Here is a 54,696-nt window from a genome sequence, read left to right as displayed (position 1 = left end):
GGGCGAGGCAGCGGAGTTCGACACGCGTACGCCGCACTGGTTCGCAGCCACCAGCTCGGGGCCGGTCGAATATCTCAGCCTGGTCGGCAAGCAGGGCGAACGCGCGCACGTCCGGGCCGCGCCCAAAGCACCCAGCTCGCGCTAGACGCTGCGGGCGTCAGCAACCTGTTGCCTCAACGCCTTGGTCGCGTGGCAATTGTCACAGGACTCGCGATCCAGTTGCTCGCGATTTGGATGACAAACGACAACCTTGTGAACCTGAGGGAATGATTCAACCGAAAAGTGAGGCCGTCGCGGACGATCCCAGCGACCGGTCTTTCCTGGGCCAGCCACGCGTACTGGCCAACCTGTTCGGCGTCGAGCTGTGGGAGCGGTTCAGCTTCTACGGCATGCAGGGCATCCTGGCGATCTACCTCTACTACTCCGCGGCCGAGGGTGGTCTCGGGATCAGTGAGACGGTGGCGCTCGGGATCGTCGGTGCGTACGGCGGTTCGGTCTACCTCTCCACGATCATCGCGGCCTGGATCGCCGACCGTCTGATCGGCGCGGAGCGTACGCTCTTCTACTCGGCCTGGCTGGTCGTCTTCGGTCACCTCGGCCTCGCCCTGATCCCCGGGATCGCCGGTGTCGGCGTCGGCCTGGTGCTGATCGCGCTCGGCTCGGGCGGGGTGAAGGCGAATGCCTCCTCCCTGGTCGGCACGCTGTACGCCCCCGACGACGAGCGTCGCGACGCCGGCTTCTCCCTCTTCTACCTGGGCATCAACCTGGGTGCGCTGGTCGGTCCGCTGCTGACCGGGCTGCTGCAGAAGTCGTGGGGCTTCCACTTCGGGTTCGGGCTGGCCGCGATCGGCATGATCCTCGGTCTGGTGCAGTACTCGATGGGTCGCAGCAGACTTCCCGCCGAGAGCCGCGTCGTGCCCAACCCGCTCCCGGCCTCGGAGCGCGGCCGTTGGATCGCCATCGCCGTCGGCGCCGTGACGGTGATCGTGGTGCTCTGCCTGACCGGCGTCATCACCGCTCCGCGACTGGCCAACATCGTGATCGGCATCGCGGTCGTCGCCGCGGTCCTGCTCTTCACGGTCATCCTGCTCAGCCGCCAGGTCACCGCCATCGAGCGGAGCCGGGTGTGGGCGATGGTTCCCCTCTTCATCGCCTCCGCGGTCTTCTGGTCGCTCTACCAGCAGCAGTTCACCGTGATGGTGGTCTACTCCGACCAGCGCCTGGACCGAGACATCTTCGGCTGGGAGATGCCGGTCTCGTGGGTGAACTCGATCAACCCGGTCTTCATCATCTTGCTCTCCGGCGTCTTCGCGGCCGTGTGGACCAAGCTCGGCCCGCGTCAGCCCTCGACACCGGTGAAGTTCGCGATCGGCACCATCCTGATGGGCATCGCGTTCTGGGTGTTCCTGCTGATGCCGGGTGGCGCGCACTCGGTGCCGCTGGTCGGCCTGGCGTTCATCCTGCTGCTCTTCACCCTCGCCGAGCTTCTGCTCTCCCCGGTCGGCCTCTCCTTGGCCACCAAGCTCGCCCCGCAGCGCTTCCGGACCCAGATGATGGCGCTCTTCTTCCTCTCGATCGCCCTCGGGACCGCGATGTCGGGACGGCTGGCCGCGTACTACCACGTCAACGACGACAGCGGATTCTTCTGGTGGGTCGGACTCGCCTCCGTGGTCGTCGGTGTCCTTCTGCTCATCGGCAATCGGCCCATCCGGCGGCTGATGGCCGGCGTCCACTGAGTCTCTGCGGCGTACGCGCCCGAAGGAGTGTCCCGGGCGAACGAAAATTCGTTCGCCCGGGGCGCGACCTGGACACCTGTGCCACCTGTGTCAGGCGTTCTTCCTGCGACGGGCCAGGAAGGCCCCGGTGCCCCCGATGCCGGCGAGCAGCCCGCCGAGGGCGAGGAGCGCTCCGTTCGGACCGCCCGTGTTCGGCAGGTTCCCAGCAAGACCGGCATCGATCCGGTTCGGGACCTCGGAGGCGGCCGTGGTGCTGGCGGTCTTGGTGCTGGCGTCCTTGACGACCGCCGCGCACTTCTCCGACTCGTTGGTCTTGGTCTCGTAGACAGCCGGGATGACAACCGTGACCGAAGAGGCAGGCGAGTCCACCACGGCGACGTCCGATGCCGGGCTGTCCTCCACCGTGCGGGTGGGCTGCGGGAGTTCTCTTTCAGCTACCCGATATTGGGGTGGGCGGGATTTTCGACCCTCTTGCGTTGTCTGACTCCGACGACCCGCCGGCGACTGATGGCTCGCTTGCACTGATCCTTCATTCGGCCTGCCCTTTGGTAAAAAATGGCAGCCAGAATGGGCTGCCGAGTCGGTAGCATCACGGAGGTGACCGCCGCATCGAGTTGGAGAAGCCAGGCGTCCCGGCTCTTCGGTGAGGTGGTCCGGTTCCTCGCGGTGGGCGGTCTGGCGACCGCAGTGTCGTTCGTGGGTTTCAATGCGCTGGCGCACGGCCTGCTCTTCGGGACGGCTCCGCTGCGGAGCCATCCGATCGTCGCGTACGTGCTGGCCAACGTCGTCGCCGGAGTGGTGGCGTACGTCGGGATTCGGCTGTGGGCCTTCCGGGAACGTCAGGCGAGTGATCAGACGACCGGTGTGGTCAGGTTCTTCGTCCTCGGTGCGCTCACGATGGCCATCCCCGTGGTGTGCCTGTGGATCAGCCGTTACGTTCTGGGGCTGTCCAGCCCGCTCGCGGACAACGTTTCGGCCAATGTGATCGGGCTGGGGATCAGCACCGCGACGCGATTCTGGGTGTTCCGGCGGTTCGTGTTCGATCAGCCCGTGGTTCGCGAGCCGTGGCGGCCGCCAGCGTGATCACCGGAGAAGGCAGGTGGCCCCGTGGCCCGCGGTGACCACATCTTCGTCCGCCGCACTCGGTACTACACCCACCACGGCATCGATGGTGGCGACGGGACCGTCATCCACTACACGGGCACGGCGGCCACCGGCCGGCGGGTGGAGAGATCCTCGCTCGAATCCTTCGCCAACGGCGGGGACGTGTACGTCCGCACGTACCGAAGCCGACTGCCGACCGAGGAGATCATCCGCCGCGCGGAGTCTCACCTCGGAATGAGCGGCTACCACCTGCTCAGGAACAACTGCGAGCACTTCGCGACGTGGGCATCGACCGGCTCGGCCGCGAGCCGGCAGGTGCGAAACTGGGCTGTGGCGGCGCCGGGCGCAGTCGCATCGGTCACCATGGCCCAGGCTGCTGGGGTCCACATGATCGTCCTGGGAACGGTGAGCATGTGCGCCTATGCCATGAGGGGCGTGTGGCGCCGGCGCAGCAGGTCCCGGACGGTGGCGCTGCCGGGAACATCGACCGAGCCCGCGCCACCTGACCTGGCATAGCTGCCGTGACCAATGGTGGGTGACCCAGGCGCCGAGGAGAAGTGCATCGCGAGGTGCGGCACGAGCTTTCGCCTGGAAAGACGATCCGACCCACGAGTGCAGCGTTAGCATCTTGATGGTGAGCGACATCTGGCGCCCGAGGGTCGCCCGCGCGGTCAAGGCACTGCGCAGCCAGCTGCGAGCGCCGTTCGCGGCGACCGCCGGTGCCGCCGTGCTCCTGTGGGCGTCGCTGACCCCGTCACTGATGCCGCGGACCGCGCTCTTCCAGGCATTGCTCACCGCGCTGTGCATGCTTGCCGGCTACGGCGCAGGCGCCTTGGCCGGTTGGCTGGTACGCAGCTGCGGCGGGCGCTTGGCGGGCCGGGCGCGGGTGATCGCCTGGCGGGTCTTGGCCGTCGTCGGCGGCATCGGCACCCTGGTGGCGCTGGGGCTGTCTCTGCGCTGGGAGAACGAGGTCCGCGACCTGGTCGGTGTCGACCGGGTCGGCGTCGGGCATCTGGTGCTCAGCGTGCTGATCACCGCGGTCCTGTTCGCGCTGTTGCTCGGCCTGTCGCGAGGGAGCAAGGCGCTCGGGAGCTCGTTCGGCCGGTTCGTCGGCCGGTTCCTTCCTGCTGCCCCGTCCACTGTGATCGGCGGCCTGCTCGCCGCTGTCCTGATCTACCAGCTGGCGATCGGGGTGGGCGGCAACCGGCTGCTCGGAGCACTCGATGCGAGCTTCGCGACGATCAACGAGGAGTTCAGCACCGGCGTACCCGCCCCGACGTCGCCCGAGCTCACGGCCGGCCCGGCCTCGTCCCAGGCGTGGGAGGCGCTGGGTCGCCAGGGGCGGGTCTTCGTCGCGAGCGCCCCGACCGCGGCGGACATCGGCGAGTTCACCCAGGAGCCTGCCCGACAGCCGGTTCGGGCGTACGTCGGGGCCGGCCCTGAAGGCGTCGACATCCGCGACGAGGCGAGGACCGCGGTGGCCGAGCTGGACGCGCTCGGGGGTTTCGATCGCGCGGTGATCAACGTGGTGACCGGCACCGGTCGAGGCTGGGTCAACGAGAACCAGGCCCAGGCGCTGGAGTTCATGTGGGGTGGCGACACGGCGACGGTCAGCCTGCAGTACTCCTACCTCCCGAGCTGGATGTCCTTCATCCTGGACCGGCAGCGTGCGCAGGATGCCGGCCTGGCGCTCTTCGACGCCATCTACGGACGCTGGCTGGAGATCCCTGAGGCCGATCGTCCGCTGCTGGTCGTGAGCGGCGAGAGCCTGGGCAGCTTCGGTGGTGAGGCGGCGTTCAGCGGCGACCATGACCTCGCCACCCGCACCGATGGCGCCCTCTTCGTGGGCCCGACCGCCGACAACCGGCTCTGGGACCGGTTCACCGAGGAGCGCGAGCCGGGGACCCCTCAGGTGCTTCCGGTCCTGGACGAGGGCGAGATCGTCCGGTTCGCCGACAGGCCCGACGACTGGCAGCGTCCGGGGACCTGGGAAGGCACCCGGATCGGCTACCTCCAGCACGCGAACGACCCGATCACCTGGTGGACGCCGTCGGTGGCGCTCGAGCGCCCGGACTGGCTGGGGGAGGAGCGCGGGCGCGACGTCTCCCCGAACGTACGCTGGATCCCCGGGGTGACGATGCTGCAGCTGGGCGTCGACCAGTTCTCTGCCAACTCGGTGCCGAGCGGTCAGGGCCACCAGTTCGGTACGGCACCGGTGCATGCCTGGGCGGCGATCCTGCCGCCGCCGGGCTGGACCGATCAGCGGACCGACGAGCTGGCCGCGGTGATCGGCGCTCGGGAGTGGCTGCGGTGACTGATAAACCGGTCAGGTCCGGTTCGGGTCGCCTCGGGTGACGTCGACGTACTCGATCTCGATCATCGAGGGGTCGACGCCGGGCGCCGGACCGAGGAGGTCTCGGAGGATGGCGTAGATCTGCGGGCGCAGGGTGTCCGCCAGCGGGTGGAGCTCGACGCCGAACCTGGCGACGAGGCGGATGTCGATGCCGGTCAGGCGGCTTTCGTCGACGTGCAGGTCGATGGTCTCCGGGGCGTGGGTCGGGTGCTCCTGGAGCAGCCGGCGCAGCGCGGCGGTGACCACGCGCGCGGAGACGAAGGTCTCCGAGCCCTCCGCATCGCGCGAGGGTGTGCCCTGCGCGGTGAAGGTCAGGATCGGCTCGGAGGGGACGACGACCCGTCGCACCCGCGACATGATCGACTCGGCCAGGTCGACCCATCCCTCAGGCTCTTCGGCTCGAGCGGCGCGGGTGGCGCGGTCGAGCGGGCTGGGATCTAGCGCCATCGTGCCATCCTCTCCGCGAGTGTGCGTCGACCACGGTAGAGGTGTCCACGGACGGCGCCGATCGGCATGGCCAGGGCGACGGAGATCTCCTCGTAGCTCATCTCTTCGACCTCCCGCAGAAGCCAGGCCGCCCTTTGGTGCCACGGTAGTTCATTCAATGCTAGCTGCAGCGCCTGGAGGAGCTCGGCGTCGATCACGGTCTGCAGGGGGTTGTCCGACGCCGCCGGAGACAGTCGCGACAGCAGCCCGTCGTCGATCGGAGTCGCGCGTCGGTTCCGCTGGAGATCGGCCGCACGGCGGTGCACGAGCCGGATCAGCCACGTACGCAGCGAGGAGTGCCCCGCGAAGGTGGACAGGCTGCGCCAGGCCGAGACGAAGGCCTCCTGGGTCGCCTCGGCGGCGTCCGTGGAGTCGCCGACCAACCGGAGGGCGTAGCGATACATCGCGGGGCCGTGGCGGTCCACGATCTCTCGGAAGGCCTCCTGGTCGCCCAAGCGGGCCGCGCGCACGAGGGCATCATCCGTCGCCGACGGCTCAGATGACGCGTGCGGTTTCGACATTGCCCCCGAGTCCTTCTTCTGCTGCCACGACAGGGCAGATCCCAGATAGATGAAGTTCTACCATCCTCGAGCAAAGATGTGTGATGTAGAACACACCCGGATTTCTGTGACATATCGAGGGGTAGCCGCGACTAACCAGCGTCAACACCCACGAACACCACCGAACATCACCAGGAAGGTTCTTCTCATGACGCAGTCGAAGACCGGGACCACGAGCTCGCTGACGAACGACGGCCAGAGCCAGTCGACGGACCGGAGCGACTCGGGCGCGCTGGCGAGCGAGTACGGGCGCACCTCGATCGCTGACACCGTGGTCTCGAAGATCGCGGGGATCGCTGCGCGCGAGATCAGCGGCGTGCACGACCTCGGCGGCGGCGCTGCGCGTGCGGCGGGGGCGCTCCGCGAGCGCATCCCTGGATCGCGTACGAATCTTGGCCAGGGCGTCGCCGTGGAGGTGGGGGAGCGGCAGGCTGCCGCCGACCTCGACATCGTCGCTGAGTACGGCACCTCGATCCCTGACCTCGCCAGCGCCATCCGCCGCAACGTGAAGGCGTCGGTCGAGCGCATGACCGGCCTCGAGGTCACCGAGGTCAACATCACCGTGCACGACGTCTTCCTCGAGGACGAGACCAGCGACGCCGACCAGGATGCCGGCCGGCGGGTGGAGTGACTGTGCACACCGACCCTTCCCCGCAGGACGACGGTGCCGACGGCGCCGCGCCGGAGGTCGTCGACCTCGTCGCGGCCGCCGTGCTCGCGGTGCCTGGCGTCCACGATCTGCACGCCGGGGCCGTGGGGGAGGTGGCCACCTACCTTCCGGGTCGCCGCGTGAACGGAGTTCGGATGCGCGAGCCCGGCTGCTCGGTCCATGTCGTCCTCGACTGGGGCATGCCGGTCCTCGACACCACCGCCGCGGTGCGTCAGGCGGTCCGGCCGTACGTGTCGGGCCCCGTGGACGTCACGGTGGAGGACATCCACCTGCCCGACAGCGCTTCCTCGGCTACGACCCGCACTGACCTTCCTTAGGAGAACACGTCATGACCAACTCGACACTCGGCCTGGTCGCCGGACTGTTGCTCACGATCGCCATCGTCACCGGGGGCCTCGTCGGCCTGCTTCTGGCCATCGTGCTGGGCGGGGCCGGCTACCTCATCGGGGGCCAGGTCGACGGTGAGCTCGATCTTCGTAGCCTGCTGCGAGGACGCCGTGGTTGAGTCCCCGACGCGCCAGACGGCCGTCCTCGACCCCGAGCCCGCTGACCCGGCGGAGGACCGCGGGACGCTTGACGTCCGGAACAAGGCGCTCCAGCGGATCGTCGAGCTCGCGGCGCTGCGGCTGCCGGGGACGGTGGCGCAGAGCAGCACGCTCGGCCGCATCACCGGGATGGCGCTGCCGAAGGCCGACATCACGGCAGAGGGTCGCGCCGTCCGGGTCAAGCTCGACGTCGCGATGATCTGGCCCGGCGACGTCTCACGCATCGCCACGGCAGCGCGAGACACCGTACGCGAAGAGGCCTTTCGCCTCTCCGGCATCGAGGTCCGCAGCGTGGACGTCACCGTGCACGCGGTCGACCCGACCGCCGCCGACGACACCAGAAGGAGGGTGGAATGAGCACGCAGACCCTTGAACAGGACGAGCAGGTCGCACCGAGCTCTCGTCCGCCCGTGCCGCGCGCTCAGCCTCGGCGCACGCCCGTCGTGGTCCTGGCGGCCACGGTGCTCGCGCTGGTCCTGATCGGGATCGCCGTGGTGGCGGTCCGTGACCTCCTGGTCAGCCAGGGGTGGGCCACCGGCTCGCCGATCGCTCCCGCCCTGGTGGACGGCAGCGACGGCCTGCGCGCCACCGTCGGACTGGCGATCGGCGGCGCAGTCGTCGCACTCGCCGGCCTGGTGCTGATCTGGCTCGGGCTCAGGCCTGGGCGGCGTACGCACCTGCGAGTGAGGGGCGATGCCGACCTGTGGCTCGCGCCCGGTGCCGTCGCGGCCCTGGCTCAGGAGACCGCCGACCGGCTCCCGGGGGTCATGTCCGCCGACTCCTCGCGCAGCACTCGGCGTCGCACCGTCGTCGACATCGTCGTCGCTGAGCGAAGCACTCCCGACGGTCCGCAGGGGGCTGCCGCGGTGGCAGAGCACGTGCGGGCCGTCCTCGACGAAGAGGTCGGCCGGCTGACCGGAGCCAGCATCAAGGTGCGAGCCACGGAGGTGCCCCGATGACTCCGCGAGTGATCAGGTTCGACCGCGGTCTCACCCTGCTCGCCGGCGTACTTCTGATCGCCCTCGGGCTGCTGATCGTCGACTGGCACTACCAGTGGGTGCTGCAGGGCTACCCGGACGAGGTGTCCGCCGGCCCGGCCGCTGAGATCGTGGGCACGAGCTGGTTCCCGTGGGCGTTCGCCGCAGCCGGCGTTCTGCTCGGGCTGCTGGGCCTGGTATGGCTGGTGTCCCATCTGGGGCGCCGCGGCCCCTCGACCCTGCGCCTCCAGGCCAGCGACCAGACCGGCCGGGTCGAAGCCGACCTGCGTTCGATCGCCGCTGCGGCCGCCGACCGGCTCGAGGGCATGGCTGCCCTCACCGGCGTCAGCGGGACGGTGGTGACCATCCGGTCGCGGCCGGTGATCCTGCTGCGTGGGCGGATCGACCCCGTCGCCTCGGTCTCGTCGATCACCGACGCCGCTGAGACCTGCTCGCAAGATCTCGCCTCGGCATTCCCCGACGACGCGGTGACCTGCCGGATTCTGGTCGATTCGCCGCGGCGTGGCAGAGCCGGCCGCCAGTCCAACGTACGAGTGCAGTGATCGCGCTCGTCGAGATCCCGCACCATCCATCACAAAGAGAGAAGGAGTCCGGGTATGAGTATGAGTGACAAGGCGAAGAACGCCGCGCAGGACGCCAGCGGCAAGGCCAAGGAGGCCGCCGGCAAGGCGACCGACGACGAGTCCCTCGAGACCGAGGGCAAGGCCGACCAGGCCGGGGCCTCGGTGAAGAAGGCCGCCGAGAACGTGAAGGACGCGTTCAAGAAGTAGCAGCAATCGGTCTGCTCGATGCTCCTGATGACGGCGCGGCCCCGAGCGGGGGCGGGGGCCGCGCCGTCCTCAGGGGCATCGAGCAGACTGCGTTCACGGTCGACGTGTTCAGCACGCCGACCTCGTGCTCAGCGCCTGGCCAGGACGAGCGCGTACGCCTCCTCCGGATCGGTCCACCAGCGAAGGTCGCGGAAGCCCGCCGCAGCCAGCTCGTCAGCGGCGCTGCTTCGACGGAACTTGCAGGACAGCTCGGTGAGGAGCTCCTCGCCCTCGTCGAACTTGATGACGAGGTCGAGCTCGCGCAGCTCCACCCGGGCGGAGTCCTGGGCGACGAGTCGCATCTCGATCCGTTCCTCCGCGGTGTTCCACCGCGCCAGGTGCCGGAACCCGTCGGCGTCGAAGTCGGCGCCCAGGCTGCGGTTGAGGACGTGCAGCGCGTTGAGGTTGAACTCGGCGGTCACCCCGGCGGCATCGTCGTACGCGGCGACCAGATGGCCGGGGTCCTTGACCAGATCCAGCCCGAGCAGCAGGCCTTCCCCGGGCTGCATGGCGGCGGCGACCGATCGCAGGAACCGCTCTCGCCCGGGGCGGTCGTAGTTGCCCAGCGTGCTGCCCAGCAGCGCGATCAGCCGACGTCCCGGGGTCGGCAGCTGCCCGAGATGCTGGTCGAAGTCGGCGACGACGCCGTGCAATGCGAGCCCCGGCCGCTCCTCGGCGAGCGCGTCCATCGCCTGGGTGAGCGCGCTGGCGCTGACATCGACGGGGACGTACGTCGTCAGCCCACCGGTCTGCGTCAGCGCGTCGAGCAGGAGCCGGGTCTTCTCCGAGGAGCCGGACCCGAGCTCGAGAAGCACCTCGGCGTCGGAGCTCTCGGCGATCTCGCGCGCATGCTCGGTCAACAGCGCCCGTTCGGTGCGGGTCGGGTAGTACTCGGGCAGCCGGGTGATCTCCTCGAACAGCTCCGAACCACGCTGGTCGTAGAAGTACTTCGGCGGGAGCCACTTCGGCGATGCGCTCAAGCCGGTGCGGGCGTCCTCCGCAAGGCTCTGCCGCAGGTCCTCGGCGGTCAACAAGGTGGTGAGACTGCCCGGGGCTGGTGTGCTGGTGCTGGTCTGGCCGTTGCTGTCGAGGGTCACGCGTGGTTCTCCTTCAAGTTGTGATGATGCATGTCGAGCCGCCACCAGGTCGGCCCGCACGGGCTGAGGACGCCGATGGTGCGTGGTGGGATCGGGGTGGACGGAGCGCCCGAGAGCGGACGGCCGCTGACGACGTACTCCCAGGCCGCGGGCTGGACCAGGTGGCTGCCCTCGTCACCGGTCAGCAGGACGAGGTCCTCCCCGTCGCTGAGGAGGACCGAGTAGTCACCGACCTCGATCTCGTTGGCGAGCTGGACCACGGCAGAGCCGACCGGCAGGCGTTGCTGCTGCGCTCTGTCGAGGATGAGCGTCCACGACTCGTCGATGGTGCCGCTGACCGCGACGGTCCATGGGCCGACCTGCAAGGGAGCGGGACAGTCGCCGTGATCGCAGGCCCAGTCGACATGCGTCTGCGGCGGTCCGAGGATGCCGCGATGGGCACACGGGACGGACGCCGACCAGGTCACGCACTACGCCCGTCGTCGGCGAGCCGGAGGCCGGTGACCGGCCAGCGCGCGCCGGGAGGGAAGAAGTTGCGGTACGAGGCCCGGGTGTGTCCCGGTGGGGTGAGCGCGCAGCCGCCGCGGAGCACCATCTGGCTCGACATGAACTTTCCGTTGTACTCACCGATCGCGCCGGCGGCGGGGTGGAAGCCCGGGTAGGGCAGGTAGGCCGAGGAGGTCCACTCCCAGCAGTCCCCGAAGAGCTGGCGCAGGCCGCCGGTCGAGGGGCCGGCCGCGCGTGGGTGGAAGCTGTCTCGGTCGGCGAGGTTGCCGGTCACCTCGTGGGTCTGGGCGGCGTGCTCCCACTCGGCCTCGGTCGGGAGGCGCTTGCCGGCCCAGGTGGCGTACGCGTCGGCTTCGTAGTGGCTCAGGTGGCAGACCGGCAGTCCCGGGTCGAGCGGCACCGTGCCGTGCAGGGTGTGCTCGAACCACACGCCGTCGGCCTCTCGCCAGTAGAAGGGGGCGCCCCAGCCCTCGGCGTTGACCCGCGCCCACCCGTCCGAGAGCCACAGCTCGGGGCGCCGGTAGCCGCCGTCGGCGATGAACTCCAGCCACTCGCCGTTGGTGACCAACCGGTCGGCGAGCCGGTACGGCTCCAACCACTGCTGATGCCGTGGCAGCTCGTTGTCGAAGCAGAACCCACCGCCCTCCCCGCCGTCAGCAGAGCCGATCTCGACCAGGCCGCCGTCGAAGTCGACCCACCCCAGCCGGTCCATTCCGCCGCCCGCGACCGGACGCCCGGCGTACGTCGGCTGCAGCGGGTTGAGCGAGAGCACGTGCTTGATGTCCATCAGCAGCAGCTCCTGGTGCTGCTGCTCGTGGTGGAAGCCGAGCTCGATGGTCGGGGCTAGCTTGGCGAAGGTGCCCTCGTCCACGCGGTCGAGCAGGTCCCTGACCCGATCGTCGACGTTGCGCCGGTAGTCGCCGACCTCGTACGCACCGGGGCGGCTGATCACACCACGCATCGGCCGCGCGTAACGCGGCCCGACCTGCTCGTAGTAGCTGTTGAAAAGGAACCAGTACTTGTCCTGGAACGGGGTGAAGCCGGGCTCGTTCTCGGCCAGCACGAACGTCTCGAAGAACCAGGTCACGTGCGCGCGATGCCACTTGGTCGGGGAGACGTCCGGCATCGACTGGACCGTCTGGTCCTCGGGTGAGAGGGGTTCGGCGAGGAGTTCGGTGTCGGCCCGGACTTCGTCGAAGCGGGCGATCGCGGTAGTCGTGTCCATCTCACGTCTCCTGTCGGATCAGCCGAGGCCACCCAGGTCGTTCCTGGGTGCTGTGGCGGCAGGTTGAGTACGCCGGTTGCTACGCACTACTCTGCCCGGGTCGCCCAACCCGGTGCAGCGTCCTGTGACAGCCGTCACGACGTCGACAGGATTCGATCAGCTGGTCCGAGGTCCGTCGGCGATGTGCTTCTCGGTGCGGGAGCCGCGGTCACTCCTCGTGCGTTGCGGATCCGGTTCTGCTCGACTGATCCGTACTGATCTGCACCCGGGCCACCCCCGCGACCGTCGCTGCGGCGGTTTCGGCCAGCGCGTGGTCCTTCGGCGTAGCCGGGCCGGTGATCACGACGGTCCCGTCGGCGGTCACCACGACCCAGTCGGGATGACCGAGCTTTGTGAGGAGCTTCGTCAGCTCCCGGTCCAACGTGTTGTCGTCGTGAGCCAGGGCGGCTGCGACGTCGCTCCGGCTGATGACCCCGACCAGAACGTCGTCGTCATCGAGGACGGGCAGGCTCTTCAGTCCCCGCTCGGCCATGACTCCGACCGCGACGGAGACCTCCGTGCGCTCCCTCACGGCGACGGTCACTGTGGTCATCACGTCCTCGACGTACGCTGCGGGCTGATCGGTCGTCGGCGTGGGCGGGATCATGTGCGCGCGAGGGTCCGGCGGGACACGGTTGCGGATGAGGTCGATCTCGGCGACCACACCGCAGACCCGGCCGGCGGAGGTCACGACGGGAAGCGCCGTGATGTGGTGGTCACGCAGCAGGGCGAGCACCTCCTTGACGGGGGCATCTCTCCGTGCCGTGACCGGGGACGGGGTCATGATCTCGCGAACCAGCATGTTCGTCCCCCTTGCACGTGTTCATATTTCATATCGCCAGCCTCGTCCGGGCGGCGCGACCGCTCAGGCCGCCTGACTCGTCATGTCGTGGCCGAGGATCGCGCCCCAGTCGCTGGCCCGCGCCTCCTCTTCGTGGGCGAGCGGTCCCACAGTGTGGGCGACGTAGAAGCTGGTCGCCGGAGGTACGTCGTAGCCACGGCGGCGCAGCAGGTGGGCCACGTGCCTGGCCGCCGAGCCCGGGAGGTGACGCATCGCCCGCGCCCGAGTGTCGAAGGTGGCGATCTGCACCGACTTAGCGTCCGCCAGGTCTTCGAGCCACTCGCGTACGCCGCGGGCCTCGACCCCAGTCGGGGCGCCCTGGCGCACGGCGTCGGCGCGTGTGCTGGGTCTGCTCAGGCCGAGCGCGTGCGTCGGTGCCCCGATCACCACCAGGTCGTGGTCGCGGAGTAGGTCAGCACCGGCCAGCTCGATGGGGATCACCTCGACCTGAACGCCGGTTCTCCGGAGTCCGGTGGCGACCGCGTTGGCGATCGTGGCGGTGTTGCCGAACATCGACTCGTAGACGACTGCTGCTCGCATCTGGTTCACATTCTTTCTCTGGCGCCGCGCCCTCCGCGTCAAGCCAGTGACACCACCCTCCGGCCGAGACGGTGCGCACGTGGAGTGGCGCACGTCCCCGGTTCGAGGACCTTGGTCCGATGCTGTCGGCATCTTCTGGCGGGCGGTCGTCATCTACGCGGGCATCGAGGCGCTCGGCTGAGGCACCAGGTGATCGGGTGCGTCGAGGGACTTTGGTCCTCAGCCTGCGGGCCCGACGTGCATTGGCGTCGGCTGTTCTTGGCCGTAGATTGAAAAGGTGACCGATTCAGCAGCGCCCGAGGGTGAAACCGAACGCATCCGGGTCTTTCTCCTCGATGACCACGAGGTGATCCGCCGGGGGATCAAGGACCTCCTCGAGGACGAGGACGACATGGTCGTGGTGGGCGAGTCGGGGCTAGCAGACGAGGCCCGGCGCCGGATCCCGGCGCTGCGGCCCGATGTCGCCATTCTTGACGGTCGGCTCCCCGACGGGTCTGGCATCGACGTGTGTCGCGACATCCGCTCGGTCGACCCGAGCATCGCCGCGCTCATCCTGACCTCGTTCGACGACGACGACGCGCTGTTCTCCGCGATCATGGCCGGCGCGTCCGGTTACATCCTCAAGCAGGTACGCAGCGCCGACCTCGTCGAGACAGTTCGTCAGGTCGCCGCAGGAAAGTCGATGCTGGATCCCGCGGTCACTGCCCAGGTCCTCGAGCGGATCCGCACCGGACCGAAGACCAACTCGGCCTTCGAGCGCCTGACCAACCACGAGCGCCGGATCCTGGAGTGCATCGGCGAGGGCCTGACGAACCGACAGATCGGCAAGGAAATGCACCTCGCGGAGAAGACGGTGAAGAACTACGTCTCCTCGTTGCTGGCCAAGCTGGGCGTGGAGAGCAGGACACAGGCTGCGATTATGGTGACCAAGTCTCTGCAGGGTTGATACGTTGGAAGACGTATCACTCATGCGACGGGGAGGGTCGAGGTGGGACGTCCGTCCCCGCGGCAGCGTCGTGGATCCGAGACAACGGCTCAGACCACGCTGGGTAGCGCACCTCTCGACGAGTTGTTGACCGAAGTTCTCGACAGGGTCACCGACGCTCGAGACGAGCAGGTGCGGTGGCGGTTGCTGCTCGACGCCATCGTGACCATGGGCGCCGGCCTCTCGATCGATGACCTGCTGAACCGCATCGTTGACGTTGCCAAAGCGCTGGCGGGTGCGAGGTATGCAGCGCTGGGCGTCGTGGCTGGCGCGGGTGAACGTCGACTGCGTCTGTTCATCACCCAAGGGATGACCGCAGAGGAGCAGATCCTCATCGGTGATCTGCCCAGAGGGCATGGCGTGCTCGGCATGCTGATCGACCACCCCGAGCCGCTCCGCCTGCGCGACATCACCGAGCACCACTCTTCGTACGGGTTTCCCCCGAACCATCCGCCGATGGGCTCCTTCCTCGGTGTGCCCGTACGCATCGGAGAGAAGGTGTTCGGCAACCTCTACCTCACCGAGAAGATCGACGGCGAGGAGTTCACCGACCAGGACGAGGACATCGTGGTCGCCCTGGCCGCGGCTGCCGGCGTCGCGATCGAGAATGCCCTGCTGGCCGAGGAGGCAGCGCGCCGCACCCAGTGGCTCGATGCCCGTGCTGAGATCACCAGTGCGCTGATGGGCGACATCGATCGTACGAGCGCGTTGCAGTTGGTGGTCGAGCGTGCTCGTGAGGTCGCTGGTGCTGACGTCGCCTGGATCGTGACCGGGCCCACGGCCGAGCGGCTGCGGGTGGAGGTGGTCTCGGGTGCCGCTGTCGACATCGATGTGCAGAAGCACGCTCCGCTGCGTGAGTCGGTCGCCGGCCAGGCGATCGGTGTCGGCGCACCGATGATGGTGGAGGACATCGCGACCGTGACCGGTGGGGGAAGTGCGGCTGCCGTGATCGACCTGAGCGACCTCGGTCCCGGCGTGCTCGTGCCGTTGGGGCGCACCGATCCGTCCGAGGAGATGAACGCCGTCGGTGTGCTCGCGCTGGTGTGGCGGCGGGAGAATGCCGATCAGGCACAAGACGTCGATCTTACGGTCGCCAACGCGTTTGCGGAACAGGTCGCGCTGGCGATCCGGCTCGCGCAGAACCGTGAGGAGCGTCAGCGGCTGGCGGTCTATGACGACCGCGACCGGATCGGCCGGGATCTGCACGACATCGTGATCCAGCGGCTCTTCGTGATCGGCCTGCGTCTTCAAGGTGTCCTCAAGCTGGCCGAGAACCCGAAGCTGCATGCCCGCCTCGACCAGGCCGTCGATGACATCGACGACACGATCCGCGACATTCGGCGCACGGTCTTCGAGCTGGGCACGCCGGAGCACAGCGGCGACATCCAGTCCCAGGTCACCGACCTGGTGAACCGGGCTGCGGAGTCGCTGAAGTTCCGGCCGACGCTCGCCTTCGACGGCCCGGTCCGGCTGCGGGCCACCCCCGAGGTCACCAAGGACGTCCTCGCTGTCCTCGGCGAGGCCCTTTCGAACACCGTCCGCCACGCCCATGCGAGCGAGCTCGAGGTGTCGCTGTCGGCAGGTTCCGATCTCGTGCTCCGCGTGCGCGACGACGGCGTCGGGGTCCCCGCTGACGCGTTGGAGAGCGGGCTGGCGAACATGCGTCATCGCGCCGAGGGTCACGGTGGACGGTGCACCGTGGAGCCCGCGGAGCCGCGGGGGACCGTGGTGGAGTGGTCGGTCCCCCTGAGCTGAGTGCTCAGGAGCCGAGGTCGGCCCCATCGCGCGGGGGGACCTCCTGGTTACGGACCAAGGTCCTTTCGGTCGGGCCGCCGGTCCCTTTCGTGCGACCACCCTGCGGGCAGACGCTGGAGTCATGAACACGAACAGAGACGTCATCCTGGCAGGAGTCGACGGCACCGAAGCCGGACTCGCCGCCGCCCGCTACGCCGCCGCAGAGGCGGCTCGACTCGGTGTCGCGCTGCACCTGATCTATGCGATCGACCCGTATGCGCCGGCGCTGCCGACCTGGCCGCCGGCCCCGACCGACCCCGACTCGAGGATGGGCAAGCTCGGCAGGTCGATCCTCGACGAGGCGGAGGAGGCTGTCGCTGACAGCGGCGCCGTGGTGACGACGTACATGCTTCTCGGTCGCCCCGCGTTGGTGCTGGTCGAGAATGCCGCCAAGGCGCGACTGGTCGTGGTGGGTGACCAGCCGCGCACGCTGCTCGACCGGATCATCACCTCCTCCATCATCGGCCCGGTGGCGGCCCACTCGCCCGCGCCCGTGGTCGTCGTCCCCGCTGCCTGGCCGAGCGGCGAGGTGACCCGGGAGATCGTCGTCGGGGTCCAGGACGCCTCCACCTCGACCGCCCTCGTACGCCGAGGGCTGGAGGTGGCGGCTGCCCGTGGAGCGCGGCTGCGTGTCCTGCACGCCTGGCACGCCTTCGGCTCGTACCCGGACCTCACCGCTGGGATCGATGAGCGGCTGTGGACCGAGCGGGCGGAGCGGGAGCTCAACGCCGTCCTCGAGACCGCTCGCGCCAGCTCGGGACCGGCCGTGGCCGACGTCGAGACCGTCGTCGAGGCCGTACAGGCCCAGACTGCGTACGCCCTGGTCGAGGCGTCCCGGAAGGCCGAGCTGTTGATCCTGGGCCGAGGCCGGAACTTTCTCGGCTTCAAGCACTTGGGCGGCACCTCCCGAGCAGTCCTTCGGGAGAGCGTGTGCCCGGTCGAGATCGACCCGAACGTGGCCCCGGCGTTCGTGGGGGACGCCGGGGCCGACGCTGGCCGCGCTGCAGCAGGCAGCCAGCCGGCCGACGTCTGATGACCGTGACGAGGGAGAAGACGATGTATCTAGCAGCACGATGGTTTCCCGGTCACCTGACCGAGATGGACCGCGCCGAATGCGTGGAGCTGCTCGGGCGGAGCGAGGTCGGACGAGTCGCCCTGGGCGACCCGGAAGGGCCGCTCGTCCTGCCGGTCAACCACGTCATGGTGGGCGAGAAGATCGTGTTCCGTACGGCCCCACGTACCGCGATCGCGGATCACGTCGGCAGCGGGCAGGTGTCGTATCAGGTGGACGAGTTCGACTCGTACACCTCCTCGGGCTGGAGTGTGCTGGCACGCGGGACCGCCGAGTTCGTGGATGGCGTCTGGCTGACGGAGCACGACCTGAAGCCGGAGTCGTGGGCGGACGGCACGCGGACGCTGTTCGTGTGCCTCACGCCGACCCAGATCACCGGCCGGCGCGTCGTACCGGTCTGAGCGCCGCCGTCGCTGGTGCTTCAAATACCCCAGAACTGAGCCAAGGAGCCGAGATGAGAATCCCCGAAGGCGCAGTCCTGGTCGGCGTCGAGAACTGGCCGGCCGCGGCCGCGAGCGTGTCGTGGGCTGTCGAGCAGGCATATCGCGACGGGCGTGACGTCTGCCTGATCCACGTGGTGTCCGCCTCGAGCCTGGACACGCCGCCCGGGTTCCGGGCCGGTGGGGCTTCGGGCCCGGAGCAGGCCCACGGGGCGATCGTGCTCTCGAGTGCCGGACGTTACGCCGAGCGTCGTATCGACGAGCTCTCCGTAGCGCCGGGATTCGCCGGGCGCCGACGTCCGGCGGTGTCCACGGAGCAGCGCGTCGGATCCGCGGCGACCGCGCTCGTCGACGCGTCCGGCCGCGCGTCGCTGCTCGTGCTCGGATCGCGCGGCCGAGGGCCGCTCGGCAGCTGGACCCTCGGGTCGGTCAGAAGGTCGGTGGTCAAGGACGCGCGCTGCCCGGTCGTCGCGCTGTGTCCGGGAGCCGGTGGCGTGGGACGTGGTGTGCTCGTAGGCATCGACGGGACCAGCGATTCCATCCCCGCTTTGGAGTTCGCCTTCGATCATGCCGCCCAGCGAGGCCTGCCGGTAACGGTGCTCTACTGCTCCCAGAGTCGCGGCCCGCAGTCGCGCGAGGACGAACGGCTACTGGTCGCGGAGTGCGTGGCGGGTCTGCGGGAACGCCATCCGGACCTGCACCCGCACATGCGAATCACGGCCGGAAGCCTCGCGCGCGAGCTCGCCGAGCAGGCCCAGACCATGCACATGGCTGTGGTCGTCGGATCCAGCGGAGGCGTGGCGCGCCATCTCCTGGACCACGCCCACAGCGTCGTCGCGGTGGTCCCGGCCGTTGCTCGACGAGATGACGCGGTCTGTCTCTAGGCGGTCAAGCGGGGCTGCCCGAGGGATGCAGAGGTCGTGCTCAGTGCGAAGGCAGCTGCCCGGTGAGGCGCTCGTGCATGTGGCTGCTTGCCTCGTTGAGCCCGACGATCTGGACCGACTTGTCCTTGCGGTTGTACTTGGTCTCGATGCCGTCGAGGGCAGCCACCGTCGAGGCATCCCACACGTGGGACTGGCTCAGGTCGATGACCACGCGCTCGGGGTCCTCGGCGTAGTTGAACTGGTAGACCAGGTCGTTGCTGGAGGCGAAGAAGAGCTCGCCCGTCACTGTGTACCGCGCATAGGCGGTGCCGTCGGCCTCCTCGATCAGCTCGCGATCGACCCCGACGAGGTGGTAGATGCGGCGTGCGAAGAGCATGAAGGCCAGGATGACTCCGGCGACGACGCCGATGGCGAGGTTGTGGGTGACCACGACGAAGACGACCGTGGTCAGCATGACGAGGGTCTCGGACTTCGGCATCCGCTTGAGGTTCGCGGGGGAGATGCTGTGCCAGTCGAAGGTGCCCACCGAGACGATGATCATCACGGCCACCAAGGCAGCCATCGGGATCTTTCCGACGATGTCGCCGAAGCCGACGACGAGGATCAGCAGGAAGACTCCGGCCAGGAATGTCGAGATTCTGGTGCGGGCGCCAGAGCCCTTCACGTTGATGATGGTCTGGCCGATCATCGCGCAGCCACCCATGCCGCCGAAGAAGCCGGTGATGACATTGGCGGCACCTTGGCCCCAGGACTCGCGGGACTTGTTGGAGTGGGTATCGGTGATGTCGTCGACGAGCTTGGCTGTCATCAGGGACTCGAGCAGGCCGACCATCGCCATCGCGAAGGCGTAGGGCGCGATGATCTGGAGTGTCTCGAGAGTGAAGGGGACATCAGGGATGAGCATCGACGGCAGGCTGCGCGGCAGCTCGCCCTCGCCGGACACGTTTGGGACGTCGATGCCACCTGCCAGCACGAGTGCGGTGATGACGACGATCACCACAAGCGGTGCTGGGACGACGGTGGTCAGCCTGGGCAGAAAGACCAGGATGACGATGCCTAGAGCAACCAGCGGGAAGACCATCCACGGCACCCCGACGATGTGCAGGCCGCCGTGGGTGTCCAGCCCGAGCTGGGGAAGCTGGGCGATGAAGATCAGGATCGCCAGTGCGTTGACGAAGCCGACCATCACCGAACGCGGCAGCAGCCGCATCAGCTGTGCCGTGCCGAGCAGGCCGAAGACGACTTGGAGCACGCCACCGAGGATGACCGTGGCGAGCAGGTAGTCCAGCCCGTACTTCGCGGCGACCGGTCCGATCACCAGGGCGATCGCACCGGTGGCGCCGGTGATCATGGCAGGTCGACCGCCGAGGAAGGCGATCGAGACCGCCATCGTGAACGAGGCGAAGAGCCCGACCCGAGGATCCACGCCCGCCAGGATCGAGAAGGAGATGGCCTCCGGGATCAGTGCCAGCGCTACGACGAGGCCGGCGAGGACCTCACGGCGAAGGATTCGCGGGGAACGAAGAGCGGCGACCACGCTGTCCTCGTGGGCAGGCGTGGGCTGGGCAGGATGACGCAAGAGGGATCTCCGTCCGGGGATCTGAGAGTGGACAATCGCTCATGGCACGCATCGTTGCGGTCGAGCGGAAGCACGTCGGCAGGTTTCGGCCCGGCGCGTGCGTAACGCGACCGGGCCGATCCGAACTCTACCCTGACGTAAGGTTAGGGGCGGAACTCGCGCAGCCGAGTGCCTCAGGGACGCGCCCAACTCTGTCTTTACGTGAGGTTAGGGGGCGTGTGGCCCATGGCGCCCAGTCCTGGCCAGATGACCCCTATTCGCGCACGCCTGACCGGAAGCTCAGCAACAGCGCCACTGCGGCCACCACGGCCAAGGTCGCCAGGCCGAGCTCGTACGAACCGGTGAGGGACAGCGCGATCGCCGGCACCAGCGGTGCCAGCGCAGCAGCGGTGATCGTCGCTGACATCGCCATGCCTTGGATCTGCCCCAGTCTCGACGTTCCGAACGTACGGGCCCAGACCGTGCCGTTGACGACGTTGCTCGCGCCGATGCCAAGACCCAGAGCCGCGAAGGCGACGTACGCCGCAGGCTCCGCCGGCACGAGCAGGACCAGGGTCCCGACCAGGATCGCACCGCTCAGGAGGGCGAGGGCGACCGGCGTCCTCAGCCGATCGAGCACCGCCCCCGTGATGACGACTCCCACCGCTGCACTCGCGCCGAGGAGGCCGACGGCCCCACCTGCCTGCAGGTAGCTGACGCCGCGCTCGGCAAGGATCGAGGTGGCGTGGAAGGTGACCGCGGTGCCGATCAGCGGCGGTGCGACGAGCACGCCGAGCAGGCGCCGGGCGGGGGCGCTCGGGATCGCGAGCCAGCGCCATCGCGTCGGGTGGATGGGGCTCGGATAGTCCGCCACCTCGTGCTGGTCCCCTTGCTGGTGGTGACGCTTCGCCGGGCGACGCGGAACCAGCATCGCCAGCGGCACCACGATGAGTAGGACGACGACCGCGAGCAGTCGATAGGCCGTGCGCCAGTCAGTGGAGACGATGAGCAGGGCGACCAGCGGCGGCAGAGCGACCGATGCCGTGGTCAGGGACAGGCTCGCAACCGCCATCGCCCGACCCCTCGTGCGCTCGAAGGCGCCGGCCACCAACAGCGTCCCGACCAGAGGGAACGCTCCTTGGCCCGATGTACGCAGCAGCGCGAGCGCCACGAAGGCCATGATCGCCCCGCTGGCGAAGCTCGCCATCAGACATGCGATGGCCAGGGCAACGCCGACGGCGGCCCAAGCGGTGCGCAGTCCGCGGCGATCGATGATCCGCCCCAGGATCGTCATCGTCACCGCCGACACGATCGTGCCGGCGGCGTACAGGATCGAGAAAGCTGTTCGCGAGAGCCCGGTGCCGGCCAGGAACTCGTCGACGAAGACCGAGATCAGGAACGACTGCCCCGGTGCTGATGCGGCGAAGGCGATCGAGGCGAGGACGAGTATCCGGACCTGGGTGTTGCGTGTGCCGCTGGTGGGCTCGGCTGCGAGGCGGGATGGGGGCACCGAGATACCTTCCCGAGGTGGGTGATGGCTGGCTGTGCCGGACCCGCGGCGACCAGGAGGTCCGAGCCCGGCGCGATGCCAACCATACCCTCACGCAACGGTAGAATTGCGACCGATGTCTGACCTCGACCGCCGCCCCCGACGTACCTTTGCCGTCATCAGCCACCCGGACGCAGGAAAGTCGACCCTGACCGAGGCCCTGGTTCTGCATGCGCAGGTGATCGCCGAGGCCGGCGCGGTCCACGGCAAGGCCGGCCGCAAGGGGACCGTCTCGGACTGGATGGCGATGGAACGCTCCCGTGGCATCTCGATCAGCTCGACGGCGCTGCAGTTCGCCTATCGCGACCATGTGGTCAACTTGGTCGACACCCCTGGCCACGCCGACTTCTCCGAGGACACCTATCGAGTGCTGTCCGCGGTCGACTCCGCGGTCATGCTCGTCGACGCCGCCAAGGGTCTGGAGCCGCAGACGCTGAAGCTGTTCCGGGTCTGCGCTCGCCGTGGGCTCCCGGTGATCACCGTGATCAACAAGTGGGACCGGCCGGGGCGCGACGCTCTGGAGCTGATGGACGAGATCGAGTCGCAGATCGGGCTCAGGCCCACTCCGCTGACCTGGCCGGTCGGTGTCCCCGGCGACTTCCACGGAGTCCTGGACCGGCGTACGGGCGGATTCGTCCGCTACACCCGCACCGCAGGCGGAGCCACTCGGGCGCCGGAGGAGCACCTCACCGCCGAGGCGGCGCTCGCGGCGGCCGGTGAGGACTGGGAGCGGGCCAGCGAGGAGGCCGAGCTGCTCACCGCTGACGGCGGCGACCACGACCAGTCCACTTTCCTGGCGGGTAAGACCACCCCGGTGCTGTTCGCCTCGGCCCTGCTCAACTTCGGCGTCGCCCAGCTTCTTGACACCCTTCTCGAGCTCGCCCCGGCCCCCGGGCCCACCCCGCTCGCCGCAGGTGGGGCGCGCGAGGTGGACGCGGACTTCTCGGCGTACGTCTTCAAGGTGCAGGCCGGCATGGATGCCAACCATCGCGACCGGCTGGCCTACGCGCGGGTCTGCTCGGGTGTCTTCGAGCGCGGCATGGTGGTCACCCATGCGGCCACCGGGAAGCCGTTCGCCACGAAGTACGCCCACACCGTCTTCGGCAAGGAACGGTCCTCGGTCGAGACCGCCTCGCCCGGCGACATCGTCGGGCTGGTCAACGCCAACGCGCTGCGTGTCGGCGACACCATCTACAACGGTGCGCCCGCAGAGTTCCCGCGGATCGAGAGCTTCGCCCCGGAGCACTTCGTCAGTGCTCGCGTCATCGACGCCGGCCGCTACAAGCGATTCCGGCGCGGGATCGAGCAGCTCGACCAGGAAGGCGTCGTCCAGGTGCTGCGCTCCGAGCTGCGCGGTGACCAGTCGCCGGTGCTCGCCGCGGTCGGGCCGATGCAGTTCGAGGTCGTCGCTGCCCGGATGGAGACCGAGTTCCACGCCCCGATCCGGATGGACAGTCTCGCCTACTCGCTCGCGCTGCACACCACCCCCGAGCACGCCGGCACCATCAGCGGGTTCAGCGGTGTCGAGGTGATGACCCGCTCCGACGGCACCGTCCTCGCTCTCTTCCCCGACAAGTGGAAGGCCGACTCCGTACGCCGTCAGGCGCCGGGTGTGGTGCTCGAAGCCCTCCCGGTCGGCGGGGGAAGGTGACCAACGCCTTCGCCGGCGCTGGGCCACACCGTACGATCGCTGTGCTCAGCCAACGGTAGTGGATCCCGGCCGCTGGGCCTCCCGGCGCTCGGTGGTCGTCAATCGCCGCGGATGGCCTCGAGGCGCTGCCGGTCGATCACAGCGATTCGGCCGCGGCCGAGGGAGATCAGCCCGAGGTCGGCGAACTCGCCGAGGACTTTGGTGGTCGTCTCGCGGGATGTGGCAGCGAGGGCGGCCAACTGCTCGTGGGTGAGGTTCACATGCTGCCCTCGGCCGAGTGGTGCGGGTTGGCCCTCGGAAAGGGTGAGCAATGTCGTGGCGAGGCGTTGTGGAACGGACTTGAAGACCGCGTCGGAGAGCCGCTGCTCGAGGGCGCCCAGTCGGCGGCCGAGAGTCTCGGAGATGCGGGCGGCGATGCGCTGATCGCCGAGAAGGAGGGTCTGTACGTCGGCCTTCGTCATCACGCAGACCGCGACGTCTTCCATCGCCTCCGCGAAGCTGTCGTGCATCTGCTGTCCGACGATGACCATCTCTCCGAAGATGGTGCCTGGCTCCACGATGGCGGTCGTGAGCGTGCGGCCATCGGGAGAGACCCTGAAGATCCTGATCCGACCCTGCTTGAGGATGAAGAGCGTCTCGACCCGTTGATGAGGTGAGTAGACGAGCGAGCCCCGTTTGAACTCCCTCCTCGGCGCGGCCTGCGCCATGGCGTCCATCTCTGCGGCGTCGATGTCGCGAAAGATGTCGACCTCGGTCATGCACCAGAGCCGATTCGGGCTGTCGACCGCGTGCTGGATGTCCACGTCTTCCTCTCGTCGCCCCGGGGACCAGGGTCTGGCGCCGCCTGCCAGATCTGTCGGACTGGTGAAGCTGAGGCAGGAAGCAGGGTCGAGAGTCATCGTGCCAGCCTTTCGCTTGGTTCGCTGTTGTGGTGATGACAGCCAGTCTCACGGCGGCGTAGGGGCCTGTCTGTGAGCGCGCTTACCGACGCCCCGCCTTTCGCCGGGCCATGCTGAGCGCACGGGCGCAGAGTCGCCTCGTACGAGGGGCGGAGCCTCCCCGAATCCCAGATGAAGGAGTATGGACGTGATCGAAGCCGTGTCCTCGGTGCCACTGGACCTGGAGCTGCGTACGCCGGCGGGTGAGCCCGCGACGCTGGGCGACCACCTCACCGCGCAGGTGACGGTGGTGCAGCTCGTCCGCTACTTCGGCTGTCTGCCGTGCCAGGAGTGGCTGGTCGAGCTCGACCGGGCCACCGCTACGGAGAACCTCGGTGCTCTGGCCATCGGCGGTTCTGCCGACTACCAGGCCACGTGGCTGCAGGAGGAGCGAGGCGTACGTATGCCGCTGCTGCTCGACCCCGAGCAGCGATTCCGTGAACACGTCGACGCGGTCAAGCCGCTGGGCTGGCGGATGGCGGACCCGCGTGGCGCGGCCGCCTATGTGCGCTCGTTGCGGCACGGGTTCAAGCCGCAGGCGATCACTCGCGACACGGTCCGCAGCCCCGGAGTCGTGATCCTCGACCGCGACGGCCAGCTGCAGTGGAGCTACATCGGCAACCGCATCGGAGACTATCCGCCGATCGACAAGGTGCTCGACGCCGTGGCCCGGCAGTGACCGGTGCGCCGGCGAGGTGAAGCCGGTGAGTGCGAACGGGCTGGCCTGTAAGCCGGGTTCTGTTGTCGGCGACCATCCATCTCGGACCATCGTTGCCGATGGCCTCTAGCAACCTACCCGCGCACTCGGGCGGACCGCCCTCAAACGCACGCTGTCTGGTCTTGCTCCGGGTGGGGTTTACCTAGCTCCTCGTGTCACCACGAGGACTGGTGGGCTCTTACCCCACCGTTTCACCCTTACCGCTACCTGGTGGGTAGCGGCGGTCTGTTCTCTGTGGCACTGTCCCGCGGGTCACCCCGGGTGGCCGTTAGCCACCACCCTGTCCTGTGGAGCCCGGACTTTCCTCGATGTCCTCACTGAGTGAACAGTGGAGACGACGCGATCGCCCGGCCAGCCCGTCCGCAATCAAAAGTCTAGTGGTCCGCGGGCTCGATGTGGGCATCTGGACCGGGGAAGACCAGTGACTCGTGGTCGTTGTCGCTCCAGCGTACGAGGTAGGGAGGGCTGCCGTCGGAGTGACTGACCTCGATGATCTCGGCCTCTCGCGTGTGGTCTCCGACGTGCTGACCGAGGACGACAAGGTGGTCGCCAACTGATGCGTGCATGCGCGTTCACCTCCTCACCGTCACAATGGTGCTCCCGTGGAGGTCCCGATGGAATACCGCGCGGGGGTATCGCGTTCGGAGGGTGTGATGACAGAGAACGAGTTCGAGTACGTAGCCCCGGCGATCGTCTTCCCCGGTCAGGCCGCGCACGAGGCTGCCTACCGGACGGCCCACGACCTGCTCTCGCGGCGCTTCCCGGTGGAGGCGCTGGAGGTTCTGGAGCCGGCGCTGGCCGACGACCCGGACAACATCGGGCTACGGAGCATGCGGGCGTGGGCGTACATGCTCCGGGCGCAGCTCGCCAAGGCCGAGGCCGAGCTTCGCTGGCTCGTCGAGCGCGACCCGAGCGACGCCTGGAGCCAGCACTCGCTGGGTCGGGTCCTGGAGCGCCAGGACCGTCTCGAGGATGCGCTCGGACCGCTGCGCCTGGCCGCCGTGATGAGCGACGACTACGACCATCACGCAGCCGTCTATCGCGTAGGCAACCGGCTGGCGCAGCGCCAGGAATGAGGGTGGGCGGTGAGCCGCGTGACGCGCCGACCACGGCGATGGCAGGGTGGGGGCATGGAACCTGACACCACGACCCTCACCGCCGAGCAGGTCGCCCAGGAGCACCTCGAAGGCTGGACGTACGAGACGAGCAGCGAGGCCGACAGCATCGTCGCCCGCGTGGAGACCGGCGACTTCGTCACCGGTCTCGCGCTGGTCAACGCGATCGGGGCCAAGGCCGAGGAGGCCAACCACCACCCCGACATCGACCTGCGCTACCCGTACGTCGAGATCCGGCTCACCAGCCACGACGCCGGCGGCGTCACCAGCCGCGACGTCGCGATGGCGAAGGTGATCAACGCGCTCTCCGCGGAGAGCACGCTCTGATCGCTCACCTCGGTCACCTCGACGGAGTCGCCCACCCGAGCATCTCCGAGAACGGTAAGTTGGCAGCATGAGCGACGAGCACGCAGGCGAGTACTACTACTGCCTCAAGCACAAGACCGTCGAGCCGTACGCCGGCTGCAAGGCCAAGGACCGTCTCGGCCCCTACTCCTCCCACGCCGAGGCCTCCATGGCGCTCGACAAGGTGCAGGAGAACAACGAGCGCTGGGACAAGGAAGACAAGGCCTGGGAGGGCGACGCCGGCACCGAGTCCGAGTGAGTCGACCGGGCTGATCCTCAGCGCGGGGTTACGCGGAGCAGAGCATCCTCGCCGCCGCCGTTGTCGGTGGTGACGAGGAGGTCTCCGTCGGCTGTCAACGAGACCGTACGCAGTCGCCCGTGGTCCTTCATGACCTCGGGCGACTGGTCGTCGGTGAGCTTCCCGGACTCGTCGAAGGCGAGGATCCGCAGCTCCTGGTCCTTGAGCACGGCGACCGCGAGCGCCCCGCCGAAGGCACCCCACCGGTCCTGGACCGGGATGAAGGTGCCGCCACCGGTGGCGATGGTCGGGTTGCCGGACTCCCAGGCCGCCTCGACCTGCTCTCCGGGCAGGTCCTGGTCGGTCATCGGCACCGACTCGTCGTAGCCGGCGCCGGGGTTCCAGCCGTAGTCGCCGCCGAGGGCGATCTCGTTGACCTCGTCGTCGCGGTCCGGGCCGTGCTCCATCGACCAGATCGTGCCGTCCGCCCGCTCTGCCAGACCCTGCACGTTGCGGTGGCCGAACGAGGTGACGTAGCGCCGCGGGCCATCGTCGCCCGCCCACGGGTTGCCCGGCCATGGCTCGCCGGTCTCCGGATCGAGCCGGAGCGTCTTCCCGCCCAGCGAGTCGAGGTTGCGTGGGTTCTTCTCGTCCGCCGCGTCGCCGGTGCCGACCCACAGCGCCCCGTCGGCGCTGATCAGCAGCCGGCAGCCACCATGCCTTCCTGACGAGGTGGGGAAGCCGTCGATGAGTGTCTGCTCCTCGGCTGCCCGAGTCAGTCCGGCGTCGAGGGTCCAGGAGATGACGCGTACGTCCTCGCCGTCGTTCCACCCCTGACAGGTGTAGATGCGCCGATTCTGCTCGAAGGCGGGGTCGATCTCGAGACCCATCAGGCCGGTCTCGCCGGAGACCCAGATGTCGCTGTCCTCGAGCGGGATCTCGCGCCGCTCTCCGTCCTCGATCAGCGAGAGGACCGCCCGGTCGCGCTCGGTGACCAGGAACCGGTCGGCGCCGATGTCGGCGACGTCCCAGGGATGTTCGAGCTCGTCGTTGACGACCTGAACATCGAGCTCGGGGACCCGGTCGGAGGTCGGCAGCACCGCAGCCGGTGTAGAAGAGGTCGCGCTCGGGGAGGTGGTCGCCGAACCCGACGGATTCAGCGGCGGGGGAGTGGAGGCCGGATCGGAGTCTCCGGCGCAACCGGCGGTCGAGAGCCCGAGAACGATCACGGAGGCGAGGGCCATGGCAGCGCGCATGGTCCTGACGCTACTGGCCGACGCCCAGCGGCGGCCACGTTCTAAGGTGTGCGCTTGTGACGAAGGTCTTCTGGGCGATGCGCGACCACCCCTCCGCAGTGCTGCTGCTCGGCCAGGTCGTGGCGGTCCTGTCCTATCCCTTCCTCGACGGTTCCACCGCCGGCCGCGCCGGGCTGGGCGTGCTGCAGCTGCTGCTCCTGCTGACAGCGGTCGCGGCCGTACGCCTCACCCCTGCCTTCTCCTGGGCCGCCTGCATCTTCGGTGGTCCGGCGATGATCTTCGCGGTGTGGGAGTCGGTCGCGACGGACACCGGCTGGGTGGTGCTGGTCTCGGCCTTCTTCCACGTCCCGTTCTACCTGTTCGTCTCCTACGCGATGATCCGCTACCTCTTCCACGACGACGACGTGACCCGGGACGAGCTCTTCGCGACCGGCGCAGCGTTCACCGTGGTCGCCTGGGCCTTCGCCTACCTGTACGCCGCGGTGCAGGTGATCTGGCCGGGCTCGTTCGGTGAGCACCGCCAGTGGTTCGACCTGCTCTATCTATCGTTCACGACACTGACGTCCGTGGGGCTCTCCGACATCGTGCCGGTGCTCCCCAACGCCCGCTCGGTCGTGATGATCGAGCAGGTCGCCGGGGTCTTCTACGTCGCGCTGGTGGTCGCCCGCCTGGTCGGCCTCGCGGCCGCCAGGGCCCGACGCGCCTAGCTGTTCATGGACAAACTGGTCACTTTGGGCCCGAGCGAATCCTGCGATCGGGCCCAGATCGACCAGTTGATGCGGCGGGTTATCCACAGGCGACCGCAAATGGGATGGCGAGCGTGCAGCCTCCGATACACGGTGGAGGCATGGGGAAGACGACGACGCGACGGGCGCCACGACGGCGGAGCGGCCGTTGGACGACTCTCGGGGCCGGGGTCCGGCTCGCGAGCGATCTCGGTGAGGAGGACCCGGTCTGGGCCCGGATGCGGGCCTGGGCGGAGCGGTTGCCCGACGGCACGGTCTTCACCGGGCTGACCGCGGCAGCGGCGTACGACCTCTGGCTGCCGCCGTTGGCCCCAGACCATCCGGTCGAGATCTCCGTCCCGCGCGGGGTGCGGGTGCGCAGGCCGCAGGTCGAGGTCAGCAGACACCCTCTGCCTCCGCACAGTCATGGTATCGGCGGCGTACGGATCGCGACGGTCACCGAGACCGTCCTCGCCGCAGCCCGGAGCCTGGGCACGCTGGACCTGGTCGTTCTCGTGGACGGCGTGCTCCACGAGCAGGGCTGCACCCGCGACGACCTGGAGGACGTGGCGAAAGGTCGCCGCGGCGGGCCGCGGCTGCGCGCGGCGCTGGCTCTGGCCGACAGCAGGTCGGAGTCACCGTGGGAGTCGCTGCTGCGCATGCTCCACCTGGCGTGCGAGGTGCCGGTCGAGCCTCAGGCCGAGCTGCTCGACGCCGTAGGGCGGTTCGTGGCGCGAGCCGATCTGCTGATCACCGGGACCAGAACCCTTCAGGAGTACGACGGGGCGGTCCATCGGGACCGTGGTCAGTACGCGCGCGACCGCCGCCGCGACTCCCGTCTCGCCGAGGCGGGCTACATCCGACACGGCTACGTCGCGCCGGACGTCCGCTTCCGCGCCGCGATGATCCTGCGGGAGGCCGACCAGGCGCTCGGCCGTCGCTACGACCCGGCCCGCCTGGATGCCTGGTACGCCCTATGGCGGGGCTCCCGATGGGAACAGGATCCGAGAAGTGGTCAATCTGGGCCTGGCAGCGAGCCAACTGACGGCCCAGATTGACCACTTTTGTCGGAGCGGATCAGAAGGTGTGCTCGGGGCCGGGGAAGGTGGAGCCCTTGACGTCGGAGATGTAGGCCTCGGCGCCTTCGGAGAGGACCGACTTCACGTCGGCGTACTGCTTCACGAACCGCGCCATCTTGCCGCCGCGCATCCCGAAGGCGTCCTGCCAGACCAGCACCTGACCGTCGCAGTCGGGGCCGGCCCCGATCCCGATCGTGGGGATGTCGAGCTCCTTGGTGATCTGCGCGGCGACGTCGCCGGGGACCATCTCCATCACGACCGCGAACGCGCCCGCCTCCTGGACGGCCTTGGCGTCGTCGATGATCCGGTCGGAGGTGTCGCCGCGGCCCTGGACGCGGTAGCCGCCGAGCACGTGCTCGGACTGCGGGGTGAAGCCGATGTGGGCGATGACCGGGATGCCGCCCTCGACCAGCTTCTTGATCACCGGGGCCATCTCGGCGCCGCCCTCGAGCTTCACGCAGTGCGCGCCGGCCTCCTTCATGAACCGCACCGCGGTCAGGTAGCCCTGCTCCGGCGAGGCCTGGTAGGAGCCGAACGGCAGGTCGCCGACGACCATCGCCCGCTTCACGCTGCGCGAGACCGCACGGGTCAGGGGGAGCAACTCGTCCACGGTCACCGGAAGCGACGTCTCGTTGCCGAGGACGTTGTTGGAGGCCGAGTCGCCGACGAGCAGCAGGTCGACGCCGGCCTCGTCGAAGATCTGGGCGGAGTACATGTCGTAGGAGGTCAGCATCGTGATCTTGTCGCCACGCTGCTTCATCTCGCGAAGATGATGCGTGCGCACCTTGCGTACGGGCTTGGTCGGCGCGCTGGCAGCAGCACCGGTGCCGTAGGGCGCGGTCTCCTCAGCAGAGGGATTCGTGCTCATCATCGAGCCTTTCTGGTGTCATCTCGCAGCTCCCTGATGGAGTCCACGGACTGTCTCCAGCCTAGATCCAGATGATCTCACCGCGCTGTGGCGGTGATCACGTTCGCCGCCCGCGCTCGTTCACAGCCGGTCGAAGGGCGCGGCGTAGGTGAACCTCCCGCGGACGGACGGGTCGTACGCCGCCAGCGGCCGTGCCTGGAAGTAGTCGCCCCACGCGGGCTCGGGCGCCTCGATCCCGAGCTCTGCGGCGGGTACGAAGCCGAAACGGCCGTAGTAGTCGGGGGAGCCGAGGAGCACGACGACCGGCTCGCCAAGCGCGTCGGCGGCGCCGAGGACCGCGTGCATCAGCGCCGAGCCGATCCCGGACCGCTGCGTGGCCGGGGAGACGCTCACCGGCCCGAGGCCGAGCGCGGGCCGGCCGGCGAGCTCACCACGCGTACACACCACATGGCCGACCACCTCACCGTCCGCCTCGGCGACCATCGACAGCTCCGGGACCCAGCCGGCGTCCTCACGCAGCCACCCCACCAGCGTCGCCTCTCCAGGCGTCCCATCGGCCTCGACCGACGGCGCCGAGTGCTCCACCTCGGTGAAGGCTGCGGCGGTGACCGCTCGGATAGCGGCCACGTCCTCGGGACGTTCATGTCGGATCAGCACACGTCCACGCTAGAGGGAACGACAGCCGCGGCGCTCCTGGTTATCGTCGGCTATTGACATACAGGTTGTAGCCTCCCGCGTCATGAAGATCCTGATCACCGGCGGCGCCGGCTACCTCGGCTCGGTCACTGCAAAGGCACTCGAGACGGCAGGCCACACGCCCGTCATCTTGGACTCACTGATCGTCGGCCCACGGAAGTACGCCGACGGAAGGATCTTCTACGAGGGCGACATCGCGGACCGTGCGCTGTTGAGGCGGATCCTCGACGAGCACCCGGATCTCGACGCGACGATCCACATGGCCGCGAGGATCGTGGTGCCGGAGTCGGTGGCGCTTCCCTACGAGTACTACCGCGACAACGTCGCCAAGTCGCTCGAGCTCTTCGACGAGCTGACCGCGCTCGGTAAGACCCGTCTGGTCTTCTCCTCCACAGCCTCGCTCTACGCGCTCAAGCCGGAGTTGGAGGTACGCGAGAACGACGCGGTCGAGCCGACGTCTCCGTACGCTCGAACCAAGCGGATGATGGAGCAGGTGCTGGAGGACATGGCCGCTGCCAGCGACCTGCGTGCGATCATCCTGCGCTACTTCAACCCGATCGGCGCCGACCCGGACCTGGCGTCCGGCTACCACTTGCGCGACGCCACCCACGTTGTCCCGATCCTCGCCCAGACCGCGCTCGGAGAGCGCGACTCGTTCACCATCACGGGCGTCGACCACCCCACCCGCGACGGCACGGGTGTGCGCGACTACCTGCACGCCTGGGACTTGGCCAAGGCCCACGTATGCGCGGTCGAAGAGTTCGACTCGGTCCTGGAGACGACCGGCGAGACCAGCACCTACATCAACATCGGTGCCGGCGACGGAGTCACCGTCCGGGAGATGATCGCCGCCGTCGAGCGGGTCGTCGGCCGTTCGATCCCCACCACCGAGGCCCCGCCGCGCCCCGGCGACGCCGTCGGCGCCTTCGCGAACGCTGACAAGGCGCTCGAACTCCTCGGCTGGAAGGCGGAGTCCACCCTCGACGAGGCAATTGCCTCGTCGCTGGCGTGGGCCGAGAAGCGTAAGAAAGTCCTTGGCTACTGACCTGCTGCTCGCCACCAACCTCGGCGTGAGCAGAGCGGCCACAAGGTCCCGAGATCTGCTGAGACACGCCGATCTCCTGGGCGTGTCGCAGCAGATCGAGCTCCGCTCGTGGCCGCTTGATCGCCGTCTCGGGAAATCCCGGATGCGACCGGGAGCAGTGACCGTGGATGATCAGCGCCGTGAGTGACACAGATGCAGGTTGGTTCGCCGAGAAGCCCACGCTCGTCGGAAGTGCGGTCGTCCTCCGGCCGTTCGCTGACGGTGACATCGACACGATGGCGCGGATCCTCGCCGACCCCGAGGTGCTGAGGCTGACCGGTTCGGTCAACGGCGACGCGGAGGCTGAGGAGTCCGACGCCGCGAGCGCGGTTCCGGACGAGCAGCTGCGGGAGTGGTACGCGACCCGCAACGACCAGACGGATCGGCTCGACCTCGCCATCGTCGACCAGGGCACCGGAAAGCTCGTCGGTGAGGCGGTCATCAACGAGGTCGACACCAGCAACCGCTCGGCGAACTTCCGCATCCTCATCGGACCCGACGGCCGCAACCGTGGCCTCGGCACCGAGGCCACGCAGCTGATCGTCGACCACTGCTTCCGCACCACGGTGCTGAACCGGATCGAGCTCTGCGTCTACGCGTTCAACCCCCGGGCGCAGCGGACCTACGAGAAGGCCGGGTTCAGCGTCGAGGGTGTCCAGCGCGAGGCGCTGCGCTACGACGACGGCTACGTCGACGCCATCGTCATGTCCCGGCTGCGTTCGGAGCATCTCAGCGGTTGAACGCGCCGTCCGGCTGGGCAGCTCGGGGCACTTTCGAAGATTGTCGGCGAAAGTCGTTCGGGAACGGTTGAAAGTCGACGGCGGGCGGCACTAGCATCCGGCGTGACGCCCATCACAATCCCTTCGGCGTCCCGACGTACGGAGTCTCGATGTCTCACTCTCTCCCCTCACGCCGCCCGCGGACCCGGCTCGCCGTCGGGTCAGCCGTCCTCGGGATCACCGCCCTGTGCCTGGGTAGCCCGATCGGAGCCGCCTCCGCGACCCCTGCCGAAGCGTCCGCGACGACCATGACCTGTGCGGCGCCCGATACCCGCTCGAGCGTGGTCTTCCTCGACCTCGACAGCGGCGTCGCCAACAGCGCCCTGAGCTCCGGCTGCACCATCAACGACGTCATCGACGACGAGCGGACCTGGCCGACTCACGGGGCCTTCGTGGCCCACGTACGCAGCGTCACCGCCGAGCTCGTCGCCACCGGCGAGGTCACGCGGACGGAGGCGAGCCAGCTGCAGTCCGCCGCCGCCCGCTCGCAGGTCGGGAAGGTCGAGGGGTACGACTCGCTCTTCGACGGCTCGGCCGACTCCTTCGACGACTGGGCCTATGCCGGCGACGGCGGGTTCGACCTGGTGTCGGACGGCACCATCCGCAGCCGTGCCGGAGCCGGCGGTGGGTTCGGGACCCTGTGGTATCCGGAGAAGGAGTACGGCGACTTCTCCCTGCGACTGCAGTTCCGCGACGACGCACCCGGTACGACCCGCGGGAACAGCGGCGTCCAGGTGCGCTTCCCCGAGCTGTGGGGCCCGGTCGAGGGCTGCCCGACCACGTTCAACGGCGGCGAGACCGGCAACCTCTCCTGGATCGCGGTCAACTGTGGCCACGAGATCCAGGTCAACGACTCGCCGGAGGGTGGCAGCAACGACCCCCGCAAGACCGGGTCGATCTACGGCTTCGCCGACCTCGACCTGGCCCAGGCGCGTCCGACCCCGAAGGGCACCTGGAACGACCTCGAGATCCGCGTCGTCGGGCAGAACTACACGGTGATCCGCAACGGTGTCGTGATCAACGAGTTCGAGAACCTGCCCGGTCTGCCGTTCCCCGGTCGTCCGAACGACCCCGACTCCAGCAGCCGGGGACTGACCGGTCATGTCGGGATCCAGGCGCACGGCAGCACTCCGGACGTGGTGTCCTACCGCAACGTCCGCATCCGCGAGCTGTCCTGAGGTGGTCCGCCGTCGGCGGCGGGCGTCGGGTGGTTGGCTGACCAGACCCTAGACTCGGGGTGTGGACTTCTACTCCGCCTACTCCCATGGATTCGCACGGGTCGCGGCGTGCACCATCCCGATCTCCGTCGCCGACCCGGCGGCCAACGCGCGCGAGGTGATCGCGCAGGCGCGCGAGTGCTCCGACGAGGGGGTCGCGGTCGCGGTCTTCCCGGAGCTGTGCCTCTCGGGCTACTCGATCGACGACCTCGTCCTGCAACGGACCCTCCTCGATGCCGTACGCGCCGCGATCAGCGCGATCGTGGTGGCCTCCGAGGAGCTGCTGTCGGTGATCGTCGTCGGCGCCCCGCTGCGCCACGGCGACCGGGTGCTCAACACCGCTGTCGTGATCCACGGCGGCGAGGTGCTGGGGGTGGTGCCCAAGACCCACCTCCCGAACTACCGAGAGTTCTACGAGAAGCGCTGGTACGGAGCCGGCCACGGCGCCGACGGCACCATCATGCTCGGCGGCGAGGAGGTGCCGCTCAGCAACGAGCTGCTCTTCCGGTGCACCGACGTCAAGGATCTCGTCTTCCACGTCGAGATCTGCGAGGACATGTGGGTCCCGGTGCCGCCGAGCGCCAAGGCCGCCCTGGCCGGTGCGACCGTGCTGCTCAACCTCTCCGCGAGCCCGGTCACCGTCGGGCGCTCCGATGCCCGCCGTCTCCTGGTCCAGTCGGCCTCCGCCCGGTGCAGCGCGGCGTACGTCTACACCGCCGCCGGGCCGGGCGAGTCGACGACCGACCTCTCCTGGGACGGGCAGACGATGGCGTACGAGCTCGGCGAGCTCCTGGGGGAGACCGAGCGGTTCCCGGACGGTCCGCGGCGAACGGTGGTCGACGTCGACCTGGAGCGGATCCGTGCCGAGCGGATCCGGCAGGGCACCTTCGACGACAACCGCCGGGCAGAGGGGGCCTACCACTCCGAGATCGAGTTCGAGCTCAGCCCGCCGCTCACCGGTGGTGGGCTGCGACGCAAGGTCGACCGGTTCCCGTTCGTCCCCGACGACCCCGACAAGCTCGCGCTGGAGTGCTACGAGGCGTACAACATCCAGGTCTCGGGGCTCGAGAAGCGGCTCCAGTCGATCGGTCCGGACACCAAGATCGTCATCGGCGTCTCGGGTGGGCTCGACTCCACCCATGCGCTGATCGTGGCGGCCAAGGCGATGGAGCGGCTCAGGCGTCCGGCGAGCGACATCCTGGCGTTCACCATGCCCGGCTTCGCGACCTCGGACGACACCAAGTCCAACGCGATCAAGCTGATGGAGGCCCTCGGCACGACCTACGAGACGCTCGACATCCGGCCGACGGCGACCCAGATGCTCAAGGAGATCGGCCACCCGGCCGGCGACGGCGAGCCGGTCTACGACGTGACGTTCGAGAACGTGCAGGCGGGGCTGCGTACGGACTTCCTCTTCCGCATCGCCAACCAGCGCGGCGGCATCGTGCTCGGCACCGGCGACCTCTCCGAGCTCGCGCTCGGCTGGGCGACGTACGGGGTCGGCGACCAGATGTCGCACTACGGCGTCAACGCCGGCGTGCCGAAGACCCTGATCCAGCACCTGATCCGCTGGGTCATCACGACCGAGCAGTTCGACGGCGCCGCCGACCAGGTCCTCCAGGAGATCCTCGACCAGGAGATCTCGCCCGAGCTCGTGCCGGGGGAGGAGATGCAGTCGACCGAGCAGAAGATCGGCCCGTACGCCCTGCAGGACTTCACCCTCTTCCACACCGTCCGCAACGGCTTCACGCCCTCGAAGATCGCCTACCTGGCCTGGAACGCCTGGCACGACATCGAGGCCGGCGAGTGGCCGCCGGGGTTCCCGGAGGAGAAGCGGACGGCGTACGAGATGAAGGAGATCCGGACCTGGCTCGAGGTCTTCGTGAAGCGCTTCTTCGCCAACCAGTTCAAGCGTTCGGCGCTGCCGAACGGTCCCAAGGTCTCCAATGGCGGCACCATGTCGCCCCGCGGTGACTGGCGGATGCCCTCCGACGCCTCGCCGGCGGCCTGGCTCGCCGAGATCGAGGCCCGGGTCCCCGTGGAGTAGTTCGGACAGAGCAGTTGACCCTCACACAGTGTCAGGCGATGGGCTGACGGCGTCATGTTGAGTATCGGAGACTTCGCCCGCTTCGCCGGGGTGTCGGTGCGCATGCTGAGGCACTACGACGCTCTCGGCCTGCTCTCGCCGTCCTTCGTCGACCCGCACAGCGGCTACCGGTTCTACGAGCCGGCGCTGCTGGCGCGGGCCGACGCCCTGGTGGCCTTCCGGTCGCTGGGGTTCTCGCTCGAGGAGGTCGGTGACCTGCTCGACGAGGGCCGCACACCGGCCGAGGTGGCGACGCTGCTGCAGCGGCGTCGCGACGAGCTGCGCTCGCAGATCGACGCCGACGGCCGGCGGCTCGGCGAGGTGGAGCGACGTCTCCGACTGTTGGAAGGAGATGCCATGTCCACCCTCACCTACACCGAGAAGCCGCTCGCTGCGCTCACTCTCACCCAGCTCACCGACCGTGTCGACGAGATCGCCGAGATCGGGCAGCGGGTGGGCCCACTCTTCGACCGGGTCTACGGCACCTTCGCTGCTGCTGGCATCGAGCCGTCCGGTCCGGCGATCGGCTGGTACGACGCCGTCGGTGACGGGATGACCTTCGGCGCAGGAGCGGACCTCGGCGGCAGGGCCCTGGACGGACTCGAGGTCGGGACGCTGCCGGCGTACGACCGTGCCGTCACGGCGATCTACCGTGGGCCGATGACGCGCATCGGCGAGGCCTGGCAGGAGCTGGCCCGCCACGTCACCGACTCCGGCCTCGAGTTCGCCGGCCCGTGCCGCGAGGTCTACCTCGAGATGCCGGATGACGCTGATGCCTGGATCACCGAGCTGCAGCAGCCGGTGAAGTAGGCAGGTGTGGAGCGTCATACGCACCCGGTGCGTATGACGCTCCACAGATTTGGCGGGTCGGGCGATGAATGCGGGGGCGCGGAGCGTCGAGCAGCGGTAGCGTCCGGGACATGTCGTCCAAGAGCGCGGTCTGGGCCGTAGTGCATGCCGAACGCCGGGCGTTGATCAGCGATCTGGAGATGATCGCCCCCGCCCAGTGGGCGACGCCTTCGCTGTGCGTCGGCTGGAGCGTGCACGACGTGCTCGCCCACATGATCGATGTCGCGTCCACGACACGGCTGGGGTTCGTACGCCGCATGATCGCCGCCGGTGGCGACTTCGACCGGGACAACCAGATCGGTGTCGACCGGGAGCGCGCCGAGGTTCCGGCCGAGACCTTGGCGGCGTTCAGCCGGGTCGCCGGTCGGACGGCGACCCCGCCGGCCCCGCTCGCCACCCGCCTGGTCGAGGAGTTCGCCCATGGCGAGGACATCCGGCGGCCGCTGGGCTTGCGGCGCGACTATCCGGTCGAGCACGTACTGATGGCGGTGCGCTACCTGGCCAGGACGTCGCAGAAGTGGGGCGGTGGCAAGGAGCGAGCCCAGCGCGCACGTCTGGTGGCCACCGATGCCGACACGGTGATCGGGGACGGCCCGGAGGTGCGGGGGACCGCGATCGCGCTCGTGCTCGCGTTGTCCGGCCGCCCGGTGGAGCCGGGCGAGCTCACGGGCCCGGGGGTGGCCGTGATGACCGCTTCTTGACGTCGAGGTGGCGGGCATCGCTTCACTTCTGCAAAATGAAGATATTAACTTCATCTGTTCAAAATGAAGGTAAGATCTTCATATGTCTGCCGTAGCGACCGTCATCGGTGACCTCGTGGGCTCGCGCACCACGTCCGACCGTGCGCGGGTCCACGAGGCGTTCGCCGACCACATCGAGATGATCAACCGGGAGTGGCGACCGGTCACGCCGCTGCGGATCACCGTGGGCGACGAGTTCCAGGGTGCGTTCGAGACGGTGGGAGCCGCGATCCAGGCGGCGTTCAGGCTGCGGATCGCGCTCGCCCCGGTCGTGGACATCCGTCACGGCATCGGCTGGGGCGAGACGCGCGTGCTCCGTGACGATCCCCGGGTCGAGGACGGGGAAGGCTGGTGGGTGGCACGGGCTGCGATCGAGACGGCGGAGGACGCCGCGAGCAAGGCAGCCTCTCGCAGCGTACGGACCTGGTATCAGCCCGCGGAGAGGGCGGGCGGGCCGGATCCGGCTGCCGTCAACGCCGCGCTGATCTCGCGCGACGAGCTCTTCTCCCGCCTGGACCTCTCCTCGGTGTCGGTGCTTTCTGGCATGCTCTCCGCCATGTCTCAGAAGGCCATCGCCGCCAAGCTCGACATCACCCCCTCCGCGGTCTCCCAGCGCATCCGTCGCGACGGGATCGCCGTGATCGTGCGTGCCGACGAGCTTCTGGGAGATGTGCGATGAGCTGGATCGCTCTGCTGCTGATCGGAATCGGCACGGTCGACTTCGCCCACTCCCTCCTCGATCCGCTCAAGCGGATCCGCTGGGTCCCCGAGGCGATCGGGGCAGTGGTGGTGATCACCTTCGGCCTGCTCTCGGCCCTCTTCGGAGGTGACCTGGCGGCGGTGATCGTGATCGCCGGGATCGCCGTGCTGTGGGGCTTCCTGGCCCACCCGCCGCAAGGCGTCGACAAGAACCCCCGCCCCGGGGTCCCGTTGGCGCTGCTGGGCGCGGCGGTCTTCCTCGGGATCCTGCTGGCGCCGGTGGCCGGTGAGGTCGCCGGTCCGGTCGCCGCTTGGGCAGAGCAGGCGCCCTGGGTTTGGGTCGAGGCGGCGCGTCCCGAGGCGGTGCTGCTCGCCTTCGGTGGCCTGGTGGTCCAGATCTCGACGGGCAACGTCGTGGTGCAGCTGGTCCTCGACGTCACCAAGGTCGCCAACCCGCTCGACGGCGTCGCCGGCAACAATCTCAAGGGCGGCCGGCTCCTGGGGCCGCTCGAGCGGTTGACGATCTTCGGGCTCGGTCTCACCGGCAGTCTCGCCGCGGCTGGTCTGGTGGTCGCGGCGAAGAGCCTGATCCGCTGGCCCGAGCTGCAGTCGTTCCGCGCCGAGAGCGAGGGGCCGAGCATCAACGACGTGACCGAGTACTTCCTGGTCGGCAGCTTCGTCTCCTGGATGACCGCGCTGGTGACCCTCGCCCTGGTCATCACCTAGATTGCGGTGTCATGACTGTGGGTAAGGCTCTGAGTCTCCTGGTGGCCGCTGTGCTCCTCCTGGCCGGCGGGGCGCTGGCTCTGACCGGTATGGGTTATCTCGGTGACGGCGGCACGAGCACCGCCTGGTCGGTCATCGGCGCGGGCCTGGCGGGGTTCGGAGTGGCCCTGGTGATCTCCGTCTTCAGGGGCCCCGGACGCTGAGCCCAGTGTGGTGATCCCGGCCGTCACGCGGGAGCGTTAGTGTTCACGCATGGGCAAGCAACAGGACTTCGTGCTCCGGGCACTCGAAGAGCGAGACGTACGTTTCGTGCGACTTTGGTTCACCGACGTGCTCGGCTATCTGAAGTCGGTCGCGGTCGCTCCGGCCGAGCTCGAGAGCGCCTTCGCTGAGGGCATCGGCTTCGACGGCAGCGCGATCGAGGGGTTCGCCCGGGTGACCGAGGCCGACATGCTGGCGCTGCCGGATCCGAGCACGTTCCAGATCCTGCCGTGGCGTACGGACGGCCCGTCCACCGGGCGGATGTTCTGCGACATCGTGATGCCCGACGGGTCGCCGTCCTATGCGGACCCGCGCTACGTGCTCAAGCGGACCCTGTCGAACGCGGCGGAGAAGGGCTTCACCTTCTACACGCACCCCGAGATCGAGTTCTACCTCTTCAAGGACAAGCCGGTCGGCGGCGCCGAGCCGGTCCCGGTCGACTCCAGCGGATACTTCGACCACACCGCCCAGTCGATGGGCGCCGACTTCCGGCGCGAGGCGATCACGATGCTGGAGGCGATGGGGATCTCGGTGGAGTACAGCCACCACGAGGGCGGCCCCGGCCAGAACGAGATCGACCTGCGCTACGCCGACGCGCTCAGCACCGCCGACAACATCATGACCTTCCGCACCGTCGTCCGTGAGGTCGCGCTGAGCCAGGGCATCTGGGCGAGCTTCATGCCCAAGCCGTTCACCGAGCACCCGGGCTCGGGCATGCACACCCACGTGAGCCTGTTCGAGGGCGATGCCAACGCCTTCTACGAGCCGGGTGCCGAATACCAGCTCTCCAAGACCGGCCGCAGCTTCATCGGCGGTGTGCTCCGGCACGCCCCGGAGATCACCGCGGTCACCAACCAGTGGGTCAACTCCTACAAGCGCCTGATCGGCGGGGGAGAGGCGCCGGCTCACGTCGCGTGGGGCCACAACAACCGATCCGCGCTGGTTCGGGTGCCGATGTACAAGCCGCTCAAGGGCCAGTCGACCCGCATCGAGGTCAGGACCCTGGACGCCGCCTGCAACCCCTACCTCGCCTTCGCCGTGATCCTGGCGGCAGGCATGAAGGGCATCGAGGAGGGCTACGAGCTGCCTCGCGAGGCGGAGGACGACGTGTGGGCGCTCACCGAGCGTGAGCGCAAGAGCCTCGGCATCGACCCGCTGCCGGAGAACCTCGACGAGGCGATCGGGATGGCTGAGGACTCCGAGCTGCTCGCCGAGACGCTTGGCGAGCACGTCTTCGACTTCTTCCTGCGCAACAAGCGCGCCGAGTGGGCCGCCTACCGCGAGCAGGTGACCGACTTCGAGCGCGCCAGGATGCTGCCGGTCATCTGAGCCCAGATCCACGGCTCCCCGCGGGTTCGGGCGAAAGAAGTTGCGTCGACAACCTCTTAAAGGGGCGATTCCACACTTCCGATCCGGTGGTGCCACACTGGTTCGAACGGGAGAGTGGGAGTGATGTCGTTGAGTCTTCCCAGGGTGCTTGTGATTCAGCACGAGGAGACAGTTCCGCCGACTTTGTTCGGCCATTGGCTGGCCGAGGCGGGCATGTGCGTCGACGTCTGCAAGGCGTACGCCGAACCGATTCCGCAGCTCTCGTCGCTCGACGCCTCCTACTCGGGGCTGCTCGTCATGGGCGGCTCGATGGACGCCGACGCCGACGACGAGCACCCCTGGCTGCAGGTCACCCGCGAGCGGATCGCTCAGGCGGCCGAGGCGGGCATCCCGACGCTCGGGATCTGCCTGGGCCATCAGCTGGCTGCGATGGCTCTCGGAGGGTCGGTGGAACGCAGTCCGTTCGGGCTCACCGTCGGCGTTCGCCAGGTGACCTGGGAGCCCGAGGTGCTCTTCGATCCGCTGATGCGGCTGCTGGCGGGCGACGACCGCGCCATGCACTGGCACCGCGACATCGTCGGCGAGCTTCCCGAGGGCGCCGTCAAGCTGGCCAGCTCGATCGACGGGCAGGTCCAGGCCGCCCGTCTCGCGCCGACCGTGTGGGGCGTGCAGTTCCACCCCGAGGTCGACGCCGCCGGGGTCGCCGTGTGGGCCGAGGAGTCCACCGACGAGCTCGAGCAGATCGGACGCAGCGTCGACGACGTGGTCGCGACGGCCACCTTCGCCGAGAACGAGCTCATCAAGACCTGGCAGCCGTTGGCCTACGGCTTCGCCCGCCTGGTCCGCGAGCGCGCCGCCGCCGTCGCCCCGGGCGGCACCCGTGGCGGTGTCATCCCGGCTCCGCGGCCCTGGAGCGCGTGAAGTAACCCTGCGCCTGCTGCGTGAGAACGTCGAGTGACAGAATCGGGTCCATGACGTTGCCAGGCAAGGGCGAGCTGCTCCGGCTCGGCTTCAACGACCCGGATGCGGCCTTGGCGGATCTGGCCGGTCTCGGCCCTGGCGCCGAGGAGCTGTTGGCGATCCTGAGCCGCGCCGCCGACCCGGACGAGGCGTTGGCCGGTCTGGTCGTGCTCGCCGAGTCCCAGGGAGACGGCTTCGTCGAGGAGCTCGCCGCCGACGAGGGGACCGCGATGCGGCTGGTCTCGGTGCTCGGCGCCTCGCCGGCGCTGGCCGATCACCTGGCTCGCCACCCCGATCACTGGCGCGAGCTTGCGGACCCGACCCTCGGCACGACCAGGCCGGCGGCGTACGTCTTCCGGGCGTCGCTGCTCGAGGCGGTCGGTGCGAAGCCGGCAGATGAGTGCCCGGTGGCCACGGTCCCGGACGCGGAGGCGGTCGACGCGCTGCGGGTCGAGTACCGCCGCTGGCTGCTCCGGCTCGCCGCCCGTGACCTGGCCCACCAGCTCCCGGTCGACGACGTCGCCGCCGAGCTCTCCGACCTGGCCTGCGGCACCCTCGATGCCGCGTTGGCGGTCGCCCGAGCGCGGCTGGGGGAGGAGGAAGCGCAGGCCGTCCGGCTGGCCGTCATCGCGATGGGCAAGTGCGGTGGCCACGAGCTCAACTACGTCTCCGATGTCGACGTGATCTTCGTCCACGAGGCGGCCGAAGGGGTCGCCGAAGACGTCTCGCTGCGGGTCGCCACCCAGCTCGCCAGCAACCTGATCCACGTCTGCTCGGCCCACACCGGCGAGGGCACGATCTGGCCCGTCGACGCGGCGTTGCGCCCCGAGGGGAAGGCGGGCGTGCTCTCGCGCACGGTCACCGGCCACGTCGGTTACTACGAGCGCTGGGCGAGCACCTGGGAGTTCCAGGCGCTGCTCAAGGCCCGCCCGGCCGCGGGGGACCTCGAGCTGGGCCAGGCGTACGTCGACGCGGTCAACCCGTTCGTCTGGAAGGCCGCCGATCGCGACGGCTTCGTCACCGACACCCAGGCGATGCGACGCCGGGTCATCGCTCACATCCCGTCCAAGGAGGCCGACCGTGAGCTCAAGCTCGGTGCCGGCGGGCTGCGGGACGTGGAGTTCGCCGTTCAGCTGCTGCAGCTGGTCCACGGCCGCGCCGACACCGGGATCCGCGAGCCGACCACGCTCTCCGCGCTCGCGGCGCTGACCCGCGCCGGCTACGTCGGCCGTGAGGACGGCGAGGCCATGCACGAGGCGTACGCGTTCCTGCGGCGGATGGAGCACCGGCTCCAGCTCCGCCGGCTCCGGCGCACCCATGTCGTCCCCGACGACGAGGCGTCGCTTCGCTGGCTCGCGCGCTCGCTGGGCTACCTGCGCGATCCGGTGGTGCGGCTGAAGAAGGAGTGGGGCCACCAGCGGATCGAGGTACGCCGCCTCCACGAGAAGCTCTTCTACCGTCCGCTCCTCGACGCGGTCGCCCGGATCCCCTCGGGGCAGGTCCACCTGTCGACGAAGGCTGCCGAGGAGCGGCTGACCGCGCTGGGCTACGCCGACCCCAAGGCGGCGCTGCGACACCTGGAAGCACTCACGACGGGTGTGTCCCGCCGGGCCGCGCTGCAGCGCGCGCTGCTGCCGGTGATGCTGCAATGGCTCTCCGAGGGTTCCGATCCCGACGCCGGGCTCTTCGGGTTCCGCCGCATCTCCGACGCGCTCGGGGTCACGCCCTGGTATCTGCGCTCCCTGCGTGACGAGGGGTCGGTCGCGCAGCACTTCGCCACGATCCTGTCCACCTCTCGCTACACCACCGCGCTGCTCGAACGGGAGCCCGAGGCGCTGCGCCTGCTGGGCCACGACCTGGCGCCGCTGTCGGCCGAGGCGCTGACCGACGAGATGGTCGCCCGCGCTGCGCGTCGCCGCACCACCTCCTCCGCGGAGGAGGCCGTACGCCACATCCGGGCCATCCGTCGACGCGAGCTGTTCCGGATCTCGGCCGCTGAGCTCCTCGGCGAAGCCGGGATCGACACGATCGGCGCCGCGCTGTCCAGGCTGACCGACGCCACCCTCGAGGCATCGTTGCGCACGGTCGTGGCCGACGAGGTCGCCAGGCGCGGGATCGACGGGCCGCCGACGCGGATCGCCATCGTCGCGATGGGCCGCTACGGCGGGTTCGAGCTCTCCTACGCCTCCGACGCCGACGTGCTCTTCGTCCATCAGCCGGTCGAGGGCGCGGATCCTGGCGAGGCGACCCAGTTCGCGCTCAAGGTCCTCGCCGACCTGCGCCGGCTGCTCGCCCTCCCGGGTGCCGACCCGCCTCTGGAGATCGACGCGGACCTGCGCCCCGAGGGACGGCAGGGCGCGCTGGTGCGGACCCTGCCTGCGTACGCCGCCTACTACGCCAAGTGGTCGGGTATCTGGGAGTCGCAGGCGCTGCTGCGCGCGGACGCGGTCGTCGGCGACCCGAAGGTGCGTGAGGCGTTCATCGAGATGATCGACCCGCTGCGCTATCCCGAGGGCGGGCTGAGCGAGGACGACATCATCGAGGTGCGTCGAATCAAGGGCCGCGTGGACCACGAGCGGCTACCGCGCGGCGCCGACCCCAACACCCACCTCAAGCTCGGCCGTGGCGGCCTCGCCGACATCGAGTGGACAGCCCAGCTGTTGCAGATGCGGCACGCCTACGCCGTACCGGGGCTGCGCACACCACGGACGGTCGAGGCACTCCAGGCTGCCCGCGACGCCTCGCTGATCGAGGCGGACGACGCCGAGACCCTCATCGCGGCGTGGCGGATGGTGAGCCGGGTGCGCAACGCCGTCACCCTCGCGCGCGGGCGCCCGGCGGACTCCCTGCCCGCGGGTCCGGTGGAACAGCAGGCCGTGGCGGCCATCCTCGGCTACCCGGCCGGCGCCACCGACGAGCTGGTCAACGACTACCTGCGGATGACCCGTCTCGCCCACGGCGTGGTCGAGCGTGTCTTCTGGGAGTGAGCCGAAAAAGACATCGTCGGGGACCGGGGCGACCGCCCCTGTCCCCGACGCGCGTCTACAGGTTGTTGTTGCGCGGCGGCAGCCAGCCCGGAGGGCGCTGCGGCCGCGGCTGCGGCTCGTTGCCGGCTTCGCCGCCGGGCTGCTGGCCGCCCTGACGGTTGAACAGGTCCGGCTGCGGCTCCGAGCGGCTCTCGGAGGGCTGCTGAGCGTAGGGGCGAGGTGTCCAGCGTCCGTTCTGCGGTCGCAGCTGGGTCGGCCGCTGAGGGCGCTGGGCGAACATGCTGCCGATGCCTTCGCCGGCGGGCTGTCCCGCATGCGGGCTGCCGGAGGCGGCCGGCTGGCGCGTGGGGAGCCGCTGGAGCGACTGCCGCGGCTGCTGGAGCAGGTCGTGCGGCTGGCCGGGGACGGGAGGCCGCCCCATGCCCTGACCCTGCGTCATCAGCTGAGGTGAACCGGCGTCGAAGCCGGCCCGCTGCTCCGGGGTCCAGGGGTCTTCGAGGTCGTCGTTGATGCCCGCGAACATGGTGCCGAAGCCGATCACGATCAGCATGCCGGCGGAGATCGCGAAGATCGGCATCGCCAGGTAGACCGGGTCGGCGCCGCTCACGTGTCCGAGCTTGTCGTCGGGCGAGCTGTGGATCTCGAGGGCGAGCATGCCGGTGTAGTGCATAACGCATACGCCGATGCCCATGATGACGGCAGCGCCCACGCGCATCAGCCGCGAGGAGACGTTGAAGGTGAAGAAGAGCGCGAGCGCCGAGGCGACCAGCGCGATGATGATGGAGATGACGACGATGGTCGGCTTCCAGACCATCTTGGCGCTCATGTCCATGGCATACATGCCGGTGTAGTGCATCGCGCCGACTCCGGCCCCGGTGACCAGACCACCGACGATGTAGCCCGCGTTGCCGCGCAGAGCTGTCGCGATCAGCATGCCGACCATCGCAGCGGCGATGGCGACCACCAGCGAGATCAGGGTGGTGCCGACGTCCAAGGCGTACGCCACGTGGCTGTCGAAGGCCAGCATGCCGATGAAATGCATCGACCAGATCGCGCCGCCGCCGATGGAGGCGGCCGCACCGAAGAGCCAGAGCCAGGACCCGGTGCCACCGTTCACCCGGCGGGCGCGGCTCGCGCAGGTCAGACCGACCCACGATCCGAGAACGGAGATGATGAATGACATCCCGACCAGGGGTTGGCTGAAGGCCCCGATCGCGACTTCTTCGATGGTTGTCACGCTGTCTGACTTCCTCTCGTTCCTCGCCGGCTGGAATGTGGGGGATCGGCGGGAGTGGATCTGGAGACGGGTGCGAATGCCCCGGGGGGTATCCTTCGGGGTAGTCGTAACGGGCTATCGTGCCCCTGTAGCGCAGGTCACAATAGAGGAACAGGTCCCCTATTTCCACGCCGGGGTAGGGTATCTCAGCTATGCCCAGTGATGTATATGTGCTCGAACTCGACGACATGCAGCAGTCGGCCGTCGATCTGGGCGACCCCACCCGTCTCGTCTTCGACTACATGAGGCGTGTCGGCGATGTTATCGACCGCCTGCCTCCAGGGCCAGTGCGGGTGTTGCACGTCGGCGGGGCCGCGATGACGCTGCCGCGCTACATCCAGGCGACTCGTCCACGCTCCTCCCAGATCGTGCTCGAGCCGTCGGTCGAGATCATCGAGCGCGTACGCCGCGAGGCGCCGCTACCGCCGCGCAGCGGGATCAAGGTGCGCCCTGTCGACGGCAAGAGCGGTATCGCCGACGTCCGCGACGGCTTCGCCGACATGGTGATCCTCGATGCCTTCGACGGCGGACACACCCCGGCCGAGCTGACGTCTGCCGCCTTCGTCGAGGACGTACGCCGCGTGCTCGCGCCCTCCGGGGTCTTCGTCGCCAACCTGGTCGACCGGGCGCCGTTCGCCCGGGTGCGGGACTTCGTCGCGGCTGCTCGAGACCTGGGGGGCATGGTCATCGGGGTCGAGCCGGCGACGATGAAGGGCCGTCGCCCCGGCAACCTGATCATCGCGTGCGGCACGGTGCCGAGCAGCCCGTTCGGATCGCCGTCCCCGATGGAGTACCGCATCTTCGCCGACCGAGCGGTCACCGACTCCTTCGGTGGTGGGACGCGGAGCTAGGCTGCGAGCATGTCGATCGAGCTGGCCCGAGCCCACCTGGACCGATTCGGACGCGGTGGGGACGTCATCGAGTCGGAGGACTCCAAGGCGACCGTCGAGCTCGCCGCGGTCGCTCTCGGCGTCTCGCCGGCGGAGATCGCCAAGACCATCAGTCTCTACACCGATGACCGCTCCGCCGCGATCCTCGTCGTCGCGGCCGGTGACGCCAAGATCGCCAACGCGAAGTTCAAGGCCCACTTCGGCGCCAAGGCGCGAATGCTCGCGGCCGAGGACGTGGAGCCGATGACCGGACACGCGATCGGGGGCGTCTGCCCCTTCGGCAACCCGCCGTCCGCAGAGGTCTGGCTCGACGCCTCCCTGAAGCGTTTCGACATGGTCTATCCCGCCGCAGGCGGTGCCAACACGACCATCGCGCTCACCCTCGGTGACCTCGAGACGATCAGCGAGGCCCGGGGCTGGGTCGACGTCACCAGGCTTCCCGAGATCGGCTGACCAGACCGGTCAGGTCTCCCCGGAAAGGGGACAGCCCCGCCCTGCCGAAGCAGGAGCGAGGCTGTCGTGCTGAGTTGATCAGCTTGGCCAGAGTCAGACCGGACGGACGTTCTCGGCCTGCGGGCCCTTCGGGCCCTGGGTGACGTCGAACTCGACGCGCTGGTTCTCGTCCAGGGACTTGTAGCCCTGGGTCTGGATCGCGGAGAAGTGCACGAAGACGTCGTCGCCCCCGTCGTCCTGGGCGATGAAGCCGAAGCCCTTGTCGCCGTTGAACCACTTCACGGTTCCCTGAGTCATGAATCTAATCCTTGTGTAAACAGGGCGACTCCGTGCCGCCCTTTGGGCGTTGAATCCACGAGTCCTGACTTCTGCTTCCGCGGAAGACCAAGTGCTGCGTGAACGGTTGCCGAGAGCAACTGTGAAGCGCTTGGGGCGCCTCCTTCAACGTAGACAAGCGTACATGCCATGGACCGACTTCGGGGATCCCCCTGTTCTCGGCGTTTCAGGCGTCGGATTCGGCGCGCCCGGCAGGGTTTGGATCGTCCGGTTTGACAATCTCGAGCATCGCATCGACAAGATCGGGGTATAGGTAGCCAACCGACGAGAGTGGGACAACACGTGGACCAGCCATGGTGGCGCGAGGCCGTCGCATATCAGATCTACCCGCGATCGTTCGCGGACTCCAACGGCGACGGGATCGGCGATCTGCCGGGCATCACCGACCATCTGGGCTACCTCGCCGCGCTGGGTGTCGATGCGGTCTGGATCTGCCCGTTCTACACCTCGCCGCAGAACGACCACGGCTACGACGTCGCCGACTACTGCGACGTCGACCCGATCTTCGGCACCCTCGAGGACGCCGACAGCCTGTTCGCCCGGGCTCGCGAGCTGGGGCTCAAGGTGATCGTCGACCTGGTGCCCAACCACACCTCGTCGGCTCATCCCTGGTTCGCCGAGGCGCTTACGGCCGAGCCGGGCTCCGTGGCGCGAGACCGCTACATCTTCCGCGACGGCCGAGGCGAGAACGGCGAGGAACCGCCGACCAACTGGCGCTCGGTCTTCGGCGGCCCCGCCTGGACGCGGATCCCGGACGGTCAGTGGTACCTCCATCTCTTCGACGACGACCAGCCCGATCTCAACTGGCACAACCCCGAGGTCGTCGCCGAGTTCACCAAGATCCTCACCTTCTGGCTCGAGCGGGGCGTCGACGGGTTCCGGGTCGATATCGCCCATGGGCTCTTCAAGGACCTACGCGACCAGGTCGTCCCCGAGGGGCTCGCGCTCACCTCCGACGCCGCGGTGATGTACCAGCGGGGTGTCACCGACGCGCCGATGTGGGACAACCCGGGCGTTCACGAGATCTACCGCGACTGGCGCAAGTTGATCGACTCCTTCGACGGCGACCGGATGATGGTCGCCGAGGCCTGGACCCCCGGCCCGGCTGAGCTGCGACGCTACGTACGCGCCGACGAGTTCAACCAGGCGTTCAACTTCTCCTGGCTGCAGGCGCAGTGGTCTGCCGAGGCCTTCACCGAGGTCATCGGGTCGACGTTGAAGGCCCTCGGCCCGTCGCGGGCGGCGCCGACCTGGGTCCTGTCGAACCACGACGTCGTACGCCACCGCTCCCGCTACGGTGACGGGCTCCAGGCGCTCCACCGGGCGCGCGCGGCGACGCTGACGATGCTGGCGCTGCCGGGGTCCGCGTACCTCTACCAGGGCGAGGAGCTGGGTCTGCCGCAGGTCTATCTTCCGCCTGAGTATCAGGAGGACCCGTGGTCGGAGACCGGCGAAGGTGGTCGGGACGGCTGCCGGGTGCCGCTGCCGTGGAGCGGGTTCGAGCCGCCCTTCGGGTTCAGCCAGGTGCCTGAGGAGGAGCTGCCGATGCAGCCGTGGCTGCCACAGCCGGCCGAGTGGGTGGATCTGACCGTGGCGGCTCAGAACGGGGTCAAGGACTCCACGCTGGAGTTCTACCGGGCGGCGCTGTCGGCGCGACGTACGTATGCGCTCGGTGCCGACGAGGATGTCGAGATCCTGGACGCCCCCGAGGGCGTCGTCTCGTTCCGTCGCGGCGGGGTCGGTGGTTCCGAGGGCGCGAGGCGCGAGCTGATCGTCGTCCTCAACTGCGGGATGGAGCCGACGCCGCTGCCCGAGGGCGAGATCGTGATGTACAGCGGCGATCCGGTCGTGGGCGATCTGCCGACCGATGCCGCGGTCTGGATCCTCGCTCCCGCCGACTGATCCCATTCCTACTGCTGGGCTCCCGGACGACCGTGGACCTGACGGCAGGCGCTTGTCATCGCGTGGTGGCGGTGGTGCTTCTTGTGGCTGTGCTTATTGTGAAACAGGAGCGCCCCGCCGCCGATCGCGGCGAAGATCCACCACGGCACGCCCATCGCGATCAGCCCGAACGCCACGAGCAGGAAGCAGGCGATCAGCGGGAAGGCCCGCGGGCGGCCCTGGCGCGGGTCTCGGGCGGCCGGTGGTGGCTGCGGCACGGTTCTGGGCAGGTCTGTGAAGAGCGCCGCCAGGTCGGAGCCCACCCGAGCTGACCAGACCGCGTCCAGGCGCTCGTAGTAGTCGTCGCCGGAGAGGCGGCCGGTCGAGTAGTGCTCGGCGAGCCTCGCCGAAGCCTCCTCGCGGTCGGCCTCGCTCACCCGCAGGTTGTCGAGGTTGCTCATGTCGTCTCCCTTGTGCGGCCGATCGACTGTCGGCGTAGTGTCCCGATATATCGCGAGGGTACGCCGGAAGAAGTGCGCTCGCAAGAGACTTTCGTCGGGCCTGCGCTAGGTGAGCAGCAGGACGATCAGCAGGATCGCCGGCACCGTGGCCAGCGTGCTGACGAAGATGACGTCTCGGGCCAGCAGGGTGGCGCGGTCATAGCGCTGCGCGACGATGAACACGTTCTGGGCGGTCGGCAGCGCGGACAGCACGGTCACGGCCAGCAGCGCCTCGGTGTCCAGCCCGAGCACGAACCGGCCGATGAGGTACGCCGCGACGGGCTGCACCACCTGCTTGGTCGCGACCACGGCAGCCAGGTCGAGCGCCGGGACGCCGCGCCCGGGCAGGGGGCCGAGCCGGAGCGCGACGCCGTACGCGATCAGCATCGAGGGGACGGCCATCCCGGCCACCAGCTCCAGGGGAGCCGAGGCCACCTCGGGCAGGTCGACGTCGCTCACCGAGAGGGCCACGCCGATCGCGGAGGCGACGGTGATCGGATTGGTCAGTGGGCGGCGGACCACAGCCCAGAACGACAGCCTGGTGGTGCTCGCGTCGACATCGAGCAGGGTCAGCGCCAGCGGCTGCAGCACCAGCATCTGGAGCAGAAGCGTCGGAGCCACCAGGATCGGGTCGCCGAGGACGTACGCAGCGATCGGTAGCCCGAGGTTGCCGGCGTTGGCGTAGGAGCCGCACAGGACCGCGACGACCGTGTCGCCCAGCCCGCGGCGGCGCAGCGTCTCGACGGTGGCGACGAGCGTTGCGGCGACCAGCACGCCTCCGGTGACCGCGACCAGGTTGCCGGAGAGGACGAGACCGAGATCGCTGTCGTCCATGACCGTGATCAGCAGCGCCGGGCTGGCGACGTAGAACGCGACTGTCGAGAGTGTCCGTTGCCCGCGCTCGTCGAGGACTCGCAGTTGGGCGAGCAGGACGCCGAGCGCGATGAGGACGCTGATCGTTGCGAAGCCGGTGAAGACCCCTGCCACTAGATCCCGCGCCGCACGTCGAGCGATCCGTCGGTGACGAGCGGGGGAGGGGGAAGCGGCATGCCCAGATCCTAGGTCGCCGTCAGCGACGGGCCGCGCGGCGCCTGACCGGCTGAGACCGGCGTCGGTGGGTCACAGGTCGAGGTGGTCGCAGATCGCCTCGGCCCAGCGCGCGTAGCCCGCCGGAGAGGCGTGGAAGCCGTCGGCGGCGAAGAAGGACGGCTCGGCCGGACCCAGGTCGGCGGAGCTGACCCACTGCACCGACCGACGTCCCGCGCAGACGAGGCGTGCTGCCGCGTCGAGCACTTTGGCCCGCTCGGCGAGGTAGCGGCGCAGGGTGCGGGGGAGCGACGGAAACGCACCGAACTCCGGGATCCCGGGGACGACGGTATGGGTGGCGTGCTGCTGGAGGGTCTCGACGATCGGGGTCAGATCCCGTGTCCAGGCCTCGACGCTGCGGCGCGCGAGGATGTCGTTGACGCCCACCAGCAGCACGGCGAGGTCCCAGTCGCCGGAGACCTTGGTGAGGACCCCGTGCCGGATCCGCTCGCTGGTCGCGCCGTACTTCCCCAGCGCCCGCCACTCGACCGGGCGCTCGGCCCGCGCGGCGAACGCTCGTGCCATCGATCCGGCGAACGCGAGGTCGTGGGTGGGGGCGCCGCGCCCCGACGCGGACGAGTCGCCGATGACCAGCAGCCGGAGCGGACTTGATCCGAGCTCGGCCGCCGGGCCAGGCGCAAGACCCTTGGTCGGACCCGCCGGACGGGGCTCCTTGCCGATGTTCCGGCGGACGTGAGCAGCCTGCGCGGCGACCAGTGGGAGCAGCAGCGGATTCATCGTCTCTTCCCGAGCGGTTGTCGTGACGTACGTGCTCTTCGGTCGTTCTTACAGCGCGTGCTCCGGCGGGTCTCCGACGTTGGCTGAACGGTGGGCGAACGTCCCCGGAAGGTTCGACGCAGAGCCTCCTCATCCCGGCCGACGTTGGGGTAGAAGACATGGGGCCGAAGGCACGTGACTCCACTCTCCGCGTGCCGAGCACAGCCTCATGCCCAGCTGCGAGCGCTCGACCACACCCACCCCTCACTCGAAGGAATGCGCCGACATGTCCGAGTTCATCACCGGCATCTTCAACCGTCACAAGAACGAGCAGCCGACGGCCGGGGAGGGGGAGTCGATCGACACCTCGACCCCTGTCCACGCCGAGAGCCTGGCCACCGCCGAGGTGGCCACCGAGACCAACCCGTACGTCGCCGAGCCGGTTGCCGAGCCGGTGATCGAGCCCTTCGTCGAGCCTGGTGCTGAGACGGCCACCGAGCCCACCGCCGAGGCGCTCGCGGTGGACCCGCTCTCCGACCCGGAGCATCTCGTCACCGACAGCGAGGAGACCCCCGCCGCCGACGTGGCCGAGCTCGCCGCCGAGGAGGCCGAGGTCGGTAGCGGCATCGCGGGTGAGATCACCGAGCCCGAGGCTGTCCAGACCATCGACGAGGCGCCGCTCGAGGGCGTCGACGCCGAAGCTCCGGTTGCCGACAACACCGACAACACCGACGAGGTCGACGTGACCGCTGTCGATGAGGTCGACGAGGCGCCGGTCGAGGCCGATGACGTCGCCGCCGCGGATGTCGAGACGGCGGACGCTGTCGCCGACGAGCTGGTTGCCGACGACGACGCCGACGACGCCGACGTTGCCGTGGAGGTCGCGGAGGAGGTCGCCGTCGAGGGCGCGCCCGAGGACACGGACGTCGTCACCGAGACCGCGGACGTGACCGAGGTCGACGCCGAGGACGTCCTCGCGCCTGCTGACGCGATCGAGTCCGTCGACGCCGAGCCGGCCGTCGTCGAGCCGGAGGGTGAGGTCGCCGCCGAGGGCGTTGCCGTCGAGGACGTCCTTGTCGCTCCCGAGACCGCTGAGGTGACCGACGTCGAGATCGACGCCGAGAGCACCGAGCCGACTCCCGAGGACACGGCGGGCGAGATCGCCGACGCGCCGGAGGAGGTCGAGGAGGTCGAGCCGGTTTCGGAGCCGGTCGTCGCAGCCGAGATGCCCGTCGCAGTCGAGGTCGACGCCGTCGACACCGAGCCGGTCGCCGACGACCTGAGCGAAGACGCCGCCGAGGCGCCCGCGCAGGGCTTCGCGCCCGAGCCGGTCGCTGAGCCGGAGGCGACCGCCGACTCGACCGTGACTGGCGTGCTGCGCGTCGCTCGCGAGTCGCGCGGGAAGTCGACCGTGAGCGAGGGACTCGTCGAGCGTCTCGTCCACCACATCGTGGCCAAGGTCGACGGCGTGCACGCCATCGACGAGGAAGGCACCGTGATCGACATCGTCGACGGCGTCGCCAGGATCACGGTGTCCTATGTGATCGTCTTCGGCACCCAGGTCAAGGGCAACGCTGTCGCTATTCGTACTCAGGTCATCGAGGCGGTCGAGGACTACTTCGACATCGATGTTGTGGCTGTTGATGTCAATGTGAGCGACTTCTACATCGGCTGATCGTTTTCCGGGGGCCTCGGGGTGTTGGGTGCTTCGGGGCTCCTGGGTACGCGGTCGCTGCTAGGTTTGCCCTGCTGGTCGAGCCGCCGGAGCCGCTAGGCGGAGGCGTGTCGAGACCAACACGGTTCTCGTCGGGGAAACCTTGCTTAGCGACTGTTTCTTCGTTCCTGATGTTCGCCGCCGACCCTTTCCTCCAGTGTTTCTCGATCATGCGCCGCGTCAAGGACGGGCTCCGCCCGCCGCTTCGCGGTGGCCTTCGGCCATCCTTGACTCGACACCTGATCGAGAAAGATTTCGCCATTATCGGGGCGGCGGCGAGGGTGTGGCGCGGGGATCAGGTTCGCTTGTTCGCGGATCGCGTAGATCGTGTCTGACCAGCAAAAACAGGTAGCGGCATGGTGCTCATTCACATATAATGAGGCGTGAACGAGACCGTCGACCAGCCCGCTATGGTCGAGGGCTACGGGCCGGCCCCGGCTGCCTGGGCCCGCGAGGCGCTCAGCGACGCTGAGGTCTTCATTCGGCGGCTCTTCACCGACCCCGCCGGGCAGCTGGTCGCGATGGAGTCCCGCTCCCGCAAAGCCCCAGATGGCTTGGCCGAGTTCATCACCACCCGCGACGGTGGGATCTGCCGCACCAACGGCTGCGACGCCCCGATCCGCAACGTCGACCACGCCCAACGCCACGCAGACGGCGGCGCGACCAGCGCCGCGAACCTTCAAGGGTTGTGTGAAAGATGCAACC

General features: G+C 68.9%; 61 protein-coding genes and 1 other RNA gene (1 of these 62 only partly in view). 41 read left to right on the top strand and 21 right to left on the bottom strand.

Annotation, left to right across the window (positions count from 1 at the left end):
• A protein-coding gene (locus tag H5T77_RS04780) for a helix-turn-helix domain-containing protein (protein ID WP_292645746.1) crosses the window boundary here: on the top strand, positions 1-145 show its final stretch. 452 nt of this gene lie to the left of the window's left edge; 145 of the gene's 597 nt are visible here — the last part of the coding sequence; its start codon lies beyond the left edge, outside the window; the stop codon is at positions 143-145.
• Between the two features lie 121 nt (positions 146-266).
• Positions 267-1,736, top strand: a complete 1,470-nt coding sequence (locus H5T77_RS04775; RefSeq protein ID WP_292645743.1) for a peptide MFS transporter — start codon at positions 267-269, stop codon at positions 1,734-1,736.
• 90 nt (positions 1,737-1,826) lie between these two features.
• Here the strand turns inward: H5T77_RS04775 and H5T77_RS04770 are convergent, their stop codons facing one another.
• Positions 1,827-2,105, bottom strand: coding sequence for an LPXTG cell wall anchor domain-containing protein (locus H5T77_RS04770; protein ID WP_292645741.1), 279 nt, complete (start codon positions 2,103-2,105; stop codon positions 1,827-1,829).
• A 279-nt stretch (positions 2,106-2,384) separates the two neighbouring features.
• Between H5T77_RS04770 and H5T77_RS04765 the strand changes: the two genes are divergently transcribed.
• The 3 genes from H5T77_RS04765 to H5T77_RS04755 all read left to right on the top strand — a co-directional run bounded on the left by H5T77_RS04765 (position 2,385) and on the right by H5T77_RS04755 (position 5,154).
• Entirely contained in the window at positions 2,385-2,819 is a 435-nt protein-coding gene (locus H5T77_RS04765; RefSeq protein WP_292645738.1) for a GtrA family protein, read from the top strand.
• Positions 2,820-2,843: 24 nt separating this feature from the next.
• Positions 2,844-3,356, top strand: coding sequence for a lecithin retinol acyltransferase family protein (locus H5T77_RS04760; RefSeq protein ID WP_292645736.1), 513 nt, complete (start codon positions 2,844-2,846; stop codon positions 3,354-3,356).
• 118 nt (positions 3,357-3,474) lie between these two features.
• Complete coding sequence (locus H5T77_RS04755) at positions 3,475-5,154, top strand: alpha/beta hydrolase (protein WP_292645733.1); 1,680 nt, start codon at positions 3,475-3,477, stop codon at positions 5,152-5,154.
• Between the two features lie 12 nt (positions 5,155-5,166).
• On the opposite strand, the gene H5T77_RS04750 is transcribed toward H5T77_RS04755, so the two are convergent.
• Both H5T77_RS04750 and H5T77_RS04745 read right to left on the bottom strand, forming a co-directional pair.
• A complete protein-coding gene (locus tag H5T77_RS04750) occupies positions 5,167-5,640 on the bottom strand; it encodes a hypothetical protein (protein WP_292645730.1) in 474 nt (157 codons plus the stop codon).
• The gene (locus tag H5T77_RS04745) at positions 5,631-6,149 is read right to left on the bottom strand and encodes an RNA polymerase sigma factor (RefSeq protein WP_292645727.1); all 519 of its coding nucleotides are present in this window, start codon (positions 6,147-6,149) and stop codon (positions 5,631-5,633) included. The genes H5T77_RS04750 and H5T77_RS04745 overlap by 10 nt, the downstream gene beginning before the upstream one ends.
• Positions 6,150-6,387: 238 nt before the next feature.
• Here H5T77_RS04745 and H5T77_RS04740 point away from each other — a divergent pair, with 238 nt between their 5' ends.
• The 7 genes from H5T77_RS04740 to H5T77_RS04710 are packed head-to-tail and all read left to right on the top strand — an operon-like array spanning position 6,388 to position 9,222.
• On the top strand, positions 6,388-6,870 hold the full coding sequence (locus H5T77_RS04740) for an Asp23/Gls24 family envelope stress response protein (protein ID WP_292645724.1): 483 nt from the start codon (positions 6,388-6,390) through the stop codon (positions 6,868-6,870).
• 2 nt (positions 6,871-6,872) lie between these two features.
• On the top strand, positions 6,873-7,226 hold the full coding sequence (locus H5T77_RS04735; RefSeq protein ID WP_292645722.1) for an Asp23/Gls24 family envelope stress response protein: 354 nt from the start codon (positions 6,873-6,875) through the stop codon (positions 7,224-7,226).
• Between the two features lie 11 nt (positions 7,227-7,237).
• A complete protein-coding gene (locus H5T77_RS04730) occupies positions 7,238-7,414 on the top strand; it encodes a DUF2273 domain-containing protein (RefSeq protein WP_179658733.1) in 177 nt (58 codons plus the stop codon).
• Positions 7,407-7,811, top strand: coding sequence for an Asp23/Gls24 family envelope stress response protein (locus tag H5T77_RS04725; RefSeq protein ID WP_292645719.1), 405 nt, complete (start codon positions 7,407-7,409; stop codon positions 7,809-7,811). Before H5T77_RS04730 ends, H5T77_RS04725 begins: the two co-directional genes overlap by 8 nt.
• Positions 7,808-8,413: an Asp23/Gls24 family envelope stress response protein gene (locus H5T77_RS04720; RefSeq protein WP_292645715.1), complete on the top strand. Its 606-nt coding sequence runs from the start codon at positions 7,808-7,810 to the stop codon at positions 8,411-8,413. The genes H5T77_RS04725 and H5T77_RS04720 overlap by 4 nt, the downstream gene beginning before the upstream one ends.
• Complete coding sequence (locus H5T77_RS04715; RefSeq protein WP_292645712.1) at positions 8,410-8,994, top strand: hypothetical protein; 585 nt, start codon at positions 8,410-8,412, stop codon at positions 8,992-8,994. Before H5T77_RS04720 ends, H5T77_RS04715 begins: the two co-directional genes overlap by 4 nt.
• 54 nt (positions 8,995-9,048) lie before the next feature.
• A complete protein-coding gene (locus H5T77_RS04710) occupies positions 9,049-9,222 on the top strand; it encodes a CsbD family protein (protein ID WP_292645709.1) in 174 nt (57 codons plus the stop codon).
• 128 nt (positions 9,223-9,350) lie between these two features.
• On the opposite strand, the gene egtD is transcribed toward H5T77_RS04710, so the two are convergent.
• From egtD to H5T77_RS04685, 5 genes are all read right to left on the bottom strand, one after another.
• Positions 9,351-10,358 (bottom strand): L-histidine N(alpha)-methyltransferase, encoded by a 1,008-nt coding sequence (gene egtD, locus H5T77_RS04705; RefSeq protein WP_292645706.1) that lies wholly within the window; start codon positions 10,356-10,358, stop codon positions 9,351-9,353.
• A complete protein-coding gene (locus tag H5T77_RS04700) occupies positions 10,355-10,825 on the bottom strand; it encodes a hypothetical protein (RefSeq protein WP_292645703.1) in 471 nt (156 codons plus the stop codon). Before H5T77_RS04700 ends, egtD begins: the two co-directional genes overlap by 4 nt.
• On the bottom strand, positions 10,822-12,090 hold the full coding sequence (gene egtB / locus H5T77_RS04695; RefSeq protein ID WP_292645700.1) for an ergothioneine biosynthesis protein EgtB: 1,269 nt from the start codon (positions 12,088-12,090) through the stop codon (positions 10,822-10,824). The genes H5T77_RS04700 and egtB overlap by 4 nt, the downstream gene beginning before the upstream one ends.
• Positions 12,091-12,298: 208 nt before the next feature.
• Positions 12,299-12,931, bottom strand: coding sequence for a CBS domain-containing protein (locus H5T77_RS04690; RefSeq protein WP_292645698.1), 633 nt, complete (start codon positions 12,929-12,931; stop codon positions 12,299-12,301).
• Positions 12,932-12,994: 63 nt separating this feature from the next.
• Positions 12,995-13,510 carry a flavodoxin family protein gene (locus H5T77_RS04685; RefSeq protein WP_292645696.1) on the bottom strand — a complete coding sequence of 172 codons (516 nt, stop codon included), beginning with the start codon at positions 13,508-13,510 and terminating at the stop codon, positions 12,995-12,997.
• 277 nt (positions 13,511-13,787) lie between these two features.
• Between H5T77_RS04685 and H5T77_RS04680 the strand changes: the two genes are divergently transcribed.
• From H5T77_RS04680 to H5T77_RS04660, 5 genes are all read left to right on the top strand, one after another.
• A complete protein-coding gene (locus H5T77_RS04680; protein WP_292645694.1) occupies positions 13,788-14,456 on the top strand; it encodes a response regulator in 669 nt (222 codons plus the stop codon).
• Between the two features lie 126 nt (positions 14,457-14,582).
• Complete coding sequence (locus tag H5T77_RS04675; protein WP_292645692.1) at positions 14,583-16,250, top strand: sensor histidine kinase; 1,668 nt, start codon at positions 14,583-14,585, stop codon at positions 16,248-16,250.
• A 121-nt stretch (positions 16,251-16,371) separates the two neighbouring features.
• Entirely contained in the window at positions 16,372-17,322 is a 951-nt protein-coding gene (locus H5T77_RS04670) for a universal stress protein (RefSeq protein WP_292645689.1), read from the top strand.
• A 23-nt stretch (positions 17,323-17,345) separates the two neighbouring features.
• On the top strand, positions 17,346-17,762 hold the full coding sequence (locus tag H5T77_RS04665) for a pyridoxamine 5'-phosphate oxidase family protein (RefSeq protein ID WP_292645686.1): 417 nt from the start codon (positions 17,346-17,348) through the stop codon (positions 17,760-17,762).
• A gap of 53 nt (positions 17,763-17,815) precedes the next feature.
• Positions 17,816-18,685: a universal stress protein gene (locus H5T77_RS04660; protein ID WP_292645685.1), complete on the top strand. Its 870-nt coding sequence runs from the start codon at positions 17,816-17,818 to the stop codon at positions 18,683-18,685.
• Between the two features lie 40 nt (positions 18,686-18,725).
• Here the strand turns inward: H5T77_RS04660 and H5T77_RS04655 are convergent, their stop codons facing one another.
• Together H5T77_RS04655 and H5T77_RS04650 are read right to left on the bottom strand one after the other, a co-directional pair.
• A complete protein-coding gene (locus H5T77_RS04655; RefSeq protein WP_292645683.1) occupies positions 18,726-20,264 on the bottom strand; it encodes a SulP family inorganic anion transporter in 1,539 nt (512 codons plus the stop codon).
• A 253-nt stretch (positions 20,265-20,517) separates the two neighbouring features.
• On the bottom strand, positions 20,518-21,753 hold the full coding sequence (locus H5T77_RS04650) for an MFS transporter (protein ID WP_292645680.1): 1,236 nt from the start codon (positions 21,751-21,753) through the stop codon (positions 20,518-20,520).
• Between the two features lie 115 nt (positions 21,754-21,868).
• On the opposite strand from H5T77_RS04650, the gene H5T77_RS04645 reads away from it, so the two are divergent.
• Positions 21,869-23,443, top strand: a complete 1,575-nt coding sequence (locus H5T77_RS04645) for a peptide chain release factor 3 (RefSeq protein WP_292645677.1) — start codon at positions 21,869-21,871, stop codon at positions 23,441-23,443.
• Positions 23,444-23,541: 98 nt separating this feature from the next.
• Here the strand turns inward: H5T77_RS04645 and H5T77_RS04640 are convergent, their stop codons facing one another.
• A complete protein-coding gene (locus tag H5T77_RS04640; protein WP_292645674.1) occupies positions 23,542-24,201 on the bottom strand; it encodes a Crp/Fnr family transcriptional regulator in 660 nt (219 codons plus the stop codon).
• Positions 24,202-24,529: 328 nt separating this feature from the next.
• Between H5T77_RS04640 and H5T77_RS04635 the strand changes: the two genes are divergently transcribed.
• Positions 24,530-25,060, top strand: a complete 531-nt coding sequence (locus H5T77_RS04635) for a thioredoxin domain-containing protein (protein WP_292645671.1) — start codon at positions 24,530-24,532, stop codon at positions 25,058-25,060.
• Between the two features lie 32 nt (positions 25,061-25,092).
• Here H5T77_RS04635 and rnpB read toward each other — a convergent pair.
• Both rnpB and H5T77_RS04625 read right to left on the bottom strand, forming a co-directional pair.
• An RNA gene (gene rnpB, locus H5T77_RS04630) (RNase P RNA component class A) lies at positions 25,093-25,458 on the bottom strand.
• A gap of 15 nt (positions 25,459-25,473) precedes the next feature.
• Positions 25,474-25,665, bottom strand: coding sequence for a DUF1918 domain-containing protein (locus H5T77_RS04625; RefSeq protein WP_292645668.1), 192 nt, complete (start codon positions 25,663-25,665; stop codon positions 25,474-25,476).
• Between the two features lie 87 nt (positions 25,666-25,752).
• On the opposite strand from H5T77_RS04625, the gene H5T77_RS04620 reads away from it, so the two are divergent.
• The 3 genes from H5T77_RS04620 (at position 25,753) to H5T77_RS04610 (ending at position 26,818) form a co-directional block, all read left to right on the top strand.
• Positions 25,753-26,175, top strand: coding sequence for a tetratricopeptide repeat protein (locus H5T77_RS04620; RefSeq protein ID WP_292645665.1), 423 nt, complete (start codon positions 25,753-25,755; stop codon positions 26,173-26,175).
• A 54-nt stretch (positions 26,176-26,229) separates the two neighbouring features.
• A complete protein-coding gene (locus H5T77_RS04615; RefSeq protein WP_292645663.1) occupies positions 26,230-26,541 on the top strand; it encodes a 4a-hydroxytetrahydrobiopterin dehydratase in 312 nt (103 codons plus the stop codon).
• 67 nt (positions 26,542-26,608) lie between these two features.
• Complete coding sequence (locus H5T77_RS04610) at positions 26,609-26,818, top strand: hypothetical protein (RefSeq protein ID WP_292645660.1); 210 nt, start codon at positions 26,609-26,611, stop codon at positions 26,816-26,818.
• Positions 26,819-26,835: 17 nt separating this feature from the next.
• Here the strand turns inward: H5T77_RS04610 and H5T77_RS04605 are convergent, their stop codons facing one another.
• Positions 26,836-28,053, bottom strand: a complete 1,218-nt coding sequence (locus H5T77_RS04605) for a PQQ-dependent sugar dehydrogenase (protein ID WP_292645658.1) — start codon at positions 28,051-28,053, stop codon at positions 26,836-26,838.
• A 56-nt stretch (positions 28,054-28,109) separates the two neighbouring features.
• Between H5T77_RS04605 and H5T77_RS04600 the strand changes: the two genes are divergently transcribed.
• Both H5T77_RS04600 and H5T77_RS04595 read left to right on the top strand, forming a co-directional pair.
• On the top strand, positions 28,110-28,760 hold the full coding sequence (locus H5T77_RS04600) for an ion channel (RefSeq protein ID WP_292645656.1): 651 nt from the start codon (positions 28,110-28,112) through the stop codon (positions 28,758-28,760).
• A 140-nt stretch (positions 28,761-28,900) separates the two neighbouring features.
• On the top strand, positions 28,901-29,836 hold the full coding sequence (locus H5T77_RS04595; RefSeq protein ID WP_292645654.1) for a hypothetical protein: 936 nt from the start codon (positions 28,901-28,903) through the stop codon (positions 29,834-29,836).
• A gap of 19 nt (positions 29,837-29,855) precedes the next feature.
• Here H5T77_RS04595 and panB read toward each other — a convergent pair whose 3' ends face one another.
• On the bottom strand, positions 29,856-30,728 hold the full coding sequence (gene panB, locus H5T77_RS04590) for a 3-methyl-2-oxobutanoate hydroxymethyltransferase (RefSeq protein ID WP_292645651.1): 873 nt from the start codon (positions 30,726-30,728) through the stop codon (positions 29,856-29,858).
• 117 nt (positions 30,729-30,845) lie between these two features.
• On the bottom strand, positions 30,846-31,382 hold the full coding sequence (locus H5T77_RS04585; protein WP_292645649.1) for a GNAT family N-acetyltransferase: 537 nt from the start codon (positions 31,380-31,382) through the stop codon (positions 30,846-30,848).
• A gap of 82 nt (positions 31,383-31,464) precedes the next feature.
• Here H5T77_RS04585 and galE point away from each other — a divergent pair, with 82 nt between their 5' ends.
• The 12 genes from galE to H5T77_RS04525 all read left to right on the top strand — a co-directional run bounded on the left by galE (position 31,465) and on the right by H5T77_RS04525 (position 45,138).
• Complete coding sequence (gene galE / locus H5T77_RS04580) at positions 31,465-32,466, top strand: UDP-glucose 4-epimerase GalE (RefSeq protein ID WP_292645646.1); 1,002 nt, start codon at positions 31,465-31,467, stop codon at positions 32,464-32,466.
• Between the two features lie 179 nt (positions 32,467-32,645).
• Positions 32,646-33,245, top strand: a complete 600-nt coding sequence (locus H5T77_RS04575; RefSeq protein WP_292645644.1) for a GNAT family N-acetyltransferase — start codon at positions 32,646-32,648, stop codon at positions 33,243-33,245.
• Positions 33,246-33,394: 149 nt separating this feature from the next.
• Positions 33,395-34,462 (top strand): 3-keto-disaccharide hydrolase, encoded by a 1,068-nt coding sequence (locus H5T77_RS04570; protein WP_292645643.1) that lies wholly within the window; start codon positions 33,395-33,397, stop codon positions 34,460-34,462.
• Between the two features lie 61 nt (positions 34,463-34,523).
• On the top strand, positions 34,524-36,548 hold the full coding sequence (locus H5T77_RS04565) for an NAD(+) synthase (RefSeq protein ID WP_292645641.1): 2,025 nt from the start codon (positions 34,524-34,526) through the stop codon (positions 36,546-36,548).
• Between the two features lie 57 nt (positions 36,549-36,605).
• Positions 36,606-37,397: a MerR family transcriptional regulator gene (locus H5T77_RS04560; protein WP_292645640.1), complete on the top strand. Its 792-nt coding sequence runs from the start codon at positions 36,606-36,608 to the stop codon at positions 37,395-37,397.
• A gap of 110 nt (positions 37,398-37,507) precedes the next feature.
• The gene (locus H5T77_RS04555; protein ID WP_292645638.1) at positions 37,508-38,137 is read left to right on the top strand and encodes a maleylpyruvate isomerase family mycothiol-dependent enzyme; all 630 of its coding nucleotides are present in this window, start codon (positions 37,508-37,510) and stop codon (positions 38,135-38,137) included.
• Positions 38,138-38,219: 82 nt separating this feature from the next.
• The gene (locus H5T77_RS04550; RefSeq protein ID WP_292645637.1) at positions 38,220-38,855 is read left to right on the top strand and encodes a SatD family protein; all 636 of its coding nucleotides are present in this window, start codon (positions 38,220-38,222) and stop codon (positions 38,853-38,855) included.
• On the top strand, positions 38,852-39,601 hold the full coding sequence (locus tag H5T77_RS04545; RefSeq protein ID WP_292645635.1) for a hypothetical protein: 750 nt from the start codon (positions 38,852-38,854) through the stop codon (positions 39,599-39,601). The genes H5T77_RS04550 and H5T77_RS04545 overlap by 4 nt, the downstream gene beginning before the upstream one ends.
• An 11-nt stretch (positions 39,602-39,612) precedes the next feature.
• Positions 39,613-39,804, top strand: a complete 192-nt coding sequence (locus tag H5T77_RS04540) for a hypothetical protein (protein ID WP_292645632.1) — start codon at positions 39,613-39,615, stop codon at positions 39,802-39,804.
• 49 nt (positions 39,805-39,853) lie between these two features.
• Positions 39,854-41,191, top strand: coding sequence for a type I glutamate--ammonia ligase (gene glnA / locus H5T77_RS04535; protein ID WP_179658574.1), 1,338 nt, complete (start codon positions 39,854-39,856; stop codon positions 41,189-41,191).
• A 144-nt stretch (positions 41,192-41,335) separates the two neighbouring features.
• Positions 41,336-42,112, top strand: coding sequence for a type 1 glutamine amidotransferase (locus H5T77_RS04530; RefSeq protein ID WP_292645629.1), 777 nt, complete (start codon positions 41,336-41,338; stop codon positions 42,110-42,112).
• Between the two features lie 50 nt (positions 42,113-42,162).
• On the top strand, positions 42,163-45,138 hold the full coding sequence (locus H5T77_RS04525; RefSeq protein ID WP_292645627.1) for a bifunctional [glutamine synthetase] adenylyltransferase/[glutamine synthetase]-adenylyl-L-tyrosine phosphorylase: 2,976 nt from the start codon (positions 42,163-42,165) through the stop codon (positions 45,136-45,138).
• A gap of 55 nt (positions 45,139-45,193) precedes the next feature.
• Here the strand turns inward: H5T77_RS04525 and H5T77_RS04520 are convergent, their stop codons facing one another.
• Positions 45,194-46,375, bottom strand: a complete 1,182-nt coding sequence (locus H5T77_RS04520) for an MHYT domain-containing protein (RefSeq protein WP_292645625.1) — start codon at positions 46,373-46,375, stop codon at positions 45,194-45,196.
• A gap of 191 nt (positions 46,376-46,566) precedes the next feature.
• On the opposite strand from H5T77_RS04520, the gene H5T77_RS04515 reads away from it, so the two are divergent.
• Positions 46,567-47,265 (top strand): spermidine synthase, encoded by a 699-nt coding sequence (locus H5T77_RS04515; protein ID WP_292645624.1) that lies wholly within the window; start codon positions 46,567-46,569, stop codon positions 47,263-47,265.
• 9 nt (positions 47,266-47,274) lie between these two features.
• Complete coding sequence (locus H5T77_RS04510) at positions 47,275-47,757, top strand: YbaK/EbsC family protein (RefSeq protein WP_292645622.1); 483 nt, start codon at positions 47,275-47,277, stop codon at positions 47,755-47,757.
• Positions 47,758-47,850: 93 nt separating this feature from the next.
• Here the strand turns inward: H5T77_RS04510 and H5T77_RS04505 are convergent, their stop codons facing one another.
• Positions 47,851-48,054: a cold-shock protein gene (locus H5T77_RS04505; RefSeq protein ID WP_179658568.1), complete on the bottom strand. Its 204-nt coding sequence runs from the start codon at positions 48,052-48,054 to the stop codon at positions 47,851-47,853.
• Positions 48,055-48,375: 321 nt separating this feature from the next.
• Between H5T77_RS04505 and H5T77_RS04500 the strand changes: the two genes are divergently transcribed.
• Positions 48,376-49,995 (top strand): glycoside hydrolase family 13 protein, encoded by a 1,620-nt coding sequence (locus tag H5T77_RS04500; RefSeq protein ID WP_292645619.1) that lies wholly within the window; start codon positions 48,376-48,378, stop codon positions 49,993-49,995.
• A gap of 8 nt (positions 49,996-50,003) precedes the next feature.
• On the opposite strand, the gene H5T77_RS04495 is transcribed toward H5T77_RS04500, so the two are convergent.
• From H5T77_RS04495 to H5T77_RS04485, 3 genes are all read right to left on the bottom strand, one after another.
• Positions 50,004-50,435 carry a DUF1707 SHOCT-like domain-containing protein gene (locus tag H5T77_RS04495; RefSeq protein ID WP_292645617.1) on the bottom strand — a complete coding sequence of 144 codons (432 nt, stop codon included), beginning with the start codon at positions 50,433-50,435 and terminating at the stop codon, positions 50,004-50,006.
• Between the two features lie 105 nt (positions 50,436-50,540).
• Complete coding sequence (locus H5T77_RS04490) at positions 50,541-51,461, bottom strand: AEC family transporter (protein ID WP_292645615.1); 921 nt, start codon at positions 51,459-51,461, stop codon at positions 50,541-50,543.
• Positions 51,462-51,593: 132 nt separating this feature from the next.
• A complete protein-coding gene (locus tag H5T77_RS04485) occupies positions 51,594-52,298 on the bottom strand; it encodes an SGNH/GDSL hydrolase family protein (RefSeq protein WP_292645614.1) in 705 nt (234 codons plus the stop codon).
• Positions 52,299-52,563: 265 nt separating this feature from the next.
• Between H5T77_RS04485 and H5T77_RS04480 the strand changes: the two genes are divergently transcribed.
• Positions 52,564-53,952, top strand: coding sequence for an Asp23/Gls24 family envelope stress response protein (locus tag H5T77_RS04480; RefSeq protein ID WP_292645612.1), 1,389 nt, complete (start codon positions 52,564-52,566; stop codon positions 53,950-53,952).
• Positions 53,953-54,374: 422 nt separating this feature from the next.
• Positions 54,375-54,696 (top strand): HNH endonuclease (locus H5T77_RS04475; protein WP_292645611.1); only part of this gene is annotated, 322 nt, incomplete at its 3' end.

Origin of the sequence: Nocardioides sp. (assembly GCF_014360585.1) — a bacterium.
Taxonomy (GTDB): Bacteria; Actinomycetota; Actinomycetes; order Propionibacteriales; family Nocardioidaceae; genus Nocardioides.
The sequence above is the reverse complement of the archived record's forward strand: the minus strand, read 5'-3'. Positions and strand labels throughout refer to the sequence as shown.

Excerpts from the sequence above, each read along its gene's own strand:
- H5T77_RS04775 (WP_292645743.1), top strand. The coding sequence starts at position 267 with ATGATTCAACCGAAAAGTGAGGCCGTCGCGGACGATCCCAGCGACCGG.
- H5T77_RS04750 (WP_292645730.1), bottom strand. The coding sequence starts at position 5,640 with ATGGCGCTAGATCCCAGCCCGCTCGACCGCGCCACCCGCGCCGCTCGA.
- H5T77_RS04740 (WP_292645724.1), top strand. The coding sequence starts at position 6,388 with ATGACGCAGTCGAAGACCGGGACCACGAGCTCGCTGACGAACGACGGC.
- H5T77_RS04730 (WP_179658733.1), top strand. The coding sequence starts at position 7,238 with ATGACCAACTCGACACTCGGCCTGGTCGCCGGACTGTTGCTCACGATC.
- H5T77_RS04720 (WP_292645715.1), top strand. The coding sequence starts at position 7,808 with ATGAGCACGCAGACCCTTGAACAGGACGAGCAGGTCGCACCGAGCTCT.
- H5T77_RS04715 (WP_292645712.1), top strand. The coding sequence starts at position 8,410 with ATGACTCCGCGAGTGATCAGGTTCGACCGCGGTCTCACCCTGCTCGCC.
- H5T77_RS04710 (WP_292645709.1), top strand. The coding sequence starts at position 9,049 with ATGAGTATGAGTGACAAGGCGAAGAACGCCGCGCAGGACGCCAGCGGC.
- egtB (WP_292645700.1), bottom strand. The coding sequence starts at position 12,090 with ATGGACACGACTACCGCGATCGCCCGCTTCGACGAAGTCCGGGCCGAC.
- H5T77_RS04690 (WP_292645698.1), bottom strand. The coding sequence starts at position 12,931 with ATGCTGGTTCGCGAGATCATGACCCCGTCCCCGGTCACGGCACGGAGA.
- H5T77_RS04685 (WP_292645696.1), bottom strand. The coding sequence starts at position 13,510 with ATGCGAGCAGCAGTCGTCTACGAGTCGATGTTCGGCAACACCGCCACG.
- H5T77_RS04670 (WP_292645689.1), top strand. The coding sequence starts at position 16,372 with ATGAACACGAACAGAGACGTCATCCTGGCAGGAGTCGACGGCACCGAA.
- H5T77_RS04665 (WP_292645686.1), top strand. The coding sequence starts at position 17,346 with ATGTATCTAGCAGCACGATGGTTTCCCGGTCACCTGACCGAGATGGAC.
- H5T77_RS04660 (WP_292645685.1), top strand. The coding sequence starts at position 17,816 with ATGAGAATCCCCGAAGGCGCAGTCCTGGTCGGCGTCGAGAACTGGCCG.
- H5T77_RS04645 (WP_292645677.1), top strand. The coding sequence starts at position 21,869 with ATGTCTGACCTCGACCGCCGCCCCCGACGTACCTTTGCCGTCATCAGC.
- H5T77_RS04640 (WP_292645674.1), bottom strand. The coding sequence starts at position 24,201 with ATGACCGAGGTCGACATCTTTCGCGACATCGACGCCGCAGAGATGGAC.
- H5T77_RS04625 (WP_292645668.1), bottom strand. The coding sequence starts at position 25,665 with ATGCACGCATCAGTTGGCGACCACCTTGTCGTCCTCGGTCAGCACGTC.
- H5T77_RS04620 (WP_292645665.1), top strand. The coding sequence starts at position 25,753 with ATGACAGAGAACGAGTTCGAGTACGTAGCCCCGGCGATCGTCTTCCCC.
- H5T77_RS04615 (WP_292645663.1), top strand. The coding sequence starts at position 26,230 with ATGGAACCTGACACCACGACCCTCACCGCCGAGCAGGTCGCCCAGGAG.
- H5T77_RS04610 (WP_292645660.1), top strand. The coding sequence starts at position 26,609 with ATGAGCGACGAGCACGCAGGCGAGTACTACTACTGCCTCAAGCACAAG.
- H5T77_RS04605 (WP_292645658.1), bottom strand. The coding sequence starts at position 28,053 with ATGCGCGCTGCCATGGCCCTCGCCTCCGTGATCGTTCTCGGGCTCTCG.
- H5T77_RS04595 (WP_292645654.1), top strand. The coding sequence starts at position 28,901 with ATGGGGAAGACGACGACGCGACGGGCGCCACGACGGCGGAGCGGCCGT.
- panB (WP_292645651.1), bottom strand. The coding sequence starts at position 30,728 with ATGATGAGCACGAATCCCTCTGCTGAGGAGACCGCGCCCTACGGCACC.
- galE (WP_292645646.1), top strand. The coding sequence starts at position 31,465 with ATGAAGATCCTGATCACCGGCGGCGCCGGCTACCTCGGCTCGGTCACT.
- H5T77_RS04570 (WP_292645643.1), top strand. The coding sequence starts at position 33,395 with ATGTCTCACTCTCTCCCCTCACGCCGCCCGCGGACCCGGCTCGCCGTC.
- H5T77_RS04555 (WP_292645638.1), top strand. The coding sequence starts at position 37,508 with ATGTCGTCCAAGAGCGCGGTCTGGGCCGTAGTGCATGCCGAACGCCGG.
- H5T77_RS04550 (WP_292645637.1), top strand. The coding sequence starts at position 38,220 with ATGTCTGCCGTAGCGACCGTCATCGGTGACCTCGTGGGCTCGCGCACC.
- H5T77_RS04545 (WP_292645635.1), top strand. The coding sequence starts at position 38,852 with ATGAGCTGGATCGCTCTGCTGCTGATCGGAATCGGCACGGTCGACTTC.
- H5T77_RS04540 (WP_292645632.1), top strand. The coding sequence starts at position 39,613 with ATGACTGTGGGTAAGGCTCTGAGTCTCCTGGTGGCCGCTGTGCTCCTC.
- glnA (WP_179658574.1), top strand. The coding sequence starts at position 39,854 with ATGGGCAAGCAACAGGACTTCGTGCTCCGGGCACTCGAAGAGCGAGAC.
- H5T77_RS04525 (WP_292645627.1), top strand. The coding sequence starts at position 42,163 with ATGACGTTGCCAGGCAAGGGCGAGCTGCTCCGGCTCGGCTTCAACGAC.
- H5T77_RS04515 (WP_292645624.1), top strand. The coding sequence starts at position 46,567 with ATGCCCAGTGATGTATATGTGCTCGAACTCGACGACATGCAGCAGTCG.
- H5T77_RS04510 (WP_292645622.1), top strand. The coding sequence starts at position 47,275 with ATGTCGATCGAGCTGGCCCGAGCCCACCTGGACCGATTCGGACGCGGT.
- H5T77_RS04505 (WP_179658568.1), bottom strand. The coding sequence starts at position 48,054 with ATGACTCAGGGAACCGTGAAGTGGTTCAACGGCGACAAGGGCTTCGGC.
- H5T77_RS04495 (WP_292645617.1), bottom strand. The coding sequence starts at position 50,435 with ATGAGCAACCTCGACAACCTGCGGGTGAGCGAGGCCGACCGCGAGGAG.
- H5T77_RS04485 (WP_292645614.1), bottom strand. The coding sequence starts at position 52,298 with ATGAATCCGCTGCTGCTCCCACTGGTCGCCGCGCAGGCTGCTCACGTC.
- H5T77_RS04480 (WP_292645612.1), top strand. The coding sequence starts at position 52,564 with ATGTCCGAGTTCATCACCGGCATCTTCAACCGTCACAAGAACGAGCAG.